At 61.9% G+C, this 57,671-nt stretch carries 50 protein-coding genes and 4 pseudogenes (2 of these 54 cut by a window edge); 13 read left to right on the plus strand and 41 right to left on the minus strand.

Going from position 1 to position 57,671, the window contains the following annotated elements:
• From GPL20_RS04050 to GPL20_RS04080, 7 genes and pseudogenes are all read right to left on the minus strand, one after another.
• Positions 1-319, minus strand: partial view of a terpene synthase family protein gene (locus tag GPL20_RS04050; RefSeq protein ID WP_157327927.1) — the start only. The gene continues 563 nt to the left of window position 1, outside the view; the window shows 319 of its 882 coding nt (coding positions 1-319); it begins with the start codon at positions 317-319; its stop codon lies beyond the left edge, outside the window.
• Positions 316-1,864 (minus strand): annotated as a pseudogene (locus tag GPL20_RS04055) (hypothetical protein). The gene GPL20_RS04050 and the pseudogene GPL20_RS04055 overlap by 4 nt, the downstream one beginning before the upstream one ends.
• Positions 1,865-2,149: 285 nt before the next feature.
• A complete protein-coding gene (locus GPL20_RS04060) occupies positions 2,150-3,148 on the minus strand; it encodes a polyprenyl synthetase family protein (protein WP_167532894.1) in 999 nt (332 codons plus the stop codon).
• 132 nt (positions 3,149-3,280) lie between these two features.
• Positions 3,281-4,624, minus strand: a complete 1,344-nt coding sequence (locus tag GPL20_RS04065) for a cytochrome P450 (RefSeq protein ID WP_157327930.1) — start codon at positions 4,622-4,624, stop codon at positions 3,281-3,283.
• Complete coding sequence (locus tag GPL20_RS04070) at positions 4,624-5,469, minus strand: SDR family oxidoreductase (RefSeq protein ID WP_157328215.1); 846 nt, start codon at positions 5,467-5,469, stop codon at positions 4,624-4,626. The genes GPL20_RS04065 and GPL20_RS04070 overlap by 1 nt, the downstream gene beginning before the upstream one ends.
• Positions 5,456-7,054 carry a cytochrome P450 gene (locus GPL20_RS40095; RefSeq protein ID WP_157327932.1) on the minus strand — a complete coding sequence of 533 codons (1,599 nt, stop codon included), beginning with the start codon at positions 7,052-7,054 and terminating at the stop codon, positions 5,456-5,458. The genes GPL20_RS04070 and GPL20_RS40095 overlap by 14 nt, the downstream gene beginning before the upstream one ends.
• Positions 7,055-7,141: 87 nt before the next feature.
• Positions 7,142-7,683 (minus strand): annotated as a pseudogene (locus GPL20_RS04080) (cytochrome P450).
• Positions 7,684-8,691: 1,008 nt separating this feature from the next.
• Between GPL20_RS04080 and GPL20_RS04085 the strand changes: the two are divergent.
• Complete coding sequence (locus GPL20_RS04085) at positions 8,692-9,321, plus strand: FMN-binding negative transcriptional regulator (protein ID WP_100232164.1); 630 nt, start codon at positions 8,692-8,694, stop codon at positions 9,319-9,321.
• Positions 9,322-10,266: 945 nt separating this feature from the next.
• Positions 10,267-11,175 (plus strand): TauD/TfdA dioxygenase family protein, encoded by a 909-nt coding sequence (locus GPL20_RS04090; protein ID WP_157327934.1) that lies wholly within the window; start codon positions 10,267-10,269, stop codon positions 11,173-11,175.
• Between the two features lie 140 nt (positions 11,176-11,315).
• Here the strand turns inward: GPL20_RS04090 and GPL20_RS04095 are convergent, their stop codons facing one another.
• From GPL20_RS04095 to GPL20_RS04185, 19 genes and pseudogenes are all read right to left on the minus strand, one after another.
• On the minus strand, positions 11,316-11,558 hold the full coding sequence (locus GPL20_RS04095) for a DUF2274 domain-containing protein (protein ID WP_157327936.1): 243 nt from the start codon (positions 11,556-11,558) through the stop codon (positions 11,316-11,318).
• Positions 11,559-11,562: 4 nt separating this feature from the next.
• Positions 11,563-12,774, minus strand: a complete 1,212-nt coding sequence (locus tag GPL20_RS04100; RefSeq protein WP_157327938.1) for a TraB/TrbI/VirB10 family type IV secretion system protein — start codon at positions 12,772-12,774, stop codon at positions 11,563-11,565.
• Positions 12,771-13,805, minus strand: coding sequence for a P-type conjugative transfer protein TrbG (gene trbG / locus GPL20_RS04105; protein ID WP_254125782.1), 1,035 nt, complete (start codon positions 13,803-13,805; stop codon positions 12,771-12,773). Before trbG ends, GPL20_RS04100 begins: the two co-directional genes overlap by 4 nt.
• Positions 13,802-14,485 (minus strand): conjugal transfer protein TrbF, encoded by a 684-nt coding sequence (trbF, locus tag GPL20_RS04110; protein ID WP_157327940.1) that lies wholly within the window; start codon positions 14,483-14,485, stop codon positions 13,802-13,804. Before trbF ends, trbG begins: the two co-directional genes overlap by 4 nt.
• A gap of 100 nt (positions 14,486-14,585) precedes the next feature.
• Complete coding sequence (gene trbL, locus GPL20_RS04115; protein ID WP_157327942.1) at positions 14,586-15,815, minus strand: P-type conjugative transfer protein TrbL; 1,230 nt, start codon at positions 15,813-15,815, stop codon at positions 14,586-14,588.
• On the minus strand, positions 15,812-16,180 hold the full coding sequence (gene trbK-alt / locus GPL20_RS04120; protein WP_157327943.1) for a putative entry exclusion protein TrbK-alt: 369 nt from the start codon (positions 16,178-16,180) through the stop codon (positions 15,812-15,814). The genes trbL and trbK-alt overlap by 4 nt, the downstream gene beginning before the upstream one ends.
• Positions 16,180-16,908: a P-type conjugative transfer protein TrbJ gene (gene trbJ, locus GPL20_RS04125; RefSeq protein ID WP_157327944.1), complete on the minus strand. Its 729-nt coding sequence runs from the start codon at positions 16,906-16,908 to the stop codon at positions 16,180-16,182. Before trbJ ends, trbK-alt begins: the two co-directional genes overlap by 1 nt.
• On the minus strand, positions 16,905-19,346 hold the full coding sequence (trbE, locus tag GPL20_RS04130; protein WP_157327945.1) for a conjugal transfer protein TrbE: 2,442 nt from the start codon (positions 19,344-19,346) through the stop codon (positions 16,905-16,907). The genes trbJ and trbE overlap by 4 nt, the downstream gene beginning before the upstream one ends.
• A gap of 9 nt (positions 19,347-19,355) precedes the next feature.
• Positions 19,356-19,619 (minus strand): VirB3 family type IV secretion system protein, encoded by a 264-nt coding sequence (locus tag GPL20_RS04135; RefSeq protein WP_157327946.1) that lies wholly within the window; start codon positions 19,617-19,619, stop codon positions 19,356-19,358.
• A complete protein-coding gene (locus tag GPL20_RS04140) occupies positions 19,619-19,942 on the minus strand; it encodes a TrbC/VirB2 family type IV secretion system protein (RefSeq protein ID WP_157327947.1) in 324 nt (107 codons plus the stop codon). Before GPL20_RS04140 ends, GPL20_RS04135 begins: the two co-directional genes overlap by 1 nt.
• A 1-nt stretch (position 19,943) precedes the next feature.
• Entirely contained in the window at positions 19,944-20,858 is a 915-nt protein-coding gene (gene trbB / locus GPL20_RS04145; protein ID WP_157328219.1) for a P-type conjugative transfer ATPase TrbB, read from the minus strand.
• Positions 20,859-21,088: 230 nt separating this feature from the next.
• Positions 21,089-22,414, minus strand: coding sequence for an MFS transporter (locus GPL20_RS04150; RefSeq protein WP_157327948.1), 1,326 nt, complete (start codon positions 22,412-22,414; stop codon positions 21,089-21,091).
• Positions 22,415-22,548: 134 nt separating this feature from the next.
• On the minus strand, positions 22,549-22,974 hold the full coding sequence (locus tag GPL20_RS04155) for a ribbon-helix-helix domain-containing protein (RefSeq protein ID WP_157327950.1): 426 nt from the start codon (positions 22,972-22,974) through the stop codon (positions 22,549-22,551).
• Positions 22,975-22,980: 6 nt separating this feature from the next.
• On the minus strand, positions 22,981-24,969 hold the full coding sequence (locus GPL20_RS04160) for a conjugal transfer protein TraG (protein ID WP_157327952.1): 1,989 nt from the start codon (positions 24,967-24,969) through the stop codon (positions 22,981-22,983).
• Positions 24,970-25,006: 37 nt separating this feature from the next.
• Entirely contained in the window at positions 25,007-26,767 is a 1,761-nt protein-coding gene (locus GPL20_RS04165) for a relaxase/mobilization nuclease domain-containing protein (protein WP_254125780.1), read from the minus strand.
• A 156-nt stretch (positions 26,768-26,923) separates the two neighbouring features.
• Positions 26,924-27,076 (minus strand): annotated as a pseudogene (locus GPL20_RS39295) (DNA primase); the annotation flags it as partial.
• Positions 27,076-31,395, minus strand: a complete 4,320-nt coding sequence (locus GPL20_RS04175; RefSeq protein ID WP_157327954.1) for a strawberry notch-like NTP hydrolase domain-containing protein — start codon at positions 31,393-31,395, stop codon at positions 27,076-27,078. The pseudogene GPL20_RS39295 and the gene GPL20_RS04175, both read right to left, overlap by 1 nt.
• Before the next feature lie 184 nt (positions 31,396-31,579).
• Positions 31,580-33,694 (minus strand): annotated as a pseudogene (locus GPL20_RS04180) (ParB/RepB/Spo0J family partition protein).
• A gap of 103 nt (positions 33,695-33,797) precedes the next feature.
• Positions 33,798-34,760: an ArdC family protein gene (locus tag GPL20_RS04185; RefSeq protein WP_157327955.1), complete on the minus strand. Its 963-nt coding sequence runs from the start codon at positions 34,758-34,760 to the stop codon at positions 33,798-33,800.
• 784 nt (positions 34,761-35,544) lie between these two features.
• Here GPL20_RS04185 and GPL20_RS38675 point away from each other — a divergent pair.
• Both GPL20_RS38675 and GPL20_RS04195 read left to right on the plus strand, forming a co-directional pair.
• Positions 35,545-35,778, plus strand: a complete 234-nt coding sequence (locus GPL20_RS38675; RefSeq protein WP_167532862.1) for a hypothetical protein — start codon at positions 35,545-35,547, stop codon at positions 35,776-35,778.
• 362 nt (positions 35,779-36,140) lie between these two features.
• Complete coding sequence (locus tag GPL20_RS04195; protein WP_157327959.1) at positions 36,141-36,404, plus strand: hypothetical protein; 264 nt, start codon at positions 36,141-36,143, stop codon at positions 36,402-36,404.
• Positions 36,405-36,443: 39 nt separating this feature from the next.
• On the opposite strand, the gene GPL20_RS04200 is transcribed toward GPL20_RS04195, so the two are convergent.
• The 3 genes from GPL20_RS04200 to ligD (GPL20_RS04210) form a co-directional block, all read right to left on the minus strand.
• Positions 36,444-36,629, minus strand: a complete 186-nt coding sequence (locus GPL20_RS04200) for a DUF3606 domain-containing protein (protein ID WP_076829714.1) — start codon at positions 36,627-36,629, stop codon at positions 36,444-36,446.
• Between the two features lie 438 nt (positions 36,630-37,067).
• Positions 37,068-37,373 (minus strand): hypothetical protein, encoded by a 306-nt coding sequence (locus GPL20_RS04205; protein ID WP_157327961.1) that lies wholly within the window; start codon positions 37,371-37,373, stop codon positions 37,068-37,070.
• A 34-nt stretch (positions 37,374-37,407) separates the two neighbouring features.
• Positions 37,408-38,298 (minus strand): non-homologous end-joining DNA ligase, encoded by an 891-nt coding sequence (ligD, locus tag GPL20_RS04210; protein ID WP_246250088.1) that lies wholly within the window; start codon positions 38,296-38,298, stop codon positions 37,408-37,410.
• Positions 38,299-38,655: 357 nt separating this feature from the next.
• Here ligD (GPL20_RS04210) and GPL20_RS04215 point away from each other — a divergent pair, with 357 nt between their 5' ends.
• From GPL20_RS04215 to GPL20_RS04225, 3 genes are read left to right on the plus strand one after another with little or no spacing between them, the layout of a single operon-like run.
• Positions 38,656-38,853, plus strand: coding sequence for a hypothetical protein (locus GPL20_RS04215; RefSeq protein ID WP_246250090.1), 198 nt, complete (start codon positions 38,656-38,658; stop codon positions 38,851-38,853).
• Complete coding sequence (locus GPL20_RS04220; RefSeq protein WP_157327967.1) at positions 38,854-40,536, plus strand: DNA polymerase/3'-5' exonuclease PolX; 1,683 nt, start codon at positions 38,854-38,856, stop codon at positions 40,534-40,536.
• Positions 40,536-41,099 (plus strand): MOSC domain-containing protein, encoded by a 564-nt coding sequence (locus GPL20_RS04225; protein ID WP_157327969.1) that lies wholly within the window; start codon positions 40,536-40,538, stop codon positions 41,097-41,099. The genes GPL20_RS04220 and GPL20_RS04225 overlap by 1 nt, the downstream gene beginning before the upstream one ends.
• A 179-nt stretch (positions 41,100-41,278) precedes the next feature.
• Here the strand turns inward: GPL20_RS04225 and GPL20_RS38680 are convergent, their stop codons facing one another.
• Positions 41,279-41,701 (minus strand): hypothetical protein, encoded by a 423-nt coding sequence (locus GPL20_RS38680; protein ID WP_254125778.1) that lies wholly within the window; start codon positions 41,699-41,701, stop codon positions 41,279-41,281.
• A 15-nt stretch (positions 41,702-41,716) separates the two neighbouring features.
• A complete protein-coding gene (locus GPL20_RS04230; protein ID WP_157327971.1) occupies positions 41,717-41,917 on the minus strand; it encodes a hypothetical protein in 201 nt (66 codons plus the stop codon).
• A gap of 260 nt (positions 41,918-42,177) precedes the next feature.
• On the opposite strand from GPL20_RS04230, the gene ligD (GPL20_RS04235) reads away from it, so the two are divergent.
• Positions 42,178-43,125, plus strand: a complete 948-nt coding sequence (gene ligD, locus GPL20_RS04235) for a non-homologous end-joining DNA ligase (protein WP_157327973.1) — start codon at positions 42,178-42,180, stop codon at positions 43,123-43,125.
• A gap of 28 nt (positions 43,126-43,153) precedes the next feature.
• Here the strand turns inward: ligD (GPL20_RS04235) and rnhB are convergent, their stop codons facing one another.
• A complete protein-coding gene (rnhB, locus tag GPL20_RS04240) occupies positions 43,154-43,978 on the minus strand; it encodes a ribonuclease HII (protein WP_157327975.1) in 825 nt (274 codons plus the stop codon).
• Positions 43,979-44,456: 478 nt separating this feature from the next.
• The gene (gene ku, locus GPL20_RS04245) at positions 44,457-45,386 is read right to left on the minus strand and encodes a non-homologous end joining protein Ku (protein ID WP_157328223.1); all 930 of its coding nucleotides are present in this window, start codon (positions 45,384-45,386) and stop codon (positions 44,457-44,459) included.
• A 144-nt stretch (positions 45,387-45,530) separates the two neighbouring features.
• Between ku and GPL20_RS04250 the strand changes: the two genes are divergently transcribed.
• The 5 genes from GPL20_RS04250 (at position 45,531) to GPL20_RS04270 (ending at position 50,268) form a co-directional block, all read left to right on the plus strand.
• On the plus strand, positions 45,531-45,926 hold the full coding sequence (locus GPL20_RS04250; RefSeq protein WP_205751136.1) for a hypothetical protein: 396 nt from the start codon (positions 45,531-45,533) through the stop codon (positions 45,924-45,926).
• 46 nt (positions 45,927-45,972) lie between these two features.
• Positions 45,973-46,422, plus strand: coding sequence for a hypothetical protein (locus tag GPL20_RS04255; RefSeq protein WP_157328225.1), 450 nt, complete (start codon positions 45,973-45,975; stop codon positions 46,420-46,422).
• 3 nt (positions 46,423-46,425) lie between these two features.
• The gene (locus GPL20_RS04260; RefSeq protein WP_157327979.1) at positions 46,426-47,151 is read left to right on the plus strand and encodes an SOS response-associated peptidase; all 726 of its coding nucleotides are present in this window, start codon (positions 46,426-46,428) and stop codon (positions 47,149-47,151) included.
• 185 nt (positions 47,152-47,336) lie between these two features.
• Complete coding sequence (locus tag GPL20_RS04265) at positions 47,337-47,723, plus strand: DEAD/DEAH box helicase family protein (RefSeq protein WP_157327981.1); 387 nt, start codon at positions 47,337-47,339, stop codon at positions 47,721-47,723.
• 37 nt (positions 47,724-47,760) lie between these two features.
• Entirely contained in the window at positions 47,761-50,268 is a 2,508-nt protein-coding gene (locus tag GPL20_RS04270) for a DEAD/DEAH box helicase family protein (protein WP_157327983.1), read from the plus strand.
• A 173-nt stretch (positions 50,269-50,441) separates the two neighbouring features.
• Here GPL20_RS04270 and GPL20_RS04275 read toward each other — a convergent pair whose 3' ends face one another.
• From GPL20_RS04275 to GPL20_RS04305, 8 genes are all read right to left on the minus strand, one after another.
• Positions 50,442-51,911, minus strand: coding sequence for an amidohydrolase family protein (locus GPL20_RS04275; RefSeq protein WP_157327985.1), 1,470 nt, complete (start codon positions 51,909-51,911; stop codon positions 50,442-50,444).
• 291 nt (positions 51,912-52,202) lie between these two features.
• Positions 52,203-53,504: a T6SS phospholipase effector Tle1-like catalytic domain-containing protein gene (locus tag GPL20_RS04280; RefSeq protein ID WP_157327987.1), complete on the minus strand. Its 1,302-nt coding sequence runs from the start codon at positions 53,502-53,504 to the stop codon at positions 52,203-52,205.
• Positions 53,505-54,005: 501 nt separating this feature from the next.
• Positions 54,006-54,188 (minus strand): hypothetical protein, encoded by a 183-nt coding sequence (locus tag GPL20_RS04285; protein WP_157327989.1) that lies wholly within the window; start codon positions 54,186-54,188, stop codon positions 54,006-54,008.
• 134 nt (positions 54,189-54,322) lie between these two features.
• A complete protein-coding gene (locus tag GPL20_RS04290; RefSeq protein ID WP_157327990.1) occupies positions 54,323-54,847 on the minus strand; it encodes a thermonuclease family protein in 525 nt (174 codons plus the stop codon).
• An 18-nt stretch (positions 54,848-54,865) separates the two neighbouring features.
• Positions 54,866-55,459, minus strand: a complete 594-nt coding sequence (locus GPL20_RS04295; RefSeq protein WP_246250091.1) for a hypothetical protein — start codon at positions 55,457-55,459, stop codon at positions 54,866-54,868.
• Positions 55,460-55,859: 400 nt separating this feature from the next.
• The gene (locus tag GPL20_RS39300; RefSeq protein ID WP_347340016.1) at positions 55,860-56,192 is read right to left on the minus strand and encodes a ubiquitination-like system serine protease family protein; all 333 of its coding nucleotides are present in this window, start codon (positions 56,190-56,192) and stop codon (positions 55,860-55,862) included.
• Positions 56,189-57,589 (minus strand): ThiF family adenylyltransferase, encoded by a 1,401-nt coding sequence (locus tag GPL20_RS04300; protein ID WP_254125776.1) that lies wholly within the window; start codon positions 57,587-57,589, stop codon positions 56,189-56,191. Before GPL20_RS04300 ends, GPL20_RS39300 begins: the two co-directional genes overlap by 4 nt.
• Positions 57,586-57,671: the final stretch of a multiubiquitin domain-containing protein gene (locus GPL20_RS04305; RefSeq protein ID WP_157327992.1), read on the minus strand. It continues 1,021 nt past the right edge of the window; the window shows 86 of its 1,107 coding nt (coding positions 1,022-1,107); the start codon falls outside the window, past its right edge — the gene reads right to left on this strand; it ends in the stop codon at positions 57,586-57,588. Before GPL20_RS04305 ends, GPL20_RS04300 begins: the two co-directional genes overlap by 4 nt.

Below are 57,671 nucleotides of genomic sequence, written 5' to 3' on the forward strand. Positions count from 1 at the left end.
CGAATCCGGGGAGCGCGCACGGCTCGCCCCGCCCCAGCGCCTGCTCCACCGCGGCGAGCTGCTCCGGCAAGATCAGGCCAAGGTCGTTACAATCGTCGAGCCAGAACAGCAGCGCCAGTTCGCGATAGAACGCCAAGATCAGTGTTTCGTCCTGCGGATCGCGACCGGTGCGGACGCTGATGTCGCGCAGGCTCGGGCGGATACGCTGCAGAATGTACTGGCCGCCATTGACCGCTTCCACGGCATGCTCGTCAGCGAAGCCGGTCAGGGAACGCCCCCACTCCAGCACCTGATGCAGCGCGCGCTCTGGTTGGATCATGGCGCCGCTCCTGCTCCCTCGTTACGACGCGCCGCTCCAACGAAGCGCCAGCCACAACCCGGCGAGTTCGGCCACGCGCACGACCCGAGTGGGGCAATACAGTTCCTTGCCGATCCACAACGGCGTTTTCGGCAATGCATGCGCTGCATGGCGGGCGAGCATCCACTCCAGCGCACGCGCCACCACCTGCGCGATGCGCCGGCGCCCTGTGGTCTCTTCGCTCTCGTCCATCACGCGCAACGCGAACAACGCATAGGCGGTTTCCTCGAAGGTGGACGCGCGACCGGCGCCCCAGCCGCCGTCGCCGCGCTGCGCCTGCAGCAGCGCCGCCAGCGCGCGCTCGTCCCGCCACTGGGGCTCGCCTTGCGCCAGCGCAGCGACCGCATGCGCGGTGGGATACAGCCACGAAACGTGCCATTTTTCGTTGTCCCATAGACCGTGCGGGTTGCGATTGGCCTCGACGTAGGCGCTGGTGCGGGCGGCGGGCTTTCCCAACAGTCGCAACGCATGCAGGGCGTGGATGTTGGTCGACACCGAGGGATTGCGCTCGCCGGGGAAGGTGACGAAAAGCTCGCCGATTTCAAAATGGCGCAACGTATCGACCGCCGCGTCGCGGCCTGCAAGGTGCAGGACGCATAACGCAACGGCGGTGTCGTCCGCATCAGCCGCGAAATGCAAGGCCGGGCCCAGACCGCGCACGCTCAGGCGGACGGCGAGCTGCGCGACAATCACGCGGACCGGCTCGGCGAGCGCGGGATGCGCGAACAGCCCGGCCAGATACAGGGTGTACAGCGACCAGCATGGCTCGAATACATTGATCGGCCACACGTTCGGAAAGACGCCTTCGATGCCGCTGCGCGTCGCCCGCGATGCCATCTGGAGATACGCATCGGCGCGCCCCACCTCCGGCGTGCTTCCCCGCGTCAGGGCGTACGCAAGCCAGGCGGCGGTGGCCGCCGGACTGATGCCGATGCTGCCCTCGTCATCCGGGCATGCGGTCGTCGGCGACGTCCCCCAGGCTTCCCAGGAGTGCAGCAACGGATGACCGCTCGGCAACATCGCCACCGCCCCCAGCTTGTCCAGGCGCGCTTGCCGCAACGGCAACAGCGCTGGATGGCGCGGAAACGCTACGCCACCCAGCAAGGATGCGGCCTCACCGCAAAACTGCGGCAGGATCAGCTCCGCGCCGATCGGCGCGTCTTCCGGCACCGCATGCGCGTAGGGATCGGGTTGGACCCGGAGAAACCGGGTTGCAGCCTGGACTGCGTCGGCAGCACCGGGAAGAGGATCGGCACGCTGCAATGCCAGTAACGCTGCCCAAGTGGGCGCATGCCGGAACAGCGGGAAGTCTGCGCTTCCCCATCCGCCGTCGGCATGTTGCTGCGCGATGAGCCACGCGTAAGCGTCCTGCCGTCCGGTGACTTTGCCGTGGAAGCGCAGCGCCCGCGCCGTGTCGTAGACAGACGGACCGACGCTGCCGCCATCGCTCATTTCGCTCAGCAGGCCGCGCAATTCGGAAAGGATCTGTTCGGAGAGCGCGTTCACGCTGATTTTCCCTATGCAGGCGCTTGAGAACCGGGATCGGACAGACGCTGCGCATGTGGCCGCAAGCTCGTCGCATAGGCAGCGCTGGACGGCCGCCCTGCTCCGGCGCGGCGAGGTCCCCGATGCTGGCGCCGGTCCACCGCGTAGGCTTGCGCGCGGGGCGCCGCGTGCGCCGGGGCGGGCAACCGCTGCGATCGGCACCGCGACTCGGACAAAGTGCAGCATGTACCTCTGTCGCCGGTCGATTGCAGCGGCAAAGGGGCGTCTCCATGCGGACGGGCGCGCTCATGTGCATGGCGCGTGCTTGAATAGATACCCATTGGCCCGCTGTAGGAGTTGCGCCAATCGTGCCGCACGCGGCCCCAGCGGCGCGATGGCCTCCCCGGCATCGCGCAAAAGATCCAGCGCGAACTGGCGTGCTGCCTGAAGTCCCATGATCGACGCGCAGGTCGGCTTCTGCGCCGCCGCGTCCTTGCCAGGGGTCTTGCCCAGCGTCGCGGTATCCGCTGTCACGTCGAGAATGTCGTCGATCACCTGCAACGCCAGGCCGAAACAGGCGCTGTAGTGATCGAGCGCACAGTACAGCGCTGCGTGCGCGGCATTCTCCGCGAGAGCGCATAGGGCGCCCATGCGAACGGACGCGCGCACTAGCGCTCCGCTCTTCATCCGGTGCATCGTCACGATCCTGTCCAGCTCGACGTGCTTTCCCACCAGAGACAGATCCATGGCCTGCCCGCCTGCGGCACCGTGGGCTGACACCGCCTGCGCCAGTTCGCGCACGAGCGCGATACTGTTGTTGCCAGGCGCATCCAGGCTCGCAAGAGTGAGGAAGGCGTGCGCCTGCAGCGCATCGCCGACCAGGATCGCAGTAGCTTCGCCGTACTTGACGTGCACGGTCGGAAGGCCGCGACGAAGCACGTCGTCGTCCATCGCGGGCAGATCGTCATGGACCAGGGTGCTGGCGTGCATCATCTCGATGGCGGCGCCGACGTCATCGAGCATGTGCGCCGGCGCGTCGGCCAGCGTGCCGGCAGCCAGACAGAGCAAGGCGCGGGTGCGCTTCCCGCCCTGCAAGGTGGCGTAGCGCATCGCCGCCATGAGCTCGGTCTCACCGTCATGTTCGGCGCAGAGAAGACGCGCCAGCAACTGTTCGACGCGGTTTGCGCCCTCATGCATCCAGATCTCGGGCAGCAGGCTGCCGGATGCGCCGCCCGCCTGCGCGCCCAATCTGCCGAGCGCGGAATTACCAGCTCTGTCATCGTGTGGCGTAGAACCGGTCTGCATGTTGTCCATGTCCTTGCCCCTGACAGGCGAGCCGCCGCAGTGTTGTCTGCGTCGCACCGTGCGCGCGCCGGGTGCAGCACTGCCGCGCGTCGCGGACGCCACTGCCTCGCCGCAGGGGCATGTGATGCCAGCTCATGAGAATCCGATGCGCATAGTCATGGACGGATGTGCGGTCGGGTAATAGCGCCGGCCTTTTTCGACGCCGCTCAGCAACCGCGGCCGCGCCCCGCCCTTGTGCATCGTCAGTGCCAAGGCGATGCAGAACTGCACCAGTTCCAGACATGCCAGGTGGTAACCGATGCAGACGTGTTGACCGGTACCGAACTGCAGCATGTCCGCCAGCCGGATCGGCTCGGTGCGTTCCAGCCACCGCGCAAAGCGAAACTGATGAGGCGCCTCGTGCAGCAGCGCCGAGGTCGAGAAATGCAACAGCGGGATGCACAGATCGGTGCCCGCGGGAATGTGCCGTTGGCTGAGTCGCAATTCACGCACTGCGCGACGCACCAGGAGCGGCGTCGGCGGATGCATGCGCAGCGTCTCGCGGAACAGCGCCTCGGCGACCGGACACTCCGCCAAGTCGGCGTGCCGCGTCGGCACCGCGCCCACGCGTTGCGCCTCCTCGACCAGAGCGTCCCACAGCCCAGGCTGCCGCGCCAGCTCGATCACCATCCAGGCCATCGTTGAAGCGGTGGTGTCGTGACCACCAAGCAGCAGCAAGCGGATATTGGCGACGAGGACCTCATCGGAGAGCGCATCGTCGCTGCGATCGAAGGCGCTCACCATGTCGTTGATCAACCCGGTGCGCGCGGCATGTTCGCGCGCGTCGCGAACGAAGTCGCGCAACCGCGCATCGATCCAGTCGCGGGCGGCGCGACCGCGCCGCAAGGGCAGTCCGGGCAGGTCCACCGGGGGCGCGACGATCAACTGCAGCAGTTGCCGGTACTTGCGACGCCATTCCGGCAGGTCCTCCGCGGGGATTCCCATGAGGCTGAAGATGAGCTTGAGCATCAGATCGCCGGTTTCGCGCAGGATGGTTACGTCGCCGCGGTCGCGCCACCTCTGCACCCGCGCCCGGATGACGGGCGCGAACAGCTCGCCGACGCCGGCCTGGGTCAGCCCCGTGGGCAGGAACGCCGCCTGGATCGCACCGCGCGCCTGCCGGTGCGCGCCGCCGTCCTGGGCGACCAACGTTCCGCCAAACAATTCGGGCGCGATATCTTCGATCAGCGCCGAGGACACGTCCTTGTGCCGGAGCAGTGCGATCGCATCCGGATCCAGACAGGTCACCATGTGTCCGGCAGGGCCGAAGTCCAGCCAGAAGTGGCTGCCCAGCGTCCGTTCCGCGCGCCGCAGCAGGCGCGGCAGGTCGCAGACGATGGCGGGAAGATGCCCGACCAAGGGGAAAGCGCCGGGCACGACCGGGATGTCGTGCCGCAACCGATCTCGGCGGTTCAGCGGGTTGAGCAGCATGTCCATCAGCAGCGCGGCGACGCAGCCGCTTCGGCGGTCTCGCCGGAAGGCCGCGCGGCGCGGCTGTTCCCACCGTCGGCGTACGTCGGCACATGCGCCAGCATGCCGCCGTCGATGCACACCACTTGTCCGGTGATGAACGCAGCATCGTCGGAGAGCAGGAACGCCACCAGCGCGGCCACGTCCTCGGGGCGGCCGACGCGCGGCAGGAGCTGGTGCCGGCGCAGATGCCGTTGCATGCACTCGTCGAGCTTGGCCAGGAGACGCTCGGTCATGATGAGACCCGGCGCAACCGCGTTGCAGCGGATCTGCGCATGACCGTACTGGGTGGCGAGCGAGGCCGATAGCATGTTCATCGCCGCCTTCGATGCGGCGTAGGACGTCAGCGCAATGTCACCGCTGAGCCCCTGGCAAGACGACATGTTGACGATCGCGCCACCGCCGCGGGCGATCATCCCTGGGATGGCCTGCCGGCAGCAGAGCAATGTGCCGCGCAGATTGGTTGCCATGGTCTCATCCCAGACCGCCAGGTCCAGGTCGAGGATCGCGCGGTCGCGCGGAGTCAGATGCATGGCGCCCGCGTTGTTCACCAGGAGATCGACCGCACTGAAGTGCCGCGCCGCCGTATCGAACAGCGCTGCCACAGCCTGCGCCTCGGCGATGTCGATGGCCAGGGCGAGCGCGCGACCCGCCTCGGCAGCGATTTGCGCGGTGCACGCCGAGGCCGCCGAGCCATCGATGTCGGCGACCACCACTCTGCCGCCCTCGCGCGCGATGGCGAGGGCGCATGCCTTGCCGATCCCGGCGCCGGCGCCGGTCACCACGGCTACCTTGCCTTCAAACCGTCCCATGGTGTCCTCCTGGATTGCGTTGATCTCGCGCGGCATGCCGCTCCGCCTCCGCCGGAGAAGGCGCACTGTCGGCGCTGGCGCGCTCGTCACCGCCAGCTTCGCTTCTGATGACGCGAATGGCGGCGACCGGGCACTGGCTGGCTGCGAGCCGCACGGCGACGTGCAGCGCCTGCGGGACGGTCGCCCCGCACACTTCGGCGACGCCGTCCGGTTCGCGCTGGCGAAAAGTACCCGGTAGCGTCAGCACGCACTGTCCGCTGGTCCCGCACAGATCTTGGTCGACCACCACGCGCATCTCAGCCCCCTGCGCACGCAGCCGCACCGGCAGCGCGCGGAACGTCCTAAGGAATGCGGAGGGCTCCCGGGTGGGCAGCTCGGCCAATGCCAGCGCGGGGAAGCGCGCCTGAATCCGCGGCAAACTTTCGGCCAACTGCACCCGGGCCAGTTGCGCACCGAGGCAGAAGTGGATGCCGTGGCCGAAGCTCAGCATGATCTTCCCGTCGGTCGACATGCCGGGACTGGTGCCGTAGAACCGCGCGGGATCGAAGCGGTCGGGATCGGCGAAGGCGTCAGGGTCGCGATTGCCAGACGCGATCAGCACGCGCACGTCCGCGTTCTTCGGGATCACCACGCCGCCTAATTCGATGTCGCGCTGGGCGATACGCGGAATGGAGCTGAACATTGCCGGCGCGTCGCAGCGCAGGACTTCTTCGACGAATGCCTTCACCCCCATGGCGTCTCCCTGCAGCCAGTGCCGCTGTTCGGGATAGGCCAGCATCGCCAGGACCGCATGGTCGATGGTCGCAGCAGTGGTGGCGAAGCCACCCAGCAGCATGCCCCACAACATGCTGATCAACTCCGCATCTGACAGCGTGTCGGCATCGTCGTCGTGTGCGCCGACCAGCATCGACACGATGTCGTGGCTGGGATCGGTGCGCTTGCGCTGTATGAGACCGCCGAAGTAGGCCTTCACTCTGGCACTGGCCGCGTCCGCCGCGGCGAGCCGGGGATCGCTGGTGTGCGGGCTCAGGCCTTCCAGAATGGCGCCGATGCCGGCGGCGAGCCCGAACATGTCGTCCTGGGGCATGCCAAACAGTTCGGCGAAGACCAGTATTGGCAAGGCCAGCGCGAATTCCCGATGCAGGTCCACGGCCTCCCCACGCTCCAGCGCGGGCGCCATGCCGTCCAGCCGCGCTTCGACAATGCGCGCGATGCTCGGCCGCAGGTTGTCGATCTGGCCCATGGTGAAATCGCGCGAGATCAGCCGGCGCAGACGCGTATGCGTCGGTGGGTCCTTCATCGCTAGTGTGGAGGCCAGCAGATTGAGCGACAGGCTGGTCGCCGCATGCGGAAAATAACGCGCCAGTTCGCTCGGCGCCGGTCCCCGAAACGCATCGCCTGTGGCCTTGAGAGCCCAGTGGATGTCGGCGTGTCGACTCAACAGAAAGAGGCCCGACGCCGCGCGATGCACCGGGTCGTGGTCGCGCAACCACCGCATGAACGGATACGGATCGTGGATCCACGCCGGCGACGCCAGTTCGGCGAAGGCGTCCCGGCATGCTGTCGTGGTTTCTTGGACGTCCATCTTCATTACCTGTTGGCTGGCTGATCTGACCGGTGCACGAGAGGTGCGCCCGCAAACACGATCGCGTCCCCCAGCCGCGTCCGCACATCACCAGAAAACCGGGAACTCATCGAACCCGCCAGTGATGATCTCCTTGCGCAACTTCAATTGTTCGGGCGCGACGGCCAGGCGCAGCGCGGGAAAGCGCTGGAAAGATCGAACCGAACACCGCCTTGAGTTCCAGCCTTGGCCAGCTCCCCGCCGATGCAGGAGTGCGGCCCGTGGGAGAACGCCAGGTGCGGTTTTTCCTGGCGTCCTATGTCGAAGATTCCCGGCTCGTCGAAATTCCGCGGATCGAACGACGTAGCCGGCAGGCCGACCAGCACCTTGCTCTCCGCGCGGGAATATGCACGCCCGCGATGGTCACGTCGGTGGGTGAACGCCGTCGGCGGCATTCCCGCCGGCCGGAACGCCGCATCGGACAGCGCCACCTTGGCCTCGTCGTAGCCTGTCACCCACCAGCCTTCGTGCCCGGACGGGAAACGCACGCGGTGGATCGGACCGTTGGCGCGTAGCGCCAACATCTCGGGCGATGGCTCAATGTGATCGATGCGCCACATCGGCAGCATCGGCAGGGGTTGTTCGGACACGGTGGCACTTCACTCTCTAAGCGATGGAAGGGCGGAAGTGCCCGCACGCGCTACGGTCACCGGCTTCACGTGCGCTTGCGTTCACTTCTGTTCGTCAACGATGATCGGCGGGGACGGCGACCGAACCCTGGAGCCTAATGTTGGCTTTAGCCAGCTACCGAATCTTGTAGTAGCCCCCTAAGCTAAGCGCCTGGTCCCGGCCGCATGCGCGTCTCAGAACACGGACCTGCAGCGCGATGCGCTGCTCGGCTCGCCAAGAGCGCTTTAGTCCAGGAGCGTGTTGCAAGCCACTTGCGCACGTTCACGTTAGCATCCGTGCCAAACTTCGAAGCGCGTTCTCGTCGACGAACTGCACGGTCACGAAATCCGGCGCGGCGCGACCTCGCCCGCCTCGGCTTCGTCATCGAACCCAAGGCCGGCTAGCTCTGCCGGCGCCGCTTCAGACTCCGCGAGAGATAGGGACACCCTCGGTTGGGAACGCCTTGGCGTATTCGATCGCCGCCTCAACCTGATCCGCGTCAGCGATGGAAAATCGTCGACAATCTCCTCTGCCGATTGCCCCCGCGCGAGGGCGTCCACCATAGGCGGGAACTTTCGTGTTTTAATGATGGGTTGGTTGCGATCACCTAGGACCTGTACCCATCGACGCAGTTCAGACGATGAAGGCGGCTTTTGAGGTCGGCGTCGATCTTGCCGAGATCAAGGAGCTAGCTTGCCAAACGCGCCTCGGTGCGTGTCGAAGGACAGCTGCCCGATCACTACATACAGGCGACCCCGGGTGAGATCTCTAAAGGTCCATGAATGCCTGGATCAGCCCGCAGGAAAATAGCTACGGAAACAGAGCTCGACGGACTGAAGCGGCTGAGTGGAATCGCCCCCGTCCCAAATAAATCCGAAGCGGTCACGTCAAAACAGGAAGCGAGACGCTCTACGGGGAGCGACTGAAATTGGCAGCTTTCTCGCACATTGACTTGCGTTTATCTCGACGACCACCAACGGAGAGTCTTCATGTACATACCAACCCACTTTCGAGATGACGACATCGAGAACATTCGAGCGACAATCCGCTGCGCCCGATTGGCCACCCTAGTCACAGCGACATTAGATGGGCCACTTGCGACGCCTCTTCCGCTCTTCCTCGATGAGAGCGAAGGCGAACACGGTACGTTATACGGGCATCTGGCGAAGGGCAATCCGCAATGGCGCACGGCCCCGATCGGAGAAGCTCTGGCGATCTTTACTGGCGCAGAGGCTTATGTGACGCCATCCTGGTATCCCAGCAAGCGACAAGCTGAACATGTGGTGCCGACATGGAATTACATCGCGGTCCACGCCCATGGGCCGATTGAGTTCTTCGACGATCCCACTCGCCTGCTTGAGGTTGTGACTCGTCTGACGAATATCCATGAGACGTCACGTGCGACGCCCTGGGCCGTCAGCGATGCTCCCGCGGATTTCGTCGCCGCCCAGTTGCGTGAAATCGTCGGCGTGCGCATCCCGATCACCATGGTCGAAGGCAAACGCAAGATGAGCCAAAACCGCCCCGCGCCTGATCGCATTGGTATCGCCACCGGCTTAGCGGCGAGCAAACTACCACGGGACCAGGAAGTTGCAGCTCTTATCTTGGTTCAGGACTGAGACGATAATGTGCAAGACCGGCGCCGCAGCCATCTTACATCTACAGCTCTCACAGACTGCAGCGGTCGGGCCATCAATTACCTCGCGATCACGAACGGAAACGTCAGCTCGGGCTTGCCGCACTGTGCAGACACCTGTCGGTATTCTGACAGAGGCACAATCTCGTGTCAGGTCCAGTACAACGCGCATAGTAAGGTTTCAGACTTTCGAAAGCCCATTCGACTTTGCGCCCCCCGCTGCCTGGGATGGCTATTGCTTAAAACAAAACGATCCAACAGAGCCACTCAGGCAGCAATGCTCACGCTCTCCAAACTCTCTCTCGCCACCAAAGCAATTACATTGTTGAACCAATTCGCGCGCAAGTGCAAGGACTTGCAATCGAGACTCACGTCAGCGACATTTTGACATTTGCGAGCCGCGCAACTCAGTTTAGGAGCATGAGCAAGCAAGAGCGGCTGCGCTTGTATATGCAGGCAATGATTCGCCCCCGAAGGAGCCGTCATCGTCATAGCGAGCGATATGCCAGTTGAGACAGAACTTGCCCGCAGTCTGGATCTCGCCAACGTATAAATCTTGGATCATTTGTTTCCGAGGCGCGCTTGCGCGCGGCAGGGCCGGACTACATGATTCATGCACCATAACTATTGCCAATTCTACAGAAGCATTGGTTTCTTCAACGCAGTTAGTGATTACAGCATGACTGCAGATTTGCCGTTTTCTCGCTACTGCTGTCCGCTTCGCGATTCGACACTCGAAGGGGTGAGCTCGGTGAGCGAGTTCTTTCGTCACTCGGCCCAACAACGGGTTCAGTTCGAGGTCCCGCGCCAAATGCCACGATTCGTTTACTGCCCATTGTCGAGTACATGCTTGTGTTTCGCTTGGCACGATGCTTGCTGAAGATCATTTAAGGGGCGAGGAAGAACTGCAAGGGCTTGGAAAAGCAAGATGAGCACAAACGCTTTGGTCGGATGCGTCATTCCGAGGACCGATGTTGTGAAACGTGCAGCGCGCATCGGTGCCGAAGTCAAGAATATCAAGCTATCGGGCGACCTACCGGATCACATGATCGCCGCGATCAACAGATTATTGCTCGAGCACAAGGTGATCTTCTTCCGCAATCAAGGACATCTGAATGACGCTGAGCATGAGCGCTTTGCCGCTCGTCTCGGAAAGCTAGTGCCACATCCGATGCTCGCTGCTACCAAGGGGATGGCGTCGCTCCTCGAACTCGACTCCACTCGCGGCGGCGGTCGCGCCGACGTTTGGCATGCGGATGGGACCTTCGCCGACGCCTATCCAAAGATTCTGGTCCTGCGGGCCGTTGTAATGCCAACGTTCGGAGGCGACACCGTGTGGTCGAACACAGCTGCCGCTTATCTTGGTTTGCCCCCGCCGCTACAACGGCTTGCCGAGGGCCTATGGGCCGTTCACAGCAACGTCTTCGATTACGCCGGGATCGCGCGGGTCCGCGAGGTCGACAAGAAGCATTTTGAGGAGGTGTTCACCAGAACGGTTTTTGAGACCGAGCATCCCGTCGTACGCGTCCATCCCGAAACAGGCGAGCGGACGCTAGTGCTCGGCGCCTTGGTGAAGCACTTTATTGGCATCCGCAAATACGACGGACAAAAGCTGTTCGATCTGCTCCAGTCCCACATCACCGCGCCCGAAAACACTGTGCGCTGGAATTGGCTAGAGGGCGATATTGCGCTGTGGGATAACCGCGCAACGCAGCATTACGCGGTCAACGATTACGGGGACCAGCATCGCGTCGTACGTCGGGCCACGATCGAGGGTGACGTGCCTCTCAGTGTCGATGGCCGGAGCAGTGTAACGCGACTGAAGGTGACCGAATAACTGCACGTCGACTCCCAGCGCCCCCGGCTGAAAACTGGGAAAAATTCGTAATCGGAGTTGTTTCGGGAAAACTCGAAAGCACACCGACGCCATATCTCAGCTCTTAATGCCAACTCGGCAGCGCTTCGCAACCACGAGCATCACTGTCCTTCACCGGCGGCCGGTATGTGGGCTTCACGTTTCAGTTTAGAAAATCCTCGGTCAGTGGCCATAAAGCGCGCCAACATGGGGGCGATGAGTTTAGTCGGATCGACCACTTGACCACCCTGACGCGTAAGCACTTCTGCATAGGCGATGAGATCACGATGCACGGCGGCGGGCAGCTCCGCAGTCACTTTGACCGGCTTGTCGTCTGGAAGCTCTCCTATTTTAAGTTTGGACATGTTGTCACCCTCTATATGGGGTAAGTATCAGATCATGGTTGACAAGAACACGAACCGGGAAACCAGGTCGTACGGTTAGAGTCGGCTGGATGTTGAGGCTTCTACGGACGACCTGCTGCCCGGTCTGGTTCAGTGAATCCGAGGCACCGTGTCGCAATGCCTGGATGATGGCGCTGTCGTTGCTGTTGGTGTCCGAGCCGGCCCCAAGTTCGGTGCCGACCGCCAGAAACGTCGATAGAGCCGCGGCCTTGAACAGCTCTCCCCAGTGGTTGTCGACTTGGTCTTCAAGGCCCGCGTAACCTGCGGTGTCAGCGCCAGGCTGCCGCTCGAGAACGATAGACCGTCCATTCGGCATGATCAGCCGGGTCCAGACGAGCAGCACGCGTGACTGGCCGAAAGTGACCTGGCTATCGTAGATCCCGATCAGACGCGCTCCCTGGGGCACAAGCAGAAAGCGGCCGGTCGGCGTGTCATAGACATTCTCGGTTACCTGCGCCGTAATTTCGCCTGGCAGGTCCGATCGGATTCCGGTGATCAGGGCTCCCGGAATAACCGTCCCAGCCTGAACGAGATATGGTGAAGCGGGCCTGGTGACGCGGTCAGGGCTGACCGTGCGGCGGTCCACGGAGGCGTTCACGAAGGCAAGCTTTCGGGCCTGTCCGTTCTGCGCAGATCCATCGTCGACCGTGCCCGTTGCGTTCGGTAGCGCGACGCGGTCGCCTCCAACAGCCGCCGCGGCGGGCGGACGCACTTCTCTCCCATTCGTCGAAGCGAACAGATGGCTGATGCGGGCTGCTTCGGTCTCTTGATCCCGGCGCTGCTGGTCCGGATCAGCGCCGTTCGTCGGCGACTGGCCTTGGGCTGCAAGAATCGGTCGACCGAGATCCCCGGGTAGCGGCGGGCCAAGCTGCGGGACTGCCTGGCGCGGAACGCCAGCGTAGTCTTTGGGCAGCGCCGTTATGCCGTCGGCAACATTGTGGTGATCGGTGCTGTAAACCTCATCGGTCGCCTGATTTCGATGGCGGTTGCTCGCTAGCGACCACAACACGGTTCCACCGATGACGAACAACACGACAGCAGTCCCTCCGGCGAGAACTTTCCGCGACAACCGGGTTACTCGCGGTTGCTCTGCTCTCAGGCGGAAGCTTCCGGACGGATCCTCTTGTGTCGCTGATGGGACGGATTGCTCGTGATCGTTTCCACTCAAGCTGCTCATGACGACGGCCTCCCGTCTGTCCTGACAATCCTGACTTTCTGCTGGTGTTCACCCCCGAGCCGTAGTTCAGCGGCTGCAAACAGCCGATCGACGATCAGCACGTTACCGGAGGCGCGATAGTTGACGAGCTCGGTTTTGCCATCCGGTCCGATGACAAAGAGCGGAGGCATCTCACCTTGCACGATGCCTTGCGGGAATTCGACATAGACCTTGCGGCCATCGTCATATGCGGTGAGCGGCCGCCAGGGAGGATTGTCTCCTTTGATCGCATAGCGGAAGATGCGCTGCGCCGGGTTCGGAAGAACGGGCTTCAGAGCGACCGAACGCGATCGTTCCCGTGCAGTTTCTGGGTAGTACCAGGCGACAGACGGCATGTATGGGCGTTCGCGGGAGCGGAGCTCGATCAGGTAGGTGCGCCGGTCAGTATTGACCACTAGGTTAGTCTCGATCGAAGCTCGGGTCGGCTTGACCAAGATATGGACGCGCCGTGTGTCGCCGCTCCCGCTCTCGGTATCGCCCACGACCCAGCGCACGGTATCTCCGGCCGCGATCGGTCCTGATCCCGTCAACTGTTCTCCCTCCTCGAGCGCGATATCCGTGATCTGCCCCGGCGCGGCGTAGATCTGATAGAGCGCCCCGGGACTGTAGGCGTAGATCTGCGCCGCGTTGAAATACCCTCGCTTGCGCGGTTCGACCCGGGCTGCGCCGTTTGCGGTCTCGACCCGGCTCACGGGTTCAGCATCTTCCTTACCTCCCGACTTGCCGCCGAAAGCCGGCTTCCAGAGGGGTGGAACGTGAAGCGGTCGCGATCTGTCGTCGAGAGCCACCGGCGCCGCCGGTAACGGAGGAACTTCAGTGTCATAGCTGATCTCCGGCGGAATGTAGGTCGCGCACGCGCCGAGCGCCGAGGAAGCAAGCAGGAGAGCAAACAAGACTGCTCGCTTCGCGGTCAAGAATTCGGGCGGAGCCGGACTGATTCTGCTGTACGGGACGGGATGCTTCGAATGAACGTCGGACAGCGTCTTAGTCACTGACTCAACTCCTTCGACCAGTTGATGGCGCGAACGAAGACTCCAAGAGGATTCTTGCGCAGACGTTCGGCATCGCGCGGCGTTTCGATCACGATGGTGAGAATGGCGGTCCAGCGCTCGGTCGAACTCAACGAACCGTTGTCGTAGACACGCTCGGTCCACGCGACCCGAAAGCTCTCCGACGACGCGCGAATGACGCTCGAGACGTCCACTGAGATTTGGGCCTTGCCCAGCTTCGCAAAGGGGTCATTGTTGCGCGCATAGTCGTTGAGCGCAGCGGCGCCACGATCGGTCGTAAAATCATAGGCCCGGAGCCAATTCTGGCGCAGAACGATGCCGTCGGCCGGTAGGCCTCTGACATCCTCGATAAAGCGCGCCAGATGGTAGGCGATCTGCGGATCAGTGGGTTGATAGTCGGTGTTGGCCGGCGCAACCCTTTGGGCTTGGCCGAGATGATCGACTTCGACCACCCAGGGCGTGATTGAGCCTTGGCTCGATTGCCAAACCAGGCTGCCTGCGAGACCGGCTGAAAGCATCAGGCAGCCGAACGCCATCAGGCGCCAGTTCTTGGCTTGCACGCGCGCTGATCCAATTCGTTCGTCCCAAGCCTGCGCTGATTTCTGATACGGCGTGACCGGTTCCGGCATGCGCCCGTAATGAACGGAAGTTCGTTTGAACATCGATGGTTGCCCCTAGTATCGAGTGATCGGTTCCGAGTCGTGCGGTATGAGCGTTTGCGTCACCTGCGCAGCGGGTGGCGAAGGCGCAACGATCTGCGTGTCAGCGCTCTCCTTCAGACAAATCGACGGAGGAGCCGCCGCCACCGTGATCGCCTGAGCGGACTGCGTGGCCGGCTGCCGATGCGCCATGCCGAATGGTCTCGGCGCGCTTCATGCGTCGCGCCCAATCGGGTTGCCCTTCGGCCGAATTGCTCGCGCCTTGCGCGCCGGCTTCCCCACCCCCACCGACCGCAGCCGCTGCACGACGCAACGGGCTCATGGCGGCCGAAGCGCCGGCCTCTGCGACGCCGGCAACGCCGCCACTCCGGTAGGCGGCTGATGCCGCGCTCATAGCGGCGCCGCCACTACGCGCGGCGCCCGCGATCGCGCCGCCAGCGAGACCAGCACCGCCGGCGGCAAGACCCGCACCCGCCGCAACAATGCCGCCAGCAGCAAGGCCTGTTCCAATTGCGGCGCCGCCGCCGAGTTGCGGTCCACCGGACACAAGGCCGTTTGCGATGCCCGGACCGAAGATACCGAGCCCTAGCAAGGAGAGCGCCGCGAGCACCAGCGTCATCGCGTCTTCAATGGTCGGCTGAGCGCCGCCGAAGCCCGTGGTGAACTGCGAGAACAGGGTAGAACCGATGCCGACGATGACGGCCAGGACCAGGACCTTGATCCCTGAAGAGATGACGTTACCCAAGACCCGCTCTGCCGCGAAGGCAGTCTTACCAAACAGTCCGAACGGAATGAGCACGAAGCCGGCGAGCGTCGTGAGCTTGAACTCGATCAGGGTGACGAAGAGTTGGATCGCCAGAATGAAGAAGGCGAGCAACACCACGACCCAAGCAAACAGAAGAACGACGATCTGGACGAAGTTCTCGAAGAAACTGATGTAGCCCATCAGGTTCGAGATCGAATCGAGCAGCGGTCGGCCGGCGTCGAGCCCGACCTGAGCGATCTTTCCAGGGCGCAGGAGATCTGATGCGGACAGGCTTGCGCCCGTTGCTTTCAGCCCAAGGCCGGCGAAGCTTTCGAAGACGATGCGCGCCAAGCCGTTCCAGTTACCGATGAGGTAGGCGAAAACACCCACGAAGAGCGTCTTCTTGACGAGACGCGCGATGATGTCCTCGTCAGTTCCCCAACTCCAGAACAACGCAGCCAGCGTGATGTCGATCGCCGCAAGCGTCGCCGCGAGATACCCGACGTCGCTACCGAGAAGGCCGAAGCCATTGTCGAGATAACGCGTGAACGTTTCCAGAAACTGGTCAATGATCCCCGCACCAGTCATGGGTTGCTCGCCTCAGGCACCGCCAGGTTCGGATATCCCTGCGGGATCCGGCTTTGATCCTTTGGGGCAGGCGTCGAACTGGCCGAGTCATCGTGGCCGGGAGCTACAATGCCGTCTTTTTTGCCAAGGAAGCGACGCCGGTTTTCGGCCCAAATCTGCTGGCAATGGCGATAGCCTGCCGCCTCCTCCGGAATGACGCCACGGCAACGTGCGAGGTCGGAGATGGTTGTATCGGTCGTCTGCCCCGCCTTCGGCGTCGGCGGAGAATCATCTCCGCCACGCAGTTGAATCGTGCAGGCGATGATGGCCACTAGGCCGATTGTCGTAAGCAGCGACAGCGCCTTGAATGCCTTTACGTCGGTCATCAGTGGAACATCTGCACATTGGTGGACTGATAGCCCTGTCCAGGCGTCAGGAAGCGCCTGAGCTGTTCTCGTCCTTGATCCTGAGCCGAGGCGCGCTGAGCCGCTTCGAGGCTCTGCGCCCTGCCCTGCGCCGCCGCCGCAGCCGTGAGATCGGCAAGTTGTTGCACTTGAAGCGCGAGGATCTGGTTGCCGGCTTGAGTTGCCTGCAGGGCACCGCTAGCACTCTGGCTCGACGTTACGAGGGCGGACGTCTGGATGCGATTGGTGTCGAGATTGCCAACGATGCCGGCCTGGACGCGAAGCGCATCTTGCGTTGCCGAGTAAGTATTTTGCCAGCGCGATTGAGCATTGGAGATCAGCAACGGGCTCGACTGGCTGCTGGTGGCCGGCGCGTAGCTGGTCGAGAAGGCGCGGTCGATCTGCTGCACGTCGTAGGCGATGCGCTGGGCCTGGGCCAGCAATTGCTGGGTCCGCTGGATCGAGGATTGCAGTTGCTGCAGCGACGAATACGGCAGGTTTGCTAGATTTCTCGTTTGATTGATCAGCATCTGTGCCTCGTTCTGCAACGATGTGATCTGATTGTTGATCTGCTGGAGCTCCCGCGCGGCCGTCAGGACGTTCTGGACATAGTTGTCGGGATCAAAGACGATAAGCGCTCGTGCAGGCATCGTAATGCCAAGCGATAGAGCGATGGTGCCAGCGGCCAGCAATGAGCCAAGACGCCTCATAGCGATTTCTCCAGATTGACGAGATTGGGGATCAGGTCGAGGGCCCAGGCGACGCCACGGTGCTGCAGCCAGGCCGGCACAAAGCCCTCGGGACCATGTTCGACGAGGAGTTGCGCAATCGTCGTCTGATCCGTCTTGGAAGAAGCTGCGGTGAAAGCGAGCGCAATCTCACCGAGGCCAAGTTCGAACATCCGGTTGCCGCGACGAGACTGGCAGTAGTAGTCGCACTTTGGCGTTGCCCGGCTCAGAAGCTCGATTTGACGGTCATTGAGGCCGAAGCGGCGGTAGATGGCAGTGATCTGCGGTTCGATCGCCCGTTCGTTCGGCAGCAACAAGCGCGTTGGGCAGCTTTCGATGATCGCCGGCGCTATCGCAGAGCCATCAATGTCGGAAAGGGACTGGGTGGCGAAGATGACGGACGCATTCTTCTTCCGAAGCGTCTTCAGCCATTCCCGAAGTTGCCCCGCAAAATCCTCATCATCGAGGGCCAACCACCCCTCATCAACAATCAGGAGTGTCGGCCGGCCATCGAGACGATCACCAATACGATGGAAAAGGTACGCCAACACGGCCGGTGCCGCACTCGTCCCGATCAAACCTTCGGTCTCAAAGGCCTGGACCGAGGCTTCGCCAAGGCGTTCGAATTCGGCATCTAGCAGGCGCCCGGAGGGACCGCCCAGGCAGTAAGGCTGCAAGGCACGTTTCAGGGACTTGGATTGCAGCAGAACTGACAGACCCGTGAGCGTGCGTTCCTCCCTCGGCGCCGAGGCAAGAGACGTCAGCGCCGACCACAGATGATCCTTGACCTCGGGGGTGATCTCCACTTTCTCGCGTGCCAGGATCGCGCCGATCCATTCCGTGGCCCATCCGCGTTCGGAAGGATCGTCGATCCAAGCCAGCGGCTGCAACGCAACGGGTTGCTCACCTCCGTCAGACAATGCCCCGCCGAGATCGTGCCAATCACCGTCCATGGCGAGAGCGGCCGCCCGGATCGAACCACCGAAGTCGAACGCAAAGACCTGAGAGTTCGGGTAGCGCCTGAACTGTAACGCCATCAGCGCAAGCAGGACAGACTTGCCAGCACCTGTCGGCCCCACCACGAGGGTATGACCGACGTCACCGACGTGGAGGGAGAATCGGAAGGGCGTCGATCCCTCGGTCTTGCCGAACAGAAGAGGCGGACCCTTGAAGTGCAGATCTCTCGCCTCGCCAGCCCACACCGCCGACATCGGAATCATGTGGGCCAGATTGAGGGTCGAAACCGGTGGCTGCCGCACATTGGCATAGACGTGCCCGGGCAGACTGCCGAGCCAGGCTTCGACGGCGTTTACCGTCTCGATCATGCAGGTGAAATCGCGGCCTTGAATAACCTTCTCGACCAGGCGGAGTTTTTCGTCGGCCGCACCGGGATCGCCGTCCCACACCGTGATGGTCGCCGTGACAAAGGCTTGTCCGATCCGATCCGAACCCAGCTCCTGCAGCGCCGCGTCGGCGTCAATCGCCTTATTGTGGGCGTCGGTATCGAGCAGCGTCGGCGCCTCGTTGGTCATGACCTCCTTGAGAATGGCGCCAATCGACTTTCGCTTGGCGAACCACTGCCGCCGAATCTTGGTCAGAAGCTTGGTGGCATCGGTCTTGTCGAGCATGATCGCCCGGGTCGACCAACGATACGAGAATGGCAGGCGATTCAGGTCGTCCAGGATCCCCGGGGTCGTAGCGCCCGGAAAGCCGACAATGGTCAGGACCCGAAGATTGGCTGAGCCTAGCATTGGCTCGAGTCCGCCGGTCAGCGACTGGTCGGCCAAGAGCGCATCGATGTACATGGGAATTTCGGGCACGCGAACCCGATGGCGCTTGGTTGAGATCGTCGAGTGCAGGTAGGTCAGCGTGCCCTGATCATCGAGCCAGGCGCATTCTGGCATGAACCCTTCGACGAGCTGCAGCACGCGGTCGGTTTGATCGGCAAACCCGCGGAGCACCTCGCGCGCGTCTGCGCTAACAGTCCGATCGCGGCCTTCATAGAGCAGGCGCTCTGCCCTGGCGGCTCCTTCCTCCGGCGGCAGATAGACGAAGGTTAGGAAATAGCTGGACTCATAATGGGCTCCCGCCTCCTCGAACTGAGCCCTGCGTTCCGCGTCAACCAGCGCAGACGCGACATCCGGAAATGTACTCGGAGGATAAGCCCCAGCAAAATGACGCTGCGCCTCAACAAATACGGCCCAACCAGATCCCAGGCGGCGCAGGGCGTTATTCAGGCGACCGGCGACGCCGACAAGTTCGGCCGGCACCGCGCTGTCGAGGTCCGGTCCCCGGAACTTTGCCGTCCGCTGGAACGAGCCATCCTTATTCAGGATGATCCCCTCGTCGACGAGGGCTGCCCAGGGCAGGAAGTCGGCGAGGCGGGCATTGGAATGGCGATACTCAGCAAGATTCATCATGACGCAGGCTCAGGTGTTGAGATGACCGGGAATGCGCAGATGCCGGCGCACCACATCGACGAAGGCGGAATCGCGTTTGGCGGCCCAGACGGCGGCCATGTGGCCGATGAACCAGAGGACAAGACCCGCGATCCAGAGCCGCAATCCAAGTCCAAGGGCCGCGGCAAGCGTGCCGTTCACGATCGCGACGGACCGCGGCGCGCCGCCCATTAGAATCGGCTCAGTAAGCGCGCGGTGAACGGGCACTACAAAGCCTGCCACCTGATCATCCATCAGATCACCACGCCGCCGCCGAAGGAGAAGAACGACAGGAAGAAGCTCGAGGCGGCAAACGCAATCGACAGTCCGAACACGATCTGGATCAGCCGGCGGAAACCACCTGACGAGTCCCCGAACGCAAGCGTAAGCCCGGTCACCACGATGATGATGACAGCGATGATCTTGGCGACCGGTCCTTCAACCGACTGCAAGATCTGATTGAGTGGCTGCTCCCAAGGCATGTTCGAGCCAGCCGCCCATGCCGGCGCCGCTCCCAAAAGCACCATGCCGTACACGGCAAGCGATGCACCTCGAAGAAAACGAAATTTCTGACGCATGTCAGTCTCCTGCTGATGAAAGGTTGTAGTCGCCGGTGGCCCCGAGTCCGGTGACGAGGGCGAGTTCAGCGAGGCGACGGTCAGTGCCGCGCCCCGCAAGCACAGCAACGATGTTGATGGTCTCAGCGATCAGGGCACGCGGAACCGTGATGACGGCTTCCTGGATGAGTTGCTCGAGCCGCCGCAGAGCACCAAGCGCACTACCCGCATGAATGGTCCCAATGCCGCCGGGGTGGCCCGTGCCCCAGGCCTTAAGCAGATCGAGTGCCTCGGCACCGCGAACTTCGCCGACCGGAATGCGGTCAGGACGCAGTCGCAGCGAGGAGCGGACGAGATCCGACAGCGTGGCCACGCCATCTTTGGTCCGCAAAGCCACGAGATTGGGCGCTTTGCACTGAAGCTCGCGTGTATCTTCGATCAGAACCACACGATCTGAGGTCTTTGCCACCTCGGCAAGGAGCGCGTTCGTCAATGTCGTCTTGCCGGTCGATGTCCCGCCGGCGACGAGGATGTTCTTGCGCACCGCGACCGCGTTCTTCAGGATCCTGGCCTGCTCCGGGGTCATAATCTTCCGGGCGATGTAGTCATCGAGCGTAAACACGGTGACCGCGGGCTTGCGTATAGCAAAGGCCGGCGCTGCAACGACCGGAGGCAAAAGACCTTCGAAGCGCTCACCGGTCCCGGGCAGTTCGGCCGAAACCCGTGGCGCGCTGGCATGCACCTCGGCGCCGACGTGATGCGCAACCAGGCGAACGATGCGCTCGCCATCCGCAGCCGACAGGGTTTCGCCTGTGTCGACAAGGCCATTCGACAACCGGTCGATCCACAACCGCCCATCCGGATTGAGCATTACCTCGATGATCGCTTCGTCTTCGAGGTAGCCGGAAATCGCCGTGCCAAGCGCGCTGCGCAGCATTCGCGCGCCGCGCGAACTCGCTTCCGATTGAATGGAATGGATTGCCACCGTTCGTCCCCACCGTATGAGGACGTCGAACGACAGTCCTCAGATGGGGATGATTAGAAGAGGCACCGATGGACTTGACGCAACAAGCGCTTTCGAAGATCGTAGGCTGGCGTAGAAAAAGAAAGACTGAGAACGGAGTTATGGGGCCTACTCAATCGTATCAGTTCGCTGGGAGTGGCTACTTACCACTCCGCATCGTCATCCGCGGGCAGGATGACCGAATCCTCATACAACCCAACTGATTCGACAGCATAGGAAACATCAGACGGCTCGAAGAGGAGGATTGAACTCATCCATGAAACGATGGATCGGCGCCAAGGCACCACGAACCAGACCAACGCCGCGATCTGCAGCGCTACGCTGACGCCGAACGCCACCTGATAGGCTTGGATGGTCCTATGGCCGTCGTTCGCAGGCCATTGCTCCAGGATCAAGCCTGTCGCGTATTGTGCCAGAAATGCCCAACCAAAGTGCAAGACGTTCAAAGCGCCGTTGGCACGACCAGCAAGCTCCGGCGGAAAGTAATCTGATATCACCGCGAAGCTGATCACGGTTGCTGTTCCGACGATTGCGATGACAGACCAGGGTAGGATGGACGGCAGAGGCGCTCGCAGGATCAAGGCTAACTCGGCTGCGATAAACAGCACCGCAACCATCGCCAATATCGTCTCCGCCGCGATTCCTCTGCGTTTGATGTTATGGACGGCCACACCGAAGAACCAGGCACCGCCGCTCAATACGATGGACATTATGAATAGCTGTCCGACGAGACTTGCGCGATCAAGCCTCTCCACGTCGGTCAGCCACGGCGATGCCCACAATCCCTGCAGGGACCAGGCCGATCCCACGCAAGTCGCCGACAATGGCGCAATGCACCAGAAACGCCGATCGCCGAAAACGGAGCCAAGGGTGGCGCGCGCTGTCAATGGAACAATGCCTCGTTCAGGCACCACAAAATAGATGAGAATGGCTATCGCACCAGTAGCCGCTGCCAGAATCTCAAATAGCGACCGCCAGCCCATCCAAGCGAGCAGGCGCTCGACGGGAGCAGTAGCAGTCACCGCTCCTAGCGAGCCCAACATGACCATGTAGCCGTTCAGCAAGCCAACTCGCTCCCTGGGAAACCAAAGGATGATGGATTTCAGACCTGCCGTGAGCGCTGCCGCCACGCCAAGCCCGATCATTGCACGCGCGATCAAAAGTGACAGGAAGCCGGTCGATACTGCGAACAGTCCGGCGCCCACTGCTGCGAGCAAGAGCAGAGCACTTTGGACGCGACGCGGACCAAATCGGTCCAACAAGATGCCGACGGGGATCTGAGCCGCCGCGAAAACTAGAAAATAGACCGAGGTAAGCAAGCCAAGATCGGCACTCCCAAGCCCGATGTCCGAGCTGATATGGCTGGCGATCAGAGCGTTGATCGTTCGAAACAGGTACGAAAGATAGTATCCAGCAGCAAAAGGGAGAAAAACCCGCGCAATTCGACACCGTCCTTTTGAGATTTGCATGCCGGCCCCTCTTGCTGTCAGCTCTTTCGAGCCGATAGCGCGACCAGCTCCTGCCGGTTCAGCTAAATCGCTGCGGTCGTAGGCTAGCGAAGAAAAAGAAGGGACCGGCGAAACGGTATTGCTGCATGGTTCAATCAGGTTTCTTCGGCCGGCTCCTGAGGGCGGATATCTTCTGGAATCTCGCGCAGAAAGCTTTGCCCCTTTTGCAGTCGGCGCCCGAGCGCCTCGACAAATCCCTCAAAGCGTTCCTTGCCCTTTATTTGCGCGGCCGCCTGCGCATCGTTGGGTAGCGGCGGCGTAATCGTCAGCCAGAAACGAATGAACAAAGCCAAGGTCTCGGCCGTCAAACCCACGTCGCGTTCCAGCCGCTGCATCTGGCGCGACAGCCGATCGAGGCGCCTGGCGAACGCTGCCTCCCGCCTGTCCGCTCCATCCGGGGACAGAAACGAAACAACTGCCGCTTCCACGATCGCCGACCGAGAAAGCTTCTTGCGATCGGCGAGCTCCGAGATCTGTTTCAGCAGTTCTGGCGGGAAGTAGACGTTCATCCGGTCGCGCATAATGCCTCAGAGCTCCATACTGTCATTCGGGTCCATGGCGACCTGACGAGCGACGCCGCGCATTTGTTGGCGTATGAGGCGGGACTGACGGACCGCATCCTCATCATCGTCAAGAACGGCAGCAAATTCTTGTGCCGGTGTCGGTTCGGTCGTCTCGTTGGCGATCGCGACGTGATCGGGTAGTTCGGGCTCGCGACGGAGTCCGCTGTTCGCCGTGTCTTCCTTGGCCTCGGCGACTTTGTCAGTGGGACCTCCCGTCTGCATCGGCGTTCCAAGCGCTGACCATCCGTCCGTTCGCAATGATCGGCCGGCCGTCGCCGGATCTGGCGGCGGCAGAACCCGCTCGGTGAACCGCCGATCCTCGTAGTAGCGGACCTTCTTCGCCCGGATCGGTGTCGTCCCTGCCACCATGATGATCTCGTCCATCGGCGGAAGCTGCATGACCTCGCCGGGGGTCAGTAGCGGCCTTGCCGTCTCCTGGCGCGAGACCATGAGGTGCCCCAGCCACGGGTTCAATCGATGACCGGCATAGTTCTTCATCGCGCGCATCTCGGTCGCCGTACCCAGCGCGTCGGAAACCCGCTTGGCGGTTCGCTCGTCGTTGGTCGCGAAGCTGACGCGGACGTGACAGTTGTCGAGGATGGCGTTGTTGGGCCCGTAGGCCTTCTCGATCTGATTAAGCGACTGCGCGATCAAGAAGCTCTTGATGCCGTACCCCGCCATAAAGGCGAGCGCGGACTCGAAAAAATCGAGCCGCCCGAGTGCGGGAAACTCGTCGAGCATCATCAGAACGCGATGCCGGCGGTCGCGAGCGTGCAAGTCCTCAGTCAGTCGGCGGCCAATCTGGTTCAGCACCAGACGGATTAACGGCTTGGTTCGAGAAATATCCGATGGTGGCACCACAAGGTAAAGGGTCGTCGGGCGGCTATCTGCGATCAGATCGGCAATCCGCCAGTCGCAGCGGTAGGTCACCTGAGCCACAACGGGATCACGGTACAGCCCCAGGAACGACATCGCGGTGGACAGGACGCCAGACCGCTCATTCTCGGATTTGTTCAGGAGCTCGCGCGCGGTCGAGGCGACCACGGGATGGGCACCCTGCTTACCAAGATGCGGCGTCGTCATCATTGCCTTCAGCGTCGCCTCGATCGGCCGCTTCGGATCCGACAGGAAAGCGGCGACGCCGGCCAGGGTCTTGTTGGCTTCCGCATAGAGGACATGGAGGATGGCGCCGACTAAGAGCGAATGACTGGTCTTCTCCCAATGGTTCCGCTTGTCGAGCGAGCCTTCGGGGTCGACCAGGACGTCGGCCACGTTCTGGACATCGCGAACCTCCCATTCCCCGCGCCGGACTTCGAGGAGCGGATTGTAGGCTGAGGACTTCGGGTTGGTGGGGTCAAACAACAGGACGCGGCCATGCCGCGAGCGAAAGCCGGCGGTCAGCTGCCAGTTCTCGCCTTTGATGTCGTGAACGATGGCTGAGCCAGGCCAGGTCAGCAGGGAGGGGACAACGAGACCGACGCCTTTGCCGGATCGGGTTGGTGCGAAACACAAGACGTGCTCTGGTCCGTCATGACGCAAGTAGTCGCCGTCGAGCTTGCCGAGCACCACACCATCCGGACTGAGAAGTCCGGCCGCTCTTACCTCCCCCAGATCGGCCCAGCGCGCTGAACCATAGGTCTCGACATTCTTGGCTTCACGCGCGCGCCACACCGACATGCCGATCGCCACCGCGATCGAAACGAAGGTCCCCGAAGCCGCGATAAATGCGCCTTCGACAAAGACGTGTGGCGCATAGGCGTCGTAAACGAACCACCACCAGAAGAAGACGGGCGGGTAATAGATCTTGAAGCCCAACAGTTCGAACCAGGGCCGCCCAAGCTCCGGTTGCCAGGCGAGCCGCCAGGCCGTCCACTCGGTTGCTCCCCAGATGGCCAGCAAAACGATCAGGCCGACAACGATCACCTGGCCCCAGAGGATTTTGGTTCCGGACATCCCGAACGCCCTTCCCGCAACTGAGTTGGAGAGATTGCTAGAGGCCGAGGTCGCGCTTGCGGCCAAAACCCCATTCGACGCCACCGCCGTCCTTCACGACGCCGGTGACGTGTTTGCCGAGCCTCTTTTCGAGTTCGCGCGACCAGGGCACGAGTTGGAAGCCTAGCCCATTGTCGATCATGGCAAAACGTCCTGAGGTGAGCGTCAGCCGCTGGCGATACGTGCCCGCCACATGCTCCCCAGAGGCGGCGTTCACGTGAGGCAGGCCGCTGCCGGCCGAGACCTTTGCAGCCACTTCATCCAGCTCTCGCCGGCGCAGCGTGTTCAGGAGATCGCGCGGCAAGATGATGCGTTGGCCCTGCCGCCGCGCCAGGCCCTCCTGGATCAGATGCTCGGTGCGGGCTTCCATGGCATCGCGGGTCTCCCGGCCGAATCCGCCCATGGCGAGCGGCACGGGGTCGCGTTCGACCAGCCTGTGGTCGAGCCAGGTCGCTCCTTTAGCCGTGACTTGCCCACCGAGATCGAGATCGGAACGGGTTGCTAGCACCATGGTCGGCCGCGGCTCGCCAGCTTGACCGAAGCGCCGGACTTCGACGATTCCGCCGATCGACGGTGCGTGCTCGAAAGCCTCCAGCCCTCGGAAGCGCACGTGATGCGCGCGTCCGTCCGTTCCGTCGATCAGGGCGTAGGCCTCGCCAGTCAGTTCGTCATGCAATCCCCGGTCGACCAGGCGTCCGATAATCTCGGACGTCGGCTGTCCTTCGATGACAAAGTCGGCAACGCCGCGCGCTTCCCCGCGCTCGGTAAAGGCGCGGTGCATGGTCTTGATGATGTCGCCGCGCATGCCGAGATCGCGCAAGCTCCGCTCGGCCTCGAGCCCTACCGTCCATTCCCCTGGTAGCGCGGATGCGGCAAGGCCCATTTTCTCCAGGTGTTGAAGGCGGCCGACCATCAGGCGCCGGATCTCGGGATCGGACTGACCCGGGTTCTCCGGGCGAAGGTCGATATAGCCGGTTTCGTCAGCCGCCAGCCGGATCTCCCGATCGAGCCGGGTCCAACGCTCCGCCATGACCTCCCTCTCCAGCGAATTGCGGATCTCGCGCTCCGGTTTTGGACCCAGTTCGATGGCGACCAATTCCTCGGCGCGTGAGCGCAGACCCTGGCTGATGTAGTCGCGGGAGATTACGAGATCCGCCCCTTCTTCATCTACTCCCCGTACGAGAAGATGGACGTGAGGGTTATCGGTATTCCAATGATCGACAGCCACCCAATCGAGCCGCGTGCCGAGATCGGTCTCCATCTGCCTGGCGAGGTCGCGGGTGAAAGCCCTGAGGTCGGTCATATCGTCGGCGTCCTCCGGCGAGACAATGAACCTGAAATGATGCCGGTCGTCCTTGCACCGTCCCGCGAAAGCAGTGCTGTCGGCGCGGTCGCAGCCCTCATCGAACATCTCGGCCCGTTCACCACTCCGGGTCACGCCGTCGCGCTTCAGATATGAGAGGTGGGCGGTCAGTGGCGCTGAGCGGAAAGCCCGCCCTTTGTGACGAACCACGCGTGCCTTCACCACAACGCGCCGCGTGGGGCTGAACAATCTGGCGCGGCTAAAGGCGAGGCGCCCACGGCCAAACGTCGAGCGCCCATAGGCCGCCGAGCGCCTTCCAGCCGCAGCCTGCCCCGAGGTGCGTCCGGCTTTCTTCGCCACCCGTAGCACCTGGTTGATGAAGCTCTTCGGTTTCGGCGCGCGGGTACTGCGGATGCGCCCAGGCCGAATACGCAGCTCGCTGTCGCCTACACTCACGGCAGCACCTCCCAACGAGGAAAAGCGCACACGGTGCCGAAAATGTCCTTGATTAAATTGCTCAAAACGCATGGCGCGGCACGCGCCCCGACCGGCCGGCACGGTAGAACCCAAGCCATGCCAATGGCTTGCGGTTCGACCGGCGAGCCCCTTTTATAGCCGCACGAACAACGAGCGCCCCGGGGTGTTGTGGACGTCGCCGACCACCCAGTACCGCCCCGCTCGCTTGCCGTTGGGGAGATAGTGTCTGCACACCGCCTCGGCGTCGCGCGCGAGGCGGCGTGCCAGTTCGGAGGCACCGTGAGACATCACGCGGCCTCCCGATCACTGATGCGTGAAACCGGATAGGTATCGAGCACCTTCGACAGAATCTGGACACCGCTCGCGTCCGTGGGCACGAACATGCGCAGCTTCCAGGAGATGATCTCCCCAAAGAGACCATAAGCGCGGAGACGATCGCGCATCGTGTCGTTGAAGCCCGACAACTCGATGCGGTATGCGCCCATCACCCGAACGCGGCGAAGCTGGACCTCCTCCACGAGTTCGAGGACGGTCCGTCCCTCCATCAGCGCGGCAAAGGCAGCGTCCGGCGTCAGCGAAGGCGCGTCGGTCGCAAGGACGGTTGCGACCCACGCGGCAGAAACCTTCCGGCCGATGATGCGTTCGCCCGTGTCGGTCTGAAGTCGATAGACACGAGTCGATTCGTTCGGTAGCCGCTTCCAGATGGGTAACAGCAAGCCCGCCACAACGTGGATCGTGCTTGCCGTGAACTCGGGGACCTCGGCAAGCTCCGCCAGCCAGGTCGAGGCAAAACGTTCACGATCCGCTTCGTCCCAATGACTTTCGGCCATGATGCTCAAGGGGACCGTGTGCTGATCCATCGGCCGGATCAAACGGACGCGCCGCTCGATCTCGCCGTCATCGAGCATGACACTCGCCGCAGGGACCTGCACGGCAGCTCGTCCCGAGCGCTCATTGACGAGCAGGACGGCCTGACGATCGGAAAGACGTGCAAGAGCGTCATCCAGACTCACGGGATGATTGCGCTGGCGCTGGGCGACCGTGAGCAGCCGGGTCTCGGCGCCGGTCCCAGGATGGGCATAGATCGTCCGCCGGTCGGTGACGACGAAGCTCTCGGCGCGGAGGGTTTCCAACCCCACGTCGTAGGTGCCGGATGCAACCGCGCCTTCGATCCGAGCGGTCAAGAGCTGCTCGAAGGCGGTGAACAGCACATTCTGTAGGTCGATGGTGAGCGCCAATAACCTGTTCAGAAAGGTCGTGATCGGCGGCAGTTCATCCCTGAGCCCATTGGCATCCATGAGCTTCAGACCGGTCGCATCCTCGAAGCTCCCAAGCGAGCAGCCGTCGACTTTGCCTCGCGCGAGCAGCGTGTAGAGCTGACGCAACGCGTCGCGGCCGTACTGGCTTTCAAGGTTGTCCTCGGGCCGGAACAGGCCCTGCCCTCCGGTCTGGCGTTGGCCGCGCGTGATGGCCCCCAGCGTGTCGAGCCGGCGGGCAATGGTGCTGAGAAAGCGCTTTTCGGCCTTCACGTCGGTCGCAATCGGACGAAACAGGGGCGGCTGCGCCTGGTTGGTCCGGTTGGTCCGGCCGAGCCCCTGGATCGCGGCGTCGGCCTTCCAGCCGGGCTCGAGCAGGTAATGGACTCGCAGGCGGCGATTCCGAGCCGACAGTTCGGCATGATAGCTCCTCCCTGTGCCGCCCGCGTCGGAGAACACAAGGATCCGCTTGACGTCATCCATGAAGGCCGAAGTCTCCGCGAGGTTGGCCGATCCGGCTCGGTTTTCGACCACCAGCCGGTCGCGCTTGTGCACAATGCGGCGCGAGCGGCCGGTGACCTCGGCGACCATGTCGGTGCCGAAGCGCTGGACGACTTGATCCAGCGCGCCGGGTACCGGCGGTAGCGAGGCAAGCTTGTCGATGAGGCGGTCGCGTCGTGCGACGGCTTCCCGGCTCTCGACCGGCTGGCCGTCGCGATAGACAGGCCGGGAGCAGAGGTTACCTTCCGAGTCGGTGAAGGGTTCGTAGAGCTGGACTGGGAAGGAATGGGCGAGGTAGTCGAGGACATACTCGCGCGGCGTGATGTCGACCTGGATGTCGCCCCATTCTTCGGTCGGGATCTCAGCGAGCCGGCGCTCCATCAGCGCTTCACCCGTCGACACGATCTGGATGACCGCTGCGTGTCTACCCTCAAGATCATGCTCGATCGATCGGATGAGAGAGGGCGTCTTCATCGAGGTGAGGAGGTGACCGAAGAAGCGCTGCTTCGCGCTCTCGAAGGCCGAGCGGGCCGCAGATTTGGCCTGCCCGTTCAGCGTTCCCGTTGCGCCTGTGATGTTGGCGGCTCGCATCGCCGCATCGAGGTTGTTATGGATGACGCTGAACGCACCGGCATAGGCGTCGTAAATGCGAACCGGCTCCGGCGTAAGCTGGTGCTCCACTAAGTCGTACTCGACGCCCTCGTAAGACAGCGAGCGGGCCGCGTAGAGTCCGAGCGCCTTGAGGTCGCGCGCCAGCACCTCCATGGCCGCGACGCCGCCCTCCTCGATTGCTTCGACGAACTCGGCGCGGGTGGCGAACGGAAAGTCGGCGCCGCCCCAAAGGCCGAGGCGTTGGGCATAAGCGAGGTTATGAACCGTGGTGGCGCCCGTCGCCGACACATAAACCACGCGTGCATTCGGCAAGGCATGCTGAAGCCTCAAGCCCGCGCGCCCCTGCTGAGAGGCCGCCTGATCGCCGCGCTCGCCCTTGCCCCCGACCGCATTCTGCATGGCGTGGCTCTCGTCGAAGATGATCACTCCGTCGAAGTCCGAGCCCAACCATTCGACGATCTGCCTGACGCGCGAAAGCTTTTCGCCGCGGTCGTCGGTCCGTAGCGTAGCGTAGGTGGTAAATAGGATGCCTTCCGAGAGCCTGATCGGTGTGCCCTGCCGGAAACGCGACAACGGGGTAACAAGCAGCCGCTCCATGCCGAGCGACGACCAATCGCGCTGCGCGTCCTCGATCAGCTTGTCGGACTTGCTGATCCAGATTGCACGGCGGCGGCCCTTGAGCCAGTTGTCGAGCAGGATCCCCGCGACCTGCCGCCCCTTGCCCGCCCCGGTGCCATCGCCCAAGAACCAGCCGCGGCGAAACCGGACGGCATTCTCTGCCTCATCGCGCGCAGCCGCCACGACGTCGAAGGTCGCATCGACTGTCCAGGAACCTGCAAGAAATTCGGAATGCGCTTCGCCGGAATAGATGACGCTCTCAAGCTGAGCGTCCGACAGGATGCCGTCCGCCACGAGACTGGCTGGCAAATGCGGCCGATAGGAAGGTCTTGGCGGCGCGAAGGATGCCATTGCAGCCGACTGCACGAGCTTGGTCGGATGCGAATGCGCACCCGGAATGCGGATCGACTGCAATCCGTATTCCTCATAGAGAGCATCGGTGAGCCGGGCGCCTTCCGGCGGCGACCACTCGACCGTCTCGTATGAAACTTCGACGCCTTCTGACGCGGCGCCGCCCGAAGTAGAGGTCAGGTGCGGTGCAGAGGCGCCAAACGATCGTGACGTCGCAGGGCGCCTGGCGACGTCGATCACGACGGGAGTGGCAATCGGCAACCTCGGAGGCACATGTTGGCTCACCCAGCCGAGCAAAGTGGCGACATTGCCCGCCATGCCGAGCGAGTCCGGCAAGGCGTTCGGGTCCGCCGCGGGCTGCTTGTCAATCACAAGCAGCCTTGTGTCGATCTGGGTCCCGTGCTTCGCGTAGACAGCGCCGTCAATTGCGGCAGAAAACACAATGCTCCCGCGTTCCTGAAGGCGAACGAAGGCATCTCGCCATGCCAGATTATCCGGCCCGAAGCTTGCGCCGGTGATGGCGACCAGACGACCACCGTCGCAAAGGCGCACCAAGGCCGAAGCAATGTGCCGGAGCGCCGCATCCGCCATCCGCCGATCGACATTCGCCAGCGCCGAAAACGGCGGGTTCATCAGGACCACGCTCGGTGCGACACTTCCATCGAGGTGATCGTTGATCTGCGCAGCGTCGAACCGCGTGACCTCAATGCCGGCGAACAGATGATCGAGCAACTCCGCACGAGGTTCGGCCAACTCGTTCAATATCAGGCTGCCGCCGGCGAGCTCGGCGAAGATGGCGAGCAAGCCTGTCCCCGCGGAGGGCTCCAGAACGCAGTCGGCGGGTGTAATCGCGGCTGCGGTACATGCGGTGAGCCCCAGCGGGATCGGCGTCGAGAATTGTTGAAGCGCCTGGCTGTCCTCGGAACGCCGCGTATGGGTCGGCAGGATACTGGCGACTCTCGCGAGCATCGGGAGCATCGCGGCCGTTGAGCTCGCCTTGGTCCGCATGGCGGGACCGAACTTGCGAAGGAATAGAACGCTGGCCGCCTCGCAGACGTCATAGGCGGTCTTCCAGTTCCAAACGCCGGCCGTGTCCGAGGCGCCGAAGGCAGCCTCCATGGCGCTACGCAGAACAGCGGCATCGATGCGCCGGCCGCGTTCGAGCTCGGTCAGAAGCTTTCGCGCGGCCCCGACGGCGGCTGAGGTGAGATTTGCAGCGGCACGCATGGAGAGCGGCGTGGCGACGCCGCCGGCAAGAGATTCGGTCATGGCAGGATTTCTTTCGGAGAGCAGGAACGGGTCGAACCATCAGGCGCTCTCCTCCGCCCCAACGGCTCAAACCCTTCCCGGCCTAGCTCTCCCTCTGAGCCCTCGCCCATAAGAATGGGGACCGGCACTGTGCACCGGTCCCCAAGCAACCGCAGGACGGCCAGAGCCGTGCCGCTCTGTGTTTTCACTCAGCCGCGTCGAGCTGTTGCGGATCTTCGCCGCCGTTCTCCTGATCCTCCTCATCGGCAAGGAATTCGGGCAGAGGGCCCGCTTCGCCCTCCTGGACCACTGCCGCCGCATCGGGATCGACGAGGCGCAGCGGCTCCGGCAACCATCCCGAGCCATCCAGAAGACGCTCGGCCTCCTTTGCCATCTCAGCCTTCTTCAGATGGTCGATCAGTTGGGCCGACGACTCGCCCTTGGCTTCCCGCACGGCTTCCAGAATACGCGGCTTGGTGACCCGGCCGAGATAGTTGTCGACGGTCGGTCTCCAGCCGGCCTGCACCATGTCGAGTCCGATCGCGCGCGCCAGCACATCGGCTTGGTCGAGACGGGTGCGCACACCGTGAGCGGAGACACGGCCCTGGTTGTAGCGATTGGCCGGCTCATAGACCGCGTTGGCGGCAAATGAGGCGCAGTGGGCGAACAACGATGCCTGTGCACCACCATCGAGAGCCGTCAGCGCATTCCAAAGATCGGTCTCGCTCTTCGGCAATCGGGCCTTTCAGGCCTCATGTCGCGCCTCGACGGCCTTAGCGGAGACGCTTTCTCTCAGCCCCGGAGCTTGGGCTGGAAAGTTCGGCGTCCGAAGGCTGATCTCAAGACAACTCCCGGACGACGAGAACCTGTAAAAGGCCGTCAGCACGAAGTTATGCAGCACCGCTTGGAACGCGACCGCTGGATTTTCTGCCAGCGCATCCCGCAATGCCAGCGTACGATGCACCGTCAGCTCGGTAATCAGTCGATCCGGCAGGGGTTTGGCGGCGTCCTCATCATCCTCTTCGGAATCAGGAGCGCCACCTGCGACTGCGATGATCGTGCGCGGAACTGAAGTGCCAGGTTCTTGCCCTTCAGTCGACGACACGTTGGCGTCCTGCCCAACGTCAGTATCATTCGCCGGCACCTCGTCCTCCGGCCGGACATAACCCCGGTCCACGGAGAGCCGTCCTTCGGAATCGATGCTGATGAAGACACCAGCTCGGGCGATCTCGGTCGGTTCGTACACCATCGGCCGGTCTTCGAACGCCGCCAGCGCCGACTCGATTTCGCCGAGACGCTGATCGACTTCGTCGGGCAATTCGCCGGCATTCTGGTAGTCGGTTTCAAGCTTGGCCTGCTCGGCGTTCAGGGCGTCGATGGTGGCCTGCTCCTCAGGCGAGAGATCGACAGGTCCGCCCTCGATTTCTCTTAGGCCTTGGGTGTGACCGTAGGGGAACTCTACGGCGACCGAAATCCACTTCCAACCTTCGGCGGCGATCGTCTCAGCCTCGGCCTTGAGCTTTTCGGTTACGAGGCGGTCGAGCAGCACGACGTCCTGAAGCCAGCCGCCGTCGTCGTGTTCGAACAGATCCCTTAAGACGCCGCCACCCGCGTTCTGATAGGCATCAAGGCCCACAAATTGGGCGCGGCGATCGGACCCGCGTACGGTGTTCTCGGTGAGCAAACGCCGGATCTGGTAAGGCTCGTCATGGCCGGAACGGCTGACATTCTCCCAGACTTGCTCCTGACGGGCGTGATCGGCCGTGACCGAGAACGCCATGAGCTGCTCGAGAGTCATGCCGTCTTCGGCATAGACCTCATGCAACTTCGGCGACACCGACGCCAGCCGCAGCCGCTGCTTCACGATCGCTGGGTTCACGAAGTGCCGGGCGGCGATATCTTCCTCGCTCATGCCGAGATCGCGGAGTGTCTGGAAGGCCCGAAACTGATCGAGCGGATGCAGGCCGACCCGCTCATCGTTCTCCGCCACCGAATCGTCCACGGCAATGCCCCCTTCGCGAACGACGCACGGCACCGCCTGCGTCTTGGACATCCGCTTCTGTTTCACCAGGAGCTCGAGAGCGCGATAGCGCCGGCCGCCAGCCGGCACCTCGAACATGCCGGTCTCGTTGCCACCTGCATCAACAACGGCCCGGACACTCAGACTTTGCAGAAGCGTACGCTGCGCGATGCTCTCGGCTAGCTGCTCGATCGAGACACCGGCCTTGACGCGGCGAACGTTCGACTGGCTGAGCACGAGCTTGTTGAAGGGGATGTCCCGGGAAGGCGACAGCGTGATCTTTTGTACGGCTTTCGTCATCTTGGCTCTCCACGACGGGCGGCCGTGAGACTCTCTCTCGGCTTCCAACCCGTCGCGAACAGCCTCCCCTCCTCTCACTCTCGCGCAGCCACCAGGCCAAGCATCACGCCGTCTCGTGATCGGCGACAACCAAATCCAGCGACGGGAGCTCAATGGACCCGGGAACGAAACCGAGCAAATAGTCCGCCGCCTTGCTCGCCTGTGAGGCGGCACGCACGATGGCCCTGGCGTCTTCGCGCAGGACTTCAAGCCAGGAGCCGATATAGTCGGCATGACGCACGGTCGGGACGATCCCGAGCGAGGCGCAGCTGAATGCGGAACTCAACTCGGCGACCAGTTCTTCGAAGGCATATTTCTTCGTACCGTAGGATCCGCTCTGGTCGCGATTGAGGCGCGAGGGATGCCCGGTCGCATGACCGAGCTCATGCAGCGCTGTGCGGTGCCAGTTGATGGGTTCAAAGTAGGCCTGCGGCGGGGGAACCTGAACATAGTCTTCGGCCGTTGCATAGAATGCGCGGTCTCCACCGATCCGAAATGGAATTCCGCCGGCCTTGATCAGGGCGTCGACCGTGGGTTCGATGAGGCCAGCCGGCGGTGGCGGCGCAGCCGTGGCAATCTCGTCAGGCAGATCTGCGCACTGATCGACATTGAAAACGGTAAATCGCTTGAGGAATGGAATCGCCTGCGCGTCTTCACCGGTCTCGGCGGCGCGGCGCTTTTCGTCATTCGGCACGAAACGATCTGCGTAAACAGCAGTAGTACCGCGCTCTCCCTTGCGAACGTGGCCGCCAAGCGAGAGCGCCTGACGAAAGGTGAGCCAACTTTGACCTGTAAATCCGCGTTCGATTACGGCTCCCCAGAGGATGAGGATGTTCACCCCACTGTATTGCCGGTTGGTCGACGCGTTTTTCGGCATGGCCAGCGGCGCTTTCGCCGCGGCCGTACCCCAGGGCTGGACCCAGGGGACGCGTCCGGCCTCAAGTTCGGCGATGATCTTGTCGGTGATTTCGTTATAGAGGTTCGCCCGGTCCTGGCCGACGCGCGCGCAAGCAGTAGGATTCGACATCGCGGATCTCCGCGACGGGCGCCACGAGCCTCTCTCGCAGCTTGTAACCCGTCACGGAAAAACCCAGCCTGCACTCTTACTTTCAGCCTTTAGCGCCATCTACCTGGGACCCAGGCCCGATCAGGCGTGTGCCCAAGGGCGCATCGCCTCAACGGAAAATGGCACCCGGAGAGCGTGAGCATAGCGACCCGAAGGGGCACGCGGGTCCGAGTGCAGCGACGAGACCGGTTCAATAGCGGCACCCGGGAACGGGGCAGTGATAGCGATCGCCGCAGGCGAGCCCCTTTCCCGAGTGCCCCCGGCGAGGAGCACCAAAGCTCTAGCGCGAGGGATCGTAGCCGCAAGGCCGAGACGCTGGGCGACTCGGTTCACGAGAGCCCGGTGCGGCCCTGGCCGCACGCGCCAAAACCTGGGCGAACATGATGCAGGCAATGATACGAGAACCGCCCGGCATTTTCACAGGAGTCCTCACAATTGCGGAAGAGAGGCCTGTGGGCGGAGCAAAAGCGAGACCACTCGCGGACGCGGCGAAAGAGGCACCCGCAGCAGGGTCAGCATAGCGCCGACGCGTAGCGGCGGGACCCGGGACCGAGTGCCGTCGCGAGACCGGTTAAGAAGGCACCCGACCCGAAGGGCAGTGATAGCGACGCCGGCATGCAATGACGGCGGGCCCGAGGGCGAGTGCCTCCGGCGAGCGACTCAATGCGGCTTCACGTCCGCTTGGTATCAAATTTGCTTTTGTGATAGCGTCTCACTGGTGCGCATGTCTATGCACGGCGTGGGCATGTTCACTGAGAGCCAATTTTACAGAGGACGACATGGCCAAGAAAGCGAAGAAGGCAAAGAAGACCGCGAAGGCAGCCACCAAGAAGGTGGCAAAGAAGACTTCAAAGAAAAAGAAGTAGTCGCATCGGCTACTGATTTATTGCCGCCTCCCGGTCGCAATCCGGATGAAAAGCGAGACCTCCCAAAGGATATGAAGTGTCCTTTGCAGCCGTTCGGTATCGCGGCAAGCTAAGATAAGGCCGGACCTTTGTGCAGGTGGCTGCTGCATAAAGGTCCGGTTTTTCATTTCTGCCCTGCGAGGGCGTGATCTGCTCGTGCGCGAGGGATCGAAGCCGCATACCGAGACGCTGTGCGGCTCGGTTCACGAGAGCCCGGTGCGGCGACAGCCACGCGCAAAACGGACAAGGAGCCACCACCGGAGCTCGGACGTCTGGTTTCTTCCGTTCGTTCTTGCTCGGCCTAGCACCTGGGCCGGTGGAAAATTTAGCCTTTGAAAAACCACGAGATCCCACGATTCCGAATCCCAGTCGTGTGTTAGCCATGGGGAACGTCTGCGGGACTAAACGATTCGTCTCAGCGTGGGAGAACCTTTCAATGCTGATGACGAAGCAGAGACGGCCGGCGATTCGCACCCTGCGCGGTTGGGCAATCCACGTGCTGAATGAAGCCGGCGCCATCCGCGAGTGCGAGGAGCACGGTTGGATGCAGGACCGCGCCGATCCGCACGCACGAGAGCGGGCCTTCGACATCGCCCGTCGAGACCCGCCGGCTGGCCTCTCCCCCGATGCAGCGTTGGCTGAGGTTCGCGACGTGCTGAACTCGATCGGTGATACGTGCCCGGAGTGCCCTCCAGATTAAAGGGCTGGTGCTGAGCCAACGCCAGCCAGGCTTCCAATATTAGCGGCCCAGCTTTTTCTCGACGCGCTTGCGGGAATTGCCGACCTTCTTGACGGCCTTCTTCACGGCAGAGGCCGAGCGTCCCGTCTTCTTGGCTTCATACCGCACTTCGTAGTCCTGTCCTTTCGCGACCCGGGCGCGATCCTGTTTGCGTCCACGCGCGGTTTTTTTCTTCGCTGCCGCCATCGGCTCCTCCTCTTGCGGATGCTTGATCCCGCAAGGAATCGGGAGTTCCGGGCCGGCTTCGCTGCGACGCGTCAGTGACCGGAAGGATGACTCGGAAGGATGGGCGCCCACCCGTCAAGCAGAAGGCCGTCCCAGGAAATGACGCCCTCATCCCATTTCGACGCGTGCTCGCGGTACATCGAAGCCCACTGAGGGCTCCATTCGATGATCTGGTCGTTGAGTCCATCGTGCACGCGACACGGCATATCGGGATCGAACGTCTCCATCGAGTTCATGCCGGATGTCCGGGATGGACGTCCTTGGGCGTCTTCTTCTCCCGCTGAGGTGTCATCCTCGCCGGACTTTCCTTGCCGGGTACGCCGCGCGGACCCAGTTGATCGCGCTGAATGTCGTCCTCGGAGCATTGGAGCTCCACGGCATTCGTGGGCTTCTCAGGCATCATTCCATCCGGGCCTTGTCTTTCAGGTCACGGATCCGGGTCTCGGCCTCTTCCTTGGAGGTGACGATCTCGGATTCATCCGGCACCCGTGCGATCGCGCTGAGCCTCTTGAGCTCGGCGAGTTGTTCTGCAGTTGGTTTTTCCATCTTCGCATCCTTCAGCGCCTGCAGGACGGCCTCGTCGTCGAGCACATCCAGCAGCTGGTTTATGGTTTGCTCGCAATTTCTGGGGCCAGGCTCGACATACCGGGCCAGGATGCCCTGAGCGTCTTCCAACGCCTTCGCAATTTGCTGTTCAGGGTCCATGACCGGTACTCCACATACTCACGGGAAAACGCCGCTATGAACGGCCCGTTCCTCTACTTAGCCCCTTGAACGAGCTGGCCCGGAGGAGCCCTTCGGAAGTGATGTCGCGGTACTCGATGTCAGCATAGAACTTCGGTTCGACCCACGTGGCCTTCGGCTTCCTGATGGTCTTCGTCAGCCTCTGCTTCGGGCTGACTACGGTATCCAGCGCCTTGCGGATCTGCGCCGAGGTGGTCAGGCTCCATCCCGTGCCGACCTTCCCCATGTAGACGAGGTCCTTACCTTCTTGCTTGCCCAGATAGAGGGCAGCGACGCCGGAAGGGTCCTTGATGAAGCCGACCACGGGAAACTTACCCTTCTGGACGACCTTGATCTTCTGCCAGGCTTCGACCCGTTCGGATCGGTATGGCGCGTCCACGCGCTTTGAGATGATGCCCTCATAGTTCAACTTGCTGGCGGCCACGAACAGCGCCTGCCCGTCACCCTCGTGATGCTCGCTGAACAAGATCGGCTCCTCGAGCTTGTGATTGTCGATCAGCTCCTTGAGCAGCCTCTTCCGTCCGATCTGCGGCTCCTTGCGCAAATCCTTGTCGTCGAGCCACAGCAGATCGAACGCGAAGAAGATCAGTCGGTCCTGATCGCCTCTGCCGAGGTCTGCCTGCAGCTCAGAGAAATTAGTGCGCCCCGCATGGATGACGACGACTTCGCCGTCGACGATGGCCTGACCTTCAATATCGAAAGCGGCAGCAATTCTTGAAAACTTGCTGACCCAATTGTAGCCGTTGCGGGTGTAGGCGCGGCGATCGTCGCCGTCGATCCGGAGCTGGATGCGGTAGCCATCGTATTTGATTTCGTGAATCCATTGATATCCCGAAGGTGCCTTCATCTTCAGGGTTGCCAGTTGGGGGCTGATGAACCCCGGCATCTGAGGAGCTTCTGGCTTCTCGGCCGGAGGCGCCGCTCTTGTACGCTTTGCCACGCTACGCAACTCACAAAAAACCCGCCGCCGGGTTGGGGCCGGCGGCGGGCAGTCTACCTACCTTACTCAACGAGTCTCGCAACTTCGAAGGTGGCGAGGAGTTCCTACGACCTCGCCGGTTCTCAAGCTTTCGAATATGAGCGACCCAGCCCGTGTTTAGTGCAGTGCCGAAAAGACCACTCCCTCCTGCATCGAACTCCGGTCGATAGCGGGCGTTTACCTGGCATGTCAGACGCATTCGATTACTTTCGGGCCTACGCCGTCCGAGCTCTATGCAAAGCGAGATCCATGCCGCGAGGCCGGATGAAGCATCTGCAGCTGGTGGCCGGTCGGATCTACAATCTCCTCAAGAAAGAGGCTGCCTACGGCCCCAATATCCAGTACCTGGACGATTTTCGTTCAGCTCAGAAGCTCGAGGATTCTCTCGATCGCCGGTCAACTGACGGCTCCGGGCGCCTTACTCCGGCGGCGCGGCAAAGCTCGAACCGGGAGGCCCGCTGAATGCCTTCGCTCGACGCTCGCGGTGTGGCAGGTCTCTTGCGAGAGTACGCGCAGCGCACCGCCTTGCGAGGCGGCAATCCCTACCGGGCGAAAGCCTACTCTCGGGCCGCCGATAGCCTGGCGACCCTTGCCGTTCCTCTGGACGTGCTCATCGCGGAAGATCAGCTCACAGAAATCCCCGGCGTCGGTGACGCGATAGCCGACATCATCACCAAACTTCACAAGACGGGCACTCATCCGAGCCTGGAAAAGCTGCGGAAGGAAATACCCACTGGCGTGCTCGAGATGCTCGCCGTGCCCGGTTTGCGACCAGAGAAGGTGCTGCGCCTCTACCAGGACCTCGGCATCGCCTCGCTCGCGGAATTGGAGGCCGCCGCCAAGGACGATCGCATCAAGAAGGCGAAAGGACTCGGCCCTGCGCTACAGACCAAGATCCTGCAGAACCTCGCGATCGCGAGAAGTGGAGAAGGCCGCCTCCACCTGCACCGAGCCGCCGCCCTGCTCGCGCACGCGAAGGAATCGGTCCGCAAGGGCCGGCCTGAGCTCAAGCGTGTGACGATCGCCGGCGATTTCCGTCGAGGCTGCGAGCTCGTCGGCGATCTCGCCATCGTTGCGGAAGCTCCGGAGACCGCCAAGGTATCGAAGCCGTCACCCGCCGACGGACTGGAAATTCGGCTGTCCGATCGCAAACACTTCGGCGCCACCCTTCTCTTCGCCACCGGCTCCGCCGCTCACATCGAGCAGCTCCAAGCCTTGGCCGCCGAGAAGGGCATGCGGTTGGAGGCCGACGGCTTGCACAAGGGCCGGACACTGGTTGCCGGCGAGGAGGCCGACATCTACCGGGCTCTTGGGCTGCCCTTCATCGATCCCGAGCTCAGGGAGGGCCGCGGCGAGGTCGAGCTGGCCCTGAAGGGTAAGTTGCCGAAGCTTGTGACCGACAAGGACCTGCGCGGAATTCTGCACTGCCACACCGATGCCTCCGATGGGACAGAGACCCTGGAGACCATGGCAAAGGCGACGCGCCAGCGCGGCTTCGAGTATTTCGGGGTCGCCGACCATTCCAAGTCCGCCCATTACGCCGGCGGTCTCTCCCTCGAAGAGATCGTGCAGCAGCACCGGGAAGCCGACCGCCTGAACAAGCGCTTCGGCAAGGATTTCCGGATCCTGAAAGGCATCGAGTCGGACGTTCTGGCTGACGGGTCGCTCGACTACGATGAGAAGGTGCTTGAACGTTTCGACTTTGTCGTCGCCAGCATCCACGGCCGTTTCAAACTGGACCGCAAGGCGCAGACCCAGCGGCTGCTGCGAGCCATTTCCGATCCTCACACGACCATTATCGGCCACATGACCGGGCGGCAGCTCCAGCGGCGGCCGGGCTACGAAATCGATGTCGAGAAGGTGCTTCGTGCCTGTGCGAAGCACGACGTCGTCGTTGAGATCAACGCGCATCCCTGGCGCCTTGACCTGGACTGGCGTTGGCACCAGGCCGCGCTCGAATTTGGCTGCATGCTGAGCATCAATCCGGACGCGCACTCGATTCCAGAGCTCGACCACATGCACTGGGGCGTCGAGATGGCCCGGAAGGGCGGCGTCCCCGCCGAGCGGATCCTGAATGCGATGACGCTTCCCGAGATCACGCGCTACCTCCGCCAGAAGCGGCGCTCGCTCGCCCACGCTGCCTGATGTCGCACGCGCTCCACCTTTCGCTTGAGGGAAGGGTGATTTCGGTGTCTGCCGACCGTGGGCACCACTTCAGCAAGCCGCCACGGGGGCAGATCGTTCTGGTGGAAGGCCATGGTGTCGAAGGTGACGCCCACGCCGGTCCGTTTGTCAGGCACCGATACCTCGCCCGTCGTCGCCCACGGCTTCCCAATTTGCGGCAGGTTCACCTGATCGCGTCGGAGCGATTTGCGCACCTCGGGGAAGCTGGCTTCGCGGTCGCAGCGGGAGACCTCGGCGAGAACATCACCACGGCTGGCCTCGACCTCGAACTGATGCCCCTCGGGACGTTGATCGAGTTCGGGCCCACGGCGATCATCGAGCTGACAGGCCTCCGCACGCCCTGTGTCCTAATCGACCGCTTCCGAGCTGGCCTGAAACGGCACGCGCTCTCGTCGGCGGAAACGGGGCCTCCATTCACATGCGGGGTGCTAGGAGTGGTTCGAGCCGGTGGAGCGATAGCGGCCGGCGACACCGCGCGGGTGCACCTTCCGTCCATCTCCTTTGAAACCTTGCCGGCGCTGTAAGAGCCCGGTGTACAACTCGGCCGATCGATGGCCGAATCGAAAAGCGCTGGGTAGAGCGGGTTGGCATGGCCGCAAACAAGGTAACGGCGGTACGCTTGGGGCTGGGGAGGCAATCGACGGTCCGGGACTATCAAGCCGCCCAGCTTCGCTGGCGGCTTTTTCTTTGGCTCGACCGCCCGTCAAGAGGCATTCGCCCTCGCTCGTTCACGGGCCTCACGGCGACGCTCCCGGCGCTCGCGGCGACGCTTGGCACGATCGGCGGGCTGCCGCAGCGGAGGAACGTCCGTCGCGACCTCCATTCCAGCTGTAGTCTCCTCGACCACCGACGCCTGGCTCCGCTCGGGTGCAGCAGGGCGGGCTTCCATGAACTCAAGCGCCGCCCGTCCTTTGGACGTGATCTTCCAACCGCCGCTGGTGCGCTCGACCAGCCCTTGTGACCAGATGTCGAGATCCGGAACCCGCTCCGCGAGGCGTCTGGTCCGGTCCGCCCAATCGCGTCCGCTGGTGGCCAGGATGGCCATGTCCCTCTTGAGGTCCTCCATCACGGCAAACCCATCCGGATATGCCACCAGGATCTTGAGGACGGTCACCTGGAAGTTCACGCCCGCTCCTCCGGATCAGCGCCACATCGTGGGCGCGTGCGAGAGGGCATCGCGACCGACCTGCTTGAGAGCCTCCGGAGAAATCTCGCCCCTGGTAGCGGCCTCCAGAATCTTCGAGGCGACGTGGGTACGAGCACCGATCTCGCGCTGCGAGACGCATTCGCAGACTTCATCGAGGACCGCGCGCAAAAGCGCGGTGGTTGCCGTGTCGAACATGAGGTGCCCCCAAGAGGGAAAGTCCCATCCTAACCGTTCTTGCCGGCTTGTGGATTCAGGAATGTTAAACTTCGCTGCAATACAGCATCGAATTGGCGAGCAGAATTGTCACAACGGTCGCTCAGAGCGCGGGCAGCGCACCCGGTGACGTTGCACGCCCGAGCTTTGGGACCTGGGCTCGGCCATCTTCTTCGAGTGTCGCACGGAACTCACGATACATACCACTAGTTCCTCCCCATCTCTCTTCCCGTCGTCCAGCCATGGCTCGAAAATCAACCCTGCCTCGCCGCCTGCAGCCCATGCTGGCCACGCTGACAGATTCACCGTTCGACGATCCCAATTGGGTCTTCGAGGACAAATTCGACGGTTTTCGCATGGTCGCGGAAATCCGGGGTGGTCGGGTCGCGCTCTATAGCCGCAACGGGAAGATCATCAGCCACTCCTATGTCGAGGTCGCGAAAGCACTTGAAGGCGTGAAGGCGGACGCTGTTATCGATGGCGAGCTGGTTGCGATCGGAAAGGACGGCATATCCCATTTCCAGTTGCTTCAGAACGCCCTGCGCCACGAAGCTAAGCTTGCGTACTGCGTTTTCGATCTCATGTTCGTAGACGGCGAGGATCTTCGTGCGCTGCCGCTCCTCGAGCGCAAGAAGCGGCTAAAGGCTATCCTGCCACGTCACAAGCTGATCGCTTTCAGCAACCATCGCAAAGGCAGCGGCACAAAGTTTTTCGCAAAGGCCGAACGGAGACATCTCGAAGGCATCATGGCCAAGCGCGCCGATAGCCCGTACGCGTCCGGACGCCGGACCGCCGACTGGCTGAAAGTGAAGACCGCGCAACGGCAGGAGGTTGTGATCGCCGGCTTCACGGCGCCGAGGCGAACCCGGCCGTTCTTCGGCGCTCTCGTGCTGGCGGTACGCGAAGGCGATGGCTGGCGGTACATCGGCCACGTCGGGACTGGCTTCAGCCACGAAGTTCTCGAAGAGCTTCACGGCAAGCTCGTGAAGCTCAAGAGCGCCAAGTCGCCCTTCCCTGCTAAGGTGAAGGATGAGCAGGTCACGACCTGGGTGCGTCCTGCGTTGGTCGCAGAAGTGAAGTTCGCGGAGTGGACCAGCAAGGGCGAGCTGCGCCAGCCAGTCTATCTCGGGCTGCGGTCCGACAAAAAGGCCGCGGACGTCGTTCGCGAAAAGAGCTGGTCGCGAAAATAACTCCGAGACGAAGCGGACGATTTGGAATTCAGCCGGCTTCGCGCTCTGATGCCGAAGGCCATGGCGGCAGAGGCGGCAAGCCGAGAGCCTTGCGTACAGGTCCGAACGATTTTCGGTGTGCTGCGCATGCTCCGAGCCTTGCGAGCGCCTCATAATGAGCCGGCACCGGGTAGCCCTTGTGATCCGCAAATCCGTAGCCGGGGTGACGCACGTCGAGCGTCCGCATAACTGCGTCGCGCTCGACTTTCGCGAGAATGGAGGCGGCAGCGATGCTGGCGGACTTGGCGTCGCCTTTGATGATAGCCTGCTGAGGAATATCAATTTCCTTCAACCGCTTCGCATCGATCAGCAAGTGCTGCGGCGTCAGCCCTAGCCCCCGGACCGCGCGCTGCATAGCCTGGATGCCTGCCCAATAGATGTTGATCGCGTCGATCTCCTCGACCTCAACGAACACCACACACCAACTGACTGCCTTTTCCTTGATCTCCTTCGCGAGTTCTTCGCGAGCCGCAGCGTCAAGTTTTTTCGAGTCGTCGATCCCAACTATCCGCGTGCCGGGTTTCAAGATCACGGCGCCAGCAGAGACCGGCCCGGCGAGAGGGCTCATTCCAGCCTCATCGACGCCTGCCACGGCTTGATGGCCGCTTTCCCAGAGAGAGGTCTCGAAGCGGAGCATCTTGCGGAGCCGCTGCCCTTCGGACCTATTTTCATAGCGCCGTTTATCGATTGCAGCCAGGATGGCACGCGCTCCCGCGCGGCTGTCGGCCCGCAAGATCTGCTCCACGCTGGCCTCGAGCGGTCTTTTCTCGATGACGTAGCGCTGACGCAAAACCTCAAGTGAATATTGGGACATCGCGGCTTTGGTGGAGAAAGGCTGTGTGGGAGGCGTGTCGGTGAACTTTGTGGCGATTGTCTGAAGTACCTATCCCGCCTGATTTTGCCTGCGCAACGCCCTCTCGAAGGAACCGGCGGCTCTCATCTGGGCCCAATTCCGCGCCACCGGCACCGCGTCCATCAGCCTCAGAGGAACCAACTCGTGTGTTCATCCCCGAGCAAGGCCAGTACGTCGTGCAAGCGACGGAGAAGAGGCGATCGCGTGATAACCGCGCTAGTCGAGCGCTCGCCTAACCTCTTCCACGACCCTATGCACCGTTGCTTCGGCTTCGCCGCCCGCCACCTTTCCTGGCGCCGCGCACCCCTCGCCGCGCCATCTTAGCCTGTCGATCAAATGATCTCCCGTGACATGGTCGGGTGGGATTTGCCATCCGCCAGAGCCTGCCGCGAGGACGACGTAGTGGCCGTCCGACGTCACCGAATGCTTTACGACATACCTAAGCCGATTTCCGCTGCGGCTTGGCCGCCGGCTTTTTGGCCGCGGCCTCTTTCGCCGGCTTCTTGCCTGCGATCGGCATCAGCATTTCCTTCTGCCCCGCGGCGGCCTTACGCGGCTTTTTGCCTGATTTCTTGGGTGCCTCTGTCGCCGCTTCCTCTCTTCCAATGCTCTTGCGCAGCGCATCCATCAGATCCACGACGTTCTCACCTCGAGGACGCGCTTTCGCGGTGATGGGTTTGCCAGCGCGTTTTTGATTGATGAGATCGATGAGCGCGGTTTCGTACTGGTCTTCGAACTTGTCCGGCTCGAAATGGCCCGACTTCTGATTGACGATATGCTTGGCGAGATCAAGCATGTCCTTGGTGACTTTGACGTCCTGAATATCGTCGAAATACTCATCTGCGGGACGGACTTCGTAGGGATAGCGCAACAGCGTTCCCATCAAGCCCTTATCCATCGGCTCCAGCGCGATGATGTGCTCGCGATTGGTCAGCACCACGCGTCCGATCGCGACTTTGTTCATTTCGCGGATGGTTTCTCGAATGACCGCAAAGGCCTCGTGCCCGACCTTACCGTCAGGACGCAGATAGTAGGGGCGAATGAGATATCTCGGATCGATCTCGCTGCGGTCGACGAACTCGTCGATCTCGATCGTTCGCGTCGATTCCAGCGCGACGTTCTCGAGCTCCTCCTTGGTCAGCTCGATGAAGGTATCGGTGTCGACCTTGTAGCCCTTGACGATGTCCTCGTTGTCGACCTCCTCGCCGGTGTCGGCGTCGACCTTGGCATACTTGATCCGATGGCCGGTCTTACGGTTCAGCTGGTTGAACGAGACCTTTTCGGATTCCGAGGTGGCCGGATAGAGCGCGACCGGGCAAGTGACGAGGGAAAGACGCAGGAAACCTTTCCAGTTAGCGCGGGGGGCCATCTCGCGGAACTCCATACTGTTGCGGGATTCAAGACGAACGAACCGGCTTGGTTCCGACATCGCGGCCCGTCCACAAAGGAGGATTTTTCTCAGCCACCGCTGGGTCGGACTCGACATTTGTTCTTGTTATGTTCTAATTCGAACATGACCGACCGACCCGCGAGCTGGCGCATGCCGCCCCCGAAGCAGATGGAAAAACTGGCCGCTGACGCCGCCCGTAGACGAGCCCCGTCCGCTGCGGGTCCGGATGCCCCGCTCCCGGCCGAATATTGGGAATCGGTCCTCAAAGACCCTCGCGCCGGCGCGACCTTGGCCCAGGCCCGACAGCGACGTCTTTCGGAAATCAAGGGCCATGTGCTGCGCATCTCCTGCCGCCGCTGCGAGCGAACCGTGGAGATCCAGACCGCCGATGCGGTCCGGCTGTATGGCGCCAACGCCGTCTGGAAGGACGTGGCGCAACGGCTGCTCGACAACACCTGCCAGCAGCGCACCGGCAGGCATGAAGAAGATGGGTGCTGGCCAGCATTCGAGACGCCGTAGCCACTTTGCAATTGCCGATCCGATCTCATTGCGCCTGGATGTCCGGATGGCCCCGAAGTATCACCCTACGCCCCTGTCGGGCGGCGATCGCAAGGCTCTGGCAAAAGAGCTCGGCAAGGCACGCGCGATGGCTAACATCCTGGCTACCCAGTCGGCGGAGATGCGGGCCAAAGGCGAGGCGATGATCCAGCAAGCTGACAGGCTGCTTTGCGAAAGCTGGAACGAGCGGATGTGGAGTGACGGCGAACCGATCGATCCGTCGCCGACCATCGATCAGGCCGTGAACGGAGGCTTCCCTTGGCTCGAGATCAGGTGCGCGCGCTGCAAGACGCCGAGCGACGTGGACCTCGCTGCGATGAAGCACCCGCCGACCACCTTCGTGCACGATCTCGCCAGCCGGCTGCGCTGCCGCAAATGCGCCAAGGCGGGCCAGCGTCCGTCCGCGACTCTGCTACAGTTGACGTGGCAGCCGCGCCACTCTCGAACCGAATCCTGACCGATGTGCAATCTCTATTCGATCACGACCAACCAAGCCGCGATCAGCGCGCTGTTCCGCGTCGTGAACCAATACGTTGGCAATCTGGCGCCGATGCCCGGTGTTTTTCCTGATTACAAGGCACCGATTGTGCGCAACGGGGTCGAGGGGCGCGAACTCGCTACGGCGCGGTGGGGAATGCCGTCGTCGTCAAAGTCGCTGATGGACGCCACCAAAAAACGAGCCGAGAAGCTGCAGGCCAAAGGCAAGGTGGTGGATTTCAAGGGATTGCTCAGAATGGAGCCGGACAGCGGCACAACAAACATCCGCAACGTGAAGAGCAAGCACTGGACGCGATGGCTGGGGACCGAAAATCGCTGCCTGGTACCATTCAACTCATTCAGCGAATTCAACAAGACCGAGGGCGGCGATATCTGGTTCGCGCTCGATGAGAGCCGTCCCCTCGCCTGCTTCGCGGGCATTTGGACAAATTGGACCTCCGTCCGGAAGGTCAAGGAAGGTGAGACCACCAATGACCTCTACGCGTTCCTCACGACGGAGCCGAACGCAGAGGTCGGAGCCATCCACCCCAAGGCGATGCCTGTGATCCTAACGACGCCGGAAGAGGTCGAGGCCTGGATGACCGCTCCTCCCGACGAGGCTCTGATGCTGCAGCGGCCGCTTGCCGATGGAACGCTCCGGATCGTCGCCCGAGGTGTCAAGGAAGATCCGGCGGGTCCGGCGACGTGACGGAGGAAGACACATGGGTGCAAAATTGAGATTGCCGAATAACCAATGCCTCTGGCGGATTAGGGCTTTCCGTTTGAACACCAGATCGGGCGAACTCGCCGTGGGAGAGTCCCCGATCCGTCAACATCTAATGGTTGAGTAAAGACTAGGCGTGCCGCAGAATCCCTAGGGAAGGAGATTCGCGCGTGTCTTACTTTTTAGACCATTATTTAAAGCTTACTTTTCCGCTTGCAGACCCTGAAACGCCTGGTTTTCGGGAAGCCCAGCGTGGCGCGTTATTCGCCGTCGGCTCTCATTTCAGCGGGCGTAAAGACGCAGCGATTATTACGATGCCGACTGGGACCGGCAAAACGGCGGTCCTGCAGGCAAGCTCTTTTCTGCTAAGAGCCAACCGTGTCCTGGTCTTAACGCCAAGCCGGCTCGTGCGTGAGCAAATCGCCGATGACTTCAAGAAACTCGGCGTCTTGAAGCGCCTCGGCGCTCTTCCCGCCGATCTGCCAGAACCAAACGTCATGGCGACGAGCGGCAGAATCACCGACCCTCTGCAATGGGAAAGTCTTCGGGAAGTTTGATGTCGTAGTCGCTACCGTGCCAAGCGTCAGTCCGCACTTGGAACAGATCCCGGTGCCGCCCGCTGATCTGTTCGACCTGATCCTGGTTGATGAGGCCCATCACAGTCCGGCAGCCTCGTGGACTGCTACACTCGACATGTTCAAAGACGCCCGACGGGTGCTCTTTACGGCCACTCCGTTCCGCCGTGATGACCGCGAAATACTGGGCCGCTTCGCTTACACTTACGATCTTAAGCGCGCCTACCAGGATGGCGTGTTTGGCCACATCCAGTTTCAACTCGTCGATCAAATCCCTCCGGGTGAGAACCGCCAGCAGATGGAGGACATCGCTGTTGCTCAAGCGGCAGAGAGGAAACTGGCGGCTGATCGGGGTGCAGGCTTTGATCACCTCTTGATGGTCCGAACAGATAGCAAGAAACGAGCAACCGAGCTGGTCCAGCTCTACGAAACGCATACGGGGCTGAGGCTCAAGCTGATCCAGGGCACTCATTCGCTCGCCTACGTTAAGCGGGTCCTTGCAAACCTTGCTGCCAATGAATTGGACGGCATCATCTGCGTCAACATGCTTGGCGAAGGCTTTGACATGCCCCGCCTCAAGATCGCGGCTGTGCACTCGCCACATCGTTCTCTGGCAGTTACTCTTCAGTTTATTGGACGCTTCGCGAGAACAGCCGGCGAGCGGCTGGGCGACGCTACATTTCTGGCTACAGCCTCTGGTGTGAAGGTCGAAGCGGAGAAGCTGTACTCGGCCGGCGCGGTCTGGTCCGACATCATTCCTAACCTCAGCGCCGCGCGGGTACAGCGCGAAGTCGAAGCACGGGAGTTTATCGAGACGTTCGGCCATGACGTAGGCACGATCCCCGACCTTTCTGATATGTCGCTGTATTCGCTCTCGCCCTATGCGCACGTGAAAATCTACAGGCTGCGCGAAGCGTTCGACATCAACGCTGTGCCGAATTTTGGTGTCGACCGGGAGCAGATTTTCGGGCGCGTGAGCGAGGATACAAATTCAAGCGTTTATGTCACAAGGATGCGCTCGCCTGTACCATGGTCGACGGACGATACGCTCATTGATGTGGAATACGACCTTTTCATCTTTTACTTCGACCCGGCCTCATCGCTTCTTTTCATCTGCGCTTCTTCCCGCGGCGACGGCCTTTATCGCCGGCTTGTGCGCGACCTCGTCGGATATGATCCCAAGATACTCCGTTTATCAGAACTCAACCGGGCGCTGAAGGAACTAGAGCAGGCCCGCTTCTACAATGTCGGCATGCGAAACCGTCAGCAATCGAGCCTGACGGAGTCTTACCGCATGTTGACTGGGTCTCATGTGGATGAGGCAATTCGGGCTGAAGACGCCCGCCTCTTCCATCGCGGCCATTGCTTCGGGAGCGCCATCGAGAATGGGAACGAGGTAACGATTGGTCTGAGCAGCGCCTCTAAAATCTGGAGCAACACGTCCTTTACTCTGCCAGAGCTGCTGGGCTGGTGCAAAAATCTGGCCCGAAAAATACTGGACGAGAGGGCTGCGGTAACCGGCAGCAATCTTGATTTGCTTCAGATGGGCGAGATTATCGATGCCATCCCTGCCCGTGTTTTGTGGGCCGAATGGGACAAGGATATCTATATCGATCCCCCTATCGCGAAATTCGAGATCGCCGGCCGGCCGGCGGAAGACTCCCTCACGCAATTCAGCCTCGAAGTTGAAGAGTCGGATGCCAAAGGCGCTCGGCTCCTGCTGGAAGGCCTAGGGCTGGAGACACGAATCCAATTCAAGATCGCCGAGAGCCCGCAATTCTCCTATCTGTCGGACGACCAGGTCAAAGTGGAGCTCGCTTTCGGTCGTCGCGTGGAGGACATCGTCGATTATTTGAACGACAACCCGTTGAACCTGATGTTGGATGATTGGTCTCGGGTCTGTGGCGACGAACACTTTCCTGCTCCCGCCGAGCCGTACAACCCGTTTGACATTCAACAGATCAGGGTGATCGATTGGCAAGGCGTTGGCGTAGATATTACGACCGAATACGCCGATAATCGGGGGCGCGTTCTCGGCAGCTCCATCCAGGTGTTTCTCGCACGGCAACTAGATATCGTTGAGAACGCCGTCGTTTACTGGGACCACGGAAGCGGCGAGGCCGCAGATTTTATCGTGCTGCGCCCTGCGGCCGACGATGGTGTCGATGTCACACTGTATCACTGCAAAGGCGCAGGTGGCGTTCAACCTGGCAATCGCGTGGATGATGTCTACGAGGTCTGCGCACAAGCAGTTAAATCAATGATCTGGTGCGACCTCCCCCGCCTGGTCGACCGATCTCTGGACCGCATGCGCCGAAGAAAAGGTGTCGGCAGACTTGTGCGTGGTGATGATGCACTGATGCTTGAGCTGGCAACGCGGCGACCCGCCAGATTTGGAATGGTCGTCGTCCAGCCAGGGATCACCAGAGGCAACCTGGAACCGCGACTTGCGGAGGTGTTAGCCGCATCGAGCTATTATCTCGTTCGGGGCGGACACCAACAACTTGAAGTCTGGGCGAGCGCGTGAGCCTTTTGATCTTCAGGACGCCTCGAAGCGCCTGGCTTGTCGGGAGGCGCGACCACAATGCTCGGTTAACTGCGTCGTTCGGTCTCATCTGCATCGCCAAAGCACAAGGGAGTAGCTGGTGCTGCGGCCCCCGCAGCAGCCCGTCCTGCGGACGGTTACGTCATTTCTTCAGATCAATCGCATTCGATGTCAGTGAGTGACGTGCCGAGCGCCTCGAGAGCCTGCTTAAGGTGGGCCTTGACGTCATCGAGCGTCCATCCATGGGCGGCAGCGCCGGTGCCGGACAGATTCACCAGTTTATCCGCCCCGCACACCTTTAAATCGCTCGTGACGGCGCCGGGCGGCAAAAGCTGCTGCAGCAAGTTTTTGTCGCCGTAGACCGCTTGCCCGCCGACCACGACAAGCGACACATTGGCGGGGGTGGCCTTGACGACAGGGTTAAGAGTATTGGGGCGGGTGGTGTCGATTGCGACGTTCAGAGCGACAAAATCCGCGAATTGCCCGGGCGCCAGCGCACCAATGTAGTCGGATATTCTGACGAGCTTCGCAGGCGTCGACGTTGCCATGGCCACGAGCTCGTCGGAACTGACGCCATAATGCCTGTATGCGTAACCCATTTCCTGTAGCATGCCCGCACTGCCGGACGGGCTCCAATCGGGCGCAATGGCGATGTCCACTTTTGCTAACCTGGCGGCGGCAATGTTGGTGGTCGAGCCATAGAGTTCGTCATTGCTACGTGGCGACCAGATGAGTCCGACGTTGCTGTCCTTCATGCCGAGAAAATCCGCGTCACGCAAAGCCGTACCGTGAACGAGGGCAAGACCGTCCCGCGGAATAGGAACAGGCTTGGGCTTCCCAATGACGGGTGCGAGCAACACTTCCTTGCTGAGCATGCTGTATTCACGGTGCGCGGCGGAATCAGTGCTCGCGCCCTCCGCGAGATGGACCACCATGCCCCGCAAGGTCTTATGGTCGAGCGCGCACAGAAGATACTCGAACCTCTCGTGCGTCAATTCGAGCGGAAAGACCTCATTGTCGACGACATCAAGAATCTTGCGATCGGTTTCAGGTCTTACCGTGGGGCATTTGTCATCGAAGACCGGTTGCTGCTGCAAGAAGCCGGAATCGGTATCGAGATTTCGGGCAAGTCCCGCAACGCACTTATGGTTCTCCGAGGTCTTGTCACTGCTCAACAGTCCACCAACGACGGACGTCGCGCCACCGGCAAGCGCCTTGATTTCTGCATAGATCTCGGCTTCGCAGGCTACAGCCGGCATTGCGGCATAGTGCGGATTGTTCAGCAAGCGGTCGTATTCCGCGGAATCCTGCCATTCATACCGGTTGTTGAATTTGCGGCCGGGCAGCCATCGTGGCTGAATATTCCAGGTGAGATGGTCATGGAGATCGATGAAGCCGGGCAAAATAACGCCTGACAATTTGACCGGAGACGTTGACGGCTGCGCCGACGCGCTAGGGCCGACGCTCAGGATCTTGCCATCGCCCGAAATCGACAACGTTCCATCCGCGAGGATGCCGTTTGGCGTCACCATGACGCCGGCGACGCTCCATTCGGCTGCGAGCGCGCTGGCGCCCGTCCAACACCAGGCCAAAAGCACCGCACAAGCCAGGGAATGAAGCCTCATTTGCGCCCCTTAACACCAATGAAGATCTCAAGTGGAACCTAAAACCTACCTGATGATGCCACGTACTCTCAAGGGCAACCAATGCTTGTACTAAAGAAAATGCGTGGCGCTGGCATACGGCGCACGTCCGCCAGAACCTTCGCGAGGTAGCCAAGCTGACCCGATGCAAAGCGCGGCCAGTAAAAAGGTAAGGAAGGCCAGTCAACATCCTCAGCGCTGGCGCCAATACATCCGACTTGCGGTCCTCCTCTTTAACCGGCCAGAAGTTAGGCAGCGGCACTTCGCGCGAGTCTATTGGTCCGGCACGATTACGTGGGGGTCGTCGGCTCGCACGGAAGCTTGCAACTGCGCAGGATCAACTTTCTTGCGCTGCGCCCATTCCAGGAGGTTGGCCGGCCGATAGGCTGGATCGGCACGCCACCGCTGGAACACGCTCGCGTCGATCGTCTCGTTGACGTTGATGTGGCTTCCGTCTTCCCGGACATCCGGTTCTCGGCCGATCGTCCGGAACAGAGGCGGAGAAATCTTGGCGTACAATCCCGAGCCAAACGATGCATAGGAGTCGGCAATCGGTGCTTTCACAGCATCTCCATCCAGATCGACCTCCGATCGGAACGAGAGCCCCTGAGATTCCGCTTTCTTCATCATCCAGCGCAGCGGAGCTTGAGCAAGCAGATCCGTCTGATAGCCGCCACCAACATTTGCGTGGGCACCGACAAACCAGCGCTGCTCAACACCGGAGAGCGGACGCGGTTGCGCTATCACCGCGTTCGGATCTTTCGGGTGGCGAACGTCCCACAGCGTTGGAGCGAAGTCGTTGCGGTGCTCGTCGACGGCAAGGGCGTGATAGCCGTTCAGGATGTGGATGCGTAATCCCGTCTGCAGATAGTCAAATTGAGAGCGGCTAATGCCCGGAATATTTCCGGCCGCAACGCCGACGGATCCAACGGTATCCCAAACGCCGACAACTTTCACTTTCGCCGGCTGGGAATATTTGAGCAGCCACTTTTCCTGCTCGGTCAGCTTGCTGGTGTCCCCGGACGCTTCCTTCTCCTTCAACGTCCAAATGCTCTCCTCGTCACCCTTCCTGTAGCGATCAAACAATTCGGTCACGCCGATGGGTGAACCTGCTTTTAGGATGCCATCTATGGCGATCAACCCAGCCAGGCTTCTGGCCGTAAACGCGCCACGGCTGAAGCCGAAAATGAAGATTTCATCGCCGTCGTTGTAGTTCTCGATGAGCCACTCGTAGGCCAGGCGGATGTTCTCATCGAGCCCCTGGCCGAAAACACCGCCCAGGAAACCGTTGACCCCGACCTCGTAGTAGACGAGCTGAGGTTTACCATCCTTGCTTTTCGCGGCGCAAAGCGCGCGCATGCGCCAGACGTTCGTATTGCTGTTGATGCTATTCCATGTGCCGTCGAGAAAAATCGCGAGGCGCTTCTGCTGCTGCTCTACGCCGACGAAGTTCGGCTGATTTCCACTTTTCTCCGAAGGACGACCAATAATCACCCCGATCCAGACTATGGCCACGATCGCAAGCAAGAGGCCGATCGAATGCGCAATCCGCTCGATCCATCGCAGAACCTTCATGACGTAGACCCCGGCTGCATGAAATTGGCCGACTGAAGAGAGAATCGGCGACTTTGCAGGAGAATATGCCGGCCGCCGATTCGATGCACGTCGTGCGCTTAAATAATGCACATTCTACTTGGGCGGGTTTTCCCTCCGTCCGATTCTTCGCGGCACTTGGCCTTGAAGTGCCTGGGGCCGCAGGCCCGTCCAGGCGTGCGCCAACGGCGCATCGCCTCAACGAAAAATGGCACCCGGAGAGCGTGAGCATAGCGACCCGAAGGGGCACGTGGGTCCGAGTGCAGCGACGAGACCGGTTCAATAGCGGCACCCGGGAACGGGGCAGTGATAGCGATCGCCGCAGGCGAGCCCCTTTCCCGAGTGCCCCCGGCGAGGAGCTCCGCATCCCTTTGCGCGAGGGATCGACGCCGCACGGCCGAGACGCGAAGCGGCTCGGTTCACGAGAGCCCGGTGCGGCACTAGCCGCACGCGCGCAAGCAAAAGAATTCGCCAGTCGGAGATCTAGATGTCCTCGCGCGCATTCGTCTGCGCGTCATAGATCCTGATCTGAAGCATGGGAAAACGTTTCTTTAGTTCCTCTCCGCCCGCCCTGGCGCCGTCTCTGGTTGCAAACTCGGCTTTGAGTCGGCCGTCCACTTCAAGTGCGAAACCAGAGGCCGGCGGTTCACGATTGGCTGCAACCATTTCATTCCCATTGTGCCGTAAGGTGGCTCGGAATGATGGGTAGCGTGAGTCGCTCAAATGGCGCTAGACCCACCCGCCCCAGTGCGGTGATCAACCATCGCACCTTGTGGATTGACGCCTCGCAATGGATCGCATCAAGGATGGGCATTTGCATCGTCCGAACAGGCGGACGGGTTTCCGCTGGCGCGGATGCATGCACGATAGAGCCACGGCTCGACGTAGCTGCCCTTCCACAATCCTTGGTCGGCTCGCTCAGCATCGCGTTGACCTTCGTGATATCTGCCCTTTGAATATTGAGGCCAATCCAGTGCGAGACCGTTGCGCACAAGCCATTCCCCAAGATCCTTGCCCGCGACCGAACAGGTCGCGATCGTGCGGCCATACCGGTCGAGGCTGAGCGGGACACAGTTGACTGGGCGCCGGGCAATGTAAGCGTCGAGGTCGTTCGCGGCCTTCGAACCGCAGCGGTACTGTAAACTATCCTCACCGCGACATAGCTGAGTGCTCTCCGGAGCATCCACACCCCAAAGGCGGATCCGCGTTCCGTGGATCTCCAACGTGTCGCCGTCAATGACGCTGGCCTGACCGACAAAACTGTCGGCAAGCGCCACGTTCGACAACAGCAGCAGCATCAATACAAGGGTTCGGCGTTTGCTCATGGCGTTGGGTACCACCGATTACCGCAGATTGCGGGGATTGAATTTCGGCCAGTTCTCAAGTGGCTTCAGCGACGGCAGGTTCTCTGGCTGCTCGGGATAATGAAACTCACTGCCTCGAAGCCAACGTCCTTCAAAGCGATCCCAAAACAAGATCGCATCCATCTGCCAGGTAAACTCATAGACTCTCCAAACGCCGTCGTTCTTTATCACCTCACCAGTTGCGTTGAAGGGCAAGCTGTTGAGCTTGCACAGAGCGTAGATTTCGTCCCAGTGCTCGCGGATATAGCGGTCCTCGAGCGCCACGTGATACGGCCGGTCGGCGCGCCAGCGCGATCCGCCGCCGCGCGGATAAAAGCCTTGGCGGGGCATCAGGAATTCCGGAATGCGCGCGATCGCCTTGCCGATCCGGCGCGCCTCATCCGACGAAAGCTTGCCAACGCCGAAGCTGTAGCGCTGCGCGTCGTCGCGACAATAGAGCCACGCCAGGGTCACGCCGGTGGCATCCCTGACGACGTAGCACTCTGAATTTTCCCGGACCAACGTCCAGGGCGGCTTGAAACGGCGGCTTGACTCCATGAGAACAAAATAAGAACATGCCGCATCGACGGTCAACCTGGAATAAGGCCATGTCCTCGGTCTCAGAGCCGAACGAACAGGACGATGGGCTGGATACCGCCGTCGAGCAGGCAATCACTGTTTGCGGCGGTGATATGCGCGCGGCTATTCGCGCTGATCGTTGCGTACAATTTCTTGGAGTCCGGGATCTCAGAGTTGAAGAAGGCCGTATCGCACGCCTAGGCGAGCCTTCTGGCTCCGATCGCCGGCGACCCCGGGCTTGCAACAGGGGACATTATCGCTGAAGCCCTGCGCCGGCAGGCTGGAGACGATGCCCAACGAGCTATTTGAGGACGTCAAGCAGATGATCGCCGCCCATGAGCGGGAAGGCGATGAAACGCGATCCGGTAAGAGCTTTGCCCCGGGGTCTTGATCCGATTTCCCTCCGGTCCTCCGACTAATCGCACCACTCCACGCGCCCCCGGCGCAGCCAGAAATGCGAACGGCATCCGCCCTGTAGCCAGACCGACGGCTTGAGGCTTGGGCGCCCCGAAGCATCGAGCATCAGATCCCACTTCGGCTTCGCTTCCCTGATCAGCAACAGCTCGATCGTCCTACCGCACCCGCAGGGACAGCGCATGCCGACACACCAGTCCTCATCACCTTCGCGCGCAAGTACCAGGTCGCGACGGGGCATGTTCAGCGGCAAGCTGTCACCGTCGACCACCTTTAGACCGCGCAGTGGTCCAAACTTGTCCCACGCCCTTCTAACCCACCTCGGCAGCCTCATGCCTTCTTCTCCCTCCGAGGCGCCAACGTGGGCAGTTCGAGAAGCGGCTCTTGCGCTCCGCGTCCTAGCACCGGGTTGTCGCTCACCGTGAATTCGGTCTCCGCCATGAACTCCTCCTCGCAGGCAGCTAGGCTGAAGATGGTGCGCGCGTACTTCTCGTTCGAATCCAGGCGGAACGGATATGCGCGCGCGATGAACTCGTTCACGCATGCCGCTGCGGCCCGCATATTGAGCATGATCACCGACGGTGCCTCCTCGGCGACGCCCTTGATGTAGCCGGCCTCGACTTCGGCACGAAATGCTTCCGGAAACGCGTTCCGCAGATACTCGGCACGGAGGGTGTCGGGCGTGTACACGCCACGATCCTGCAGCAACGACCGGCCCGGCTGCACATAGTCGATGCGGCCGCATACGTCAGCGATGGCCGGCGCCCCATCCGGGGTCCTCCTTGTCGGGATCGACACCCCGACATCGAACAGCGGGATCAGGAAAGCGCTGCTGATGAGGTCGGCGATGTACCTGGCCTCCAAGGTGTCGACGCAGCAGAAGAGCACGTCCGCTTGGCTCGCAGCGAGAACCGCCTCGCGCGTCGTGATCGACTTGGTCACGGGGAACGCCACGCCGGGGCCCCGATACGTCGCGACGGCCTCGGCGAACATCTCTGCCTTCGGCTTCTTCAGCTCCACGTCCTTCAGGGTCGAATTCAGGATCCGGTTGAGGTTGCGGCCCTCGACCTTGTCGAAGTCGACGTAGTCGTTGCGGCCGAAGCCCATGCGCGCGTTCTGCTCGGCGACGATCGAGCCCGTGCCCGACACGCCGATGGTCGTTGCCGACAGCCGCTTCAGCTCGGCGGTCATGTCGGAGGTGAACGCCATCGGCCGTTTGGCGCGATCGCGACGCTCTGCGTCGCACTCCCAGAAGAAGCGTAGGTCGTGGCCAGCGACGCTGACCAGCTCGACGGCGGTCTTGTTGAGGTCGCTGTCGTATAGCCGGGCGCGGATCGCGCCGTCCGGCGTCATGATCGCGCTGCCGTGGCTGTCGCCGCACGCCTGGAAAAGGCATGGCATCACGATGGCGTCGCTGTCGTCGTCCGGCCGGGAAAACGCGAACAAGCCGCCGGGATGGGAATGGATCAGAACGATCGCGAGGCCGAACGGTTCGGCCAGATCTATGGCGCGCTCGAGATACTCCCCGGGCCAGTTGATCCGGTCGGGTTCGCGCACCTTGCAGGCGGCGTGGGGAACCAGGATCGCATCCTGGGCCAGCAGCCGAAGCCGCGGCCCCGGTGTGCGAGAGCACAACAGGATCGCCGCAGCTTCCTTCCGGTCTCCGGGATAAAGGTGATCGACGAGACGATCGTACAGAACTCCCGTCAGCGCCAGCGCAGGCGAGATCACTGCCCAACCTCCTTCGCGATGGCGGACTCGACCAGCGCGAGGTGCGTTACCACGTTGTCGATAGCGGGCTTCCACGGCGCCG

This window comes from Bradyrhizobium cajani (genome assembly GCF_009759665.1).
Classification (GTDB): Bacteria; Pseudomonadota; Alphaproteobacteria; order Rhizobiales; family Xanthobacteraceae; genus Bradyrhizobium; species Bradyrhizobium cajani.

Bases quoted from the DNA above. Each gene is read 5' to 3' on its own strand.
- GPL20_RS04060 (WP_167532894.1), bottom strand. From the start codon at position 3,148: ATGCAGACCGGTTCTACGCCACACGATGACAGAGCTGGTAATTCCGCG.
- GPL20_RS04065 (WP_157327930.1), bottom strand. From the start codon at position 4,624: ATGGACATGCTGCTCAACCCGCTGAACCGCCGAGATCGGTTGCGGCAC.
- GPL20_RS04070 (WP_157328215.1), bottom strand. From the start codon at position 5,469: ATGGGACGGTTTGAAGGCAAGGTAGCCGTGGTGACCGGCGCCGGCGCC.
- GPL20_RS40095 (WP_157327932.1), bottom strand. From the start codon at position 7,054: ATGGACGTCCAAGAAACCACGACAGCATGCCGGGACGCCTTCGCCGAA.
- GPL20_RS04085 (WP_100232164.1), top strand. From the start codon at position 8,692: ATGTACATACCAACCCACTTTCGAGATGACGACATCGAGAACATTCGA.
- GPL20_RS04090 (WP_157327934.1), top strand. From the start codon at position 10,267: ATGAGCACAAACGCTTTGGTCGGATGCGTCATTCCGAGGACCGATGTT.
- GPL20_RS04095 (WP_157327936.1), bottom strand. From the start codon at position 11,558: ATGTCCAAACTTAAAATAGGAGAGCTTCCAGACGACAAGCCGGTCAAA.
- GPL20_RS04100 (WP_157327938.1), bottom strand. From the start codon at position 12,774: ATGAGCAGCTTGAGTGGAAACGATCACGAGCAATCCGTCCCATCAGCG.
- trbF (WP_157327940.1), bottom strand. From the start codon at position 14,485: ATGTTCAAACGAACTTCCGTTCATTACGGGCGCATGCCGGAACCGGTC.
- trbL (WP_157327942.1), bottom strand. From the start codon at position 15,815: ATGACTGGTGCGGGGATCATTGACCAGTTTCTGGAAACGTTCACGCGT.
- trbK-alt (WP_157327943.1), bottom strand. From the start codon at position 16,180: ATGACCGACGTAAAGGCATTCAAGGCGCTGTCGCTGCTTACGACAATC.
- trbJ (WP_157327944.1), bottom strand. From the start codon at position 16,908: ATGAGGCGTCTTGGCTCATTGCTGGCCGCTGGCACCATCGCTCTATCG.
- trbE (WP_157327945.1), bottom strand. From the start codon at position 19,346: ATGATGAATCTTGCTGAGTATCGCCATTCCAATGCCCGCCTCGCCGAC.
- GPL20_RS04135 (WP_157327946.1), bottom strand. From the start codon at position 19,619: ATGGATGATCAGGTGGCAGGCTTTGTAGTGCCCGTTCACCGCGCGCTT.
- GPL20_RS04140 (WP_157327947.1), bottom strand. From the start codon at position 19,942: ATGCGTCAGAAATTTCGTTTTCTTCGAGGTGCATCGCTTGCCGTGTAC.
- trbB (WP_157328219.1), bottom strand. From the start codon at position 20,858: ATGCTGCGCAGCGCGCTTGGCACGGCGATTTCCGGCTACCTCGAAGAC.
- GPL20_RS04150 (WP_157327948.1), bottom strand. From the start codon at position 22,414: ATGCAAATCTCAAAAGGACGGTGTCGAATTGCGCGGGTTTTTCTCCCT.
- GPL20_RS04155 (WP_157327950.1), bottom strand. From the start codon at position 22,974: ATGCGCGACCGGATGAACGTCTACTTCCCGCCAGAACTGCTGAAACAG.
- GPL20_RS04160 (WP_157327952.1), bottom strand. From the start codon at position 24,969: ATGTCCGGAACCAAAATCCTCTGGGGCCAGGTGATCGTTGTCGGCCTG.
- GPL20_RS04175 (WP_157327954.1), bottom strand. From the start codon at position 31,395: ATGACCGAATCTCTTGCCGGCGGCGTCGCCACGCCGCTCTCCATGCGT.
- GPL20_RS04185 (WP_157327955.1), bottom strand. From the start codon at position 34,760: ATGTCGAATCCTACTGCTTGCGCGCGCGTCGGCCAGGACCGGGCGAAC.
- GPL20_RS38675 (WP_167532862.1), top strand. From the start codon at position 35,545: ATGTTCACTGAGAGCCAATTTTACAGAGGACGACATGGCCAAGAAAGC.
- GPL20_RS04195 (WP_157327959.1), top strand. From the start codon at position 36,141: ATGCTGATGACGAAGCAGAGACGGCCGGCGATTCGCACCCTGCGCGGT.
- GPL20_RS04200 (WP_076829714.1), bottom strand. From the start codon at position 36,629: ATGGCGGCAGCGAAGAAAAAAACCGCGCGTGGACGCAAACAGGATCGC.
- GPL20_RS04205 (WP_157327961.1), bottom strand. From the start codon at position 37,373: ATGGACCCTGAACAGCAAATTGCGAAGGCGTTGGAAGACGCTCAGGGC.
- ligD (WP_246250088.1), bottom strand. From the start codon at position 38,298: ATGCCGGGGTTCATCAGCCCCCAACTGGCAACCCTGAAGATGAAGGCA.
- GPL20_RS04215 (WP_246250090.1), top strand. From the start codon at position 38,656: ATGAAGCATCTGCAGCTGGTGGCCGGTCGGATCTACAATCTCCTCAAG.
- GPL20_RS04220 (WP_157327967.1), top strand. From the start codon at position 38,854: ATGCCTTCGCTCGACGCTCGCGGTGTGGCAGGTCTCTTGCGAGAGTAC.
- GPL20_RS04225 (WP_157327969.1), top strand. From the start codon at position 40,536: ATGTCGCACGCGCTCCACCTTTCGCTTGAGGGAAGGGTGATTTCGGTG.
- GPL20_RS04230 (WP_157327971.1), bottom strand. From the start codon at position 41,917: ATGTTCGACACGGCAACCACCGCGCTTTTGCGCGCGGTCCTCGATGAA.
- ligD (WP_157327973.1), top strand. From the start codon at position 42,178: ATGGCTCGAAAATCAACCCTGCCTCGCCGCCTGCAGCCCATGCTGGCC.
- rnhB (WP_157327975.1), bottom strand. From the start codon at position 43,978: ATGTCCCAATATTCACTTGAGGTTTTGCGTCAGCGCTACGTCATCGAG.
- ku (WP_157328223.1), bottom strand. From the start codon at position 45,386: ATGGCCCCCCGCGCTAACTGGAAAGGTTTCCTGCGTCTTTCCCTCGTC.
- GPL20_RS04250 (WP_205751136.1), top strand. From the start codon at position 45,531: ATGACCGACCGACCCGCGAGCTGGCGCATGCCGCCCCCGAAGCAGATG.
- GPL20_RS04255 (WP_157328225.1), top strand. From the start codon at position 45,973: ATGGCCCCGAAGTATCACCCTACGCCCCTGTCGGGCGGCGATCGCAAG.
- GPL20_RS04260 (WP_157327979.1), top strand. From the start codon at position 46,426: ATGTGCAATCTCTATTCGATCACGACCAACCAAGCCGCGATCAGCGCG.
- GPL20_RS04275 (WP_157327985.1), bottom strand. From the start codon at position 51,911: ATGAGGCTTCATTCCCTGGCTTGTGCGGTGCTTTTGGCCTGGTGTTGG.
- GPL20_RS04280 (WP_157327987.1), bottom strand. From the start codon at position 53,504: ATGAAGGTTCTGCGATGGATCGAGCGGATTGCGCATTCGATCGGCCTC.
- GPL20_RS04285 (WP_157327989.1), bottom strand. From the start codon at position 54,188: ATGGTTGCAGCCAATCGTGAACCGCCGGCCTCTGGTTTCGCACTTGAA.
- GPL20_RS04290 (WP_157327990.1), bottom strand. From the start codon at position 54,847: ATGAGCAAACGCCGAACCCTTGTATTGATGCTGCTGCTGTTGTCGAAC.
- GPL20_RS39300 (WP_347340016.1), bottom strand. From the start codon at position 56,192: ATGAGGCTGCCGAGGTGGGTTAGAAGGGCGTGGGACAAGTTTGGACCA.